46 protein-coding genes and 2 pseudogenes (1 of these 48 running past the window's edge) are annotated in these 57,671 nt (G+C 67.9%); 18 read left to right on the forward strand and 30 right to left on the reverse strand.

Annotation, left to right across the window (positions count from 1 at the left end; genetic code table 11):
* Positions 1-90 precede the first annotated feature (90 nt).
* The gene (locus AC5Y3Z_RS23725; protein WP_463828657.1) at positions 91-1,248 is read left to right on the forward strand and encodes a glycosyltransferase family 4 protein; all 1,158 of its coding nucleotides are present in this window, start codon (positions 91-93) and stop codon (positions 1,246-1,248) included.
* On the opposite strand, the gene AC5Y3Z_RS23730 is transcribed toward AC5Y3Z_RS23725, so the two are convergent.
* On the reverse strand, positions 1,245-2,015 hold the full coding sequence (locus AC5Y3Z_RS23730; RefSeq protein WP_463828658.1) for a YoaK family protein: 771 nt from the start codon (positions 2,013-2,015) through the stop codon (positions 1,245-1,247). The genes AC5Y3Z_RS23725 and AC5Y3Z_RS23730 overlap by 4 nt on opposite strands.
* A gap of 251 nt (positions 2,016-2,266) precedes the next feature.
* Here AC5Y3Z_RS23730 and AC5Y3Z_RS23735 point away from each other — a divergent pair, with 251 nt between their 5' ends.
* On the forward strand, positions 2,267-2,536 hold the full coding sequence (locus AC5Y3Z_RS23735; protein ID WP_473140376.1) for a helix-turn-helix transcriptional regulator: 270 nt from the start codon (positions 2,267-2,269) through the stop codon (positions 2,534-2,536).
* Here AC5Y3Z_RS23735 and AC5Y3Z_RS23740 read toward each other — a convergent pair.
* The gene (locus AC5Y3Z_RS23740; protein WP_473140371.1) at positions 2,517-4,211 is read right to left on the reverse strand and encodes an MmpA family trehalose lipid delivery protein; all 1,695 of its coding nucleotides are present in this window, start codon (positions 4,209-4,211) and stop codon (positions 2,517-2,519) included. The two genes, AC5Y3Z_RS23735 and AC5Y3Z_RS23740, sit on opposite strands and share 20 nt — an antisense overlap.
* Before the next feature lie 5 nt (positions 4,212-4,216).
* The gene (pgfA, locus tag AC5Y3Z_RS23745; RefSeq protein WP_463828661.1) at positions 4,217-5,512 is read right to left on the reverse strand and encodes a cell envelope lipid trafficking protein PgfA; all 1,296 of its coding nucleotides are present in this window, start codon (positions 5,510-5,512) and stop codon (positions 4,217-4,219) included.
* Positions 5,513-5,607: 95 nt separating this feature from the next.
* Between pgfA and AC5Y3Z_RS23750 the strand changes: the two genes are divergently transcribed.
* Complete coding sequence (locus AC5Y3Z_RS23750) at positions 5,608-6,780, forward strand: acyltransferase family protein (protein WP_473140372.1); 1,173 nt, start codon at positions 5,608-5,610, stop codon at positions 6,778-6,780.
* Between the two features lie 4 nt (positions 6,781-6,784).
* Here AC5Y3Z_RS23750 and AC5Y3Z_RS23755 read toward each other — a convergent pair whose 3' ends face one another.
* Entirely contained in the window at positions 6,785-7,528 is a 744-nt protein-coding gene (locus tag AC5Y3Z_RS23755; RefSeq protein ID WP_473140373.1) for a PP2C family protein-serine/threonine phosphatase, read from the reverse strand.
* Positions 7,529-7,615: 87 nt separating this feature from the next.
* Positions 7,616-8,596, reverse strand: a complete 981-nt coding sequence (locus tag AC5Y3Z_RS23760; RefSeq protein WP_473140374.1) for a phosphotriesterase family protein — start codon at positions 8,594-8,596, stop codon at positions 7,616-7,618.
* 125 nt (positions 8,597-8,721) lie between these two features.
* Between AC5Y3Z_RS23760 and AC5Y3Z_RS23765 the strand changes: the two genes are divergently transcribed.
* From AC5Y3Z_RS23765 to AC5Y3Z_RS23775, 3 genes are all read left to right on the forward strand, one after another.
* A complete protein-coding gene (locus AC5Y3Z_RS23765; protein ID WP_473140375.1) occupies positions 8,722-10,419 on the forward strand; it encodes an acyl-CoA dehydrogenase family protein in 1,698 nt (565 codons plus the stop codon).
* A gap of 780 nt (positions 10,420-11,199) precedes the next feature.
* On the forward strand, positions 11,200-11,880 hold the full coding sequence (locus AC5Y3Z_RS23770) for a TetR/AcrR family transcriptional regulator (RefSeq protein ID WP_463828666.1): 681 nt from the start codon (positions 11,200-11,202) through the stop codon (positions 11,878-11,880).
* On the forward strand, positions 11,877-12,815 hold the full coding sequence (locus AC5Y3Z_RS23775) for a R2-like ligand-binding oxidase (protein WP_473140213.1): 939 nt from the start codon (positions 11,877-11,879) through the stop codon (positions 12,813-12,815). The genes AC5Y3Z_RS23770 and AC5Y3Z_RS23775 overlap by 4 nt, the downstream gene beginning before the upstream one ends.
* 14 nt (positions 12,816-12,829) lie before the next feature.
* Here AC5Y3Z_RS23775 and AC5Y3Z_RS23780 read toward each other — a convergent pair whose 3' ends face one another.
* Positions 12,830-14,206: an NADP-dependent succinic semialdehyde dehydrogenase gene (locus AC5Y3Z_RS23780; RefSeq protein ID WP_473140214.1), complete on the reverse strand. Its 1,377-nt coding sequence runs from the start codon at positions 14,204-14,206 to the stop codon at positions 12,830-12,832.
* A gap of 91 nt (positions 14,207-14,297) precedes the next feature.
* Here AC5Y3Z_RS23780 and AC5Y3Z_RS23785 point away from each other — a divergent pair, with 91 nt between their 5' ends.
* The 3 genes from AC5Y3Z_RS23785 (at position 14,298) to AC5Y3Z_RS23795 (ending at position 18,133) form a co-directional block, all read left to right on the forward strand.
* The gene (locus AC5Y3Z_RS23785) at positions 14,298-15,944 is read left to right on the forward strand and encodes an acetolactate synthase large subunit (RefSeq protein WP_473140215.1); all 1,647 of its coding nucleotides are present in this window, start codon (positions 14,298-14,300) and stop codon (positions 15,942-15,944) included.
* Positions 15,945-15,968: 24 nt separating this feature from the next.
* On the forward strand, positions 15,969-16,862 hold the full coding sequence (locus AC5Y3Z_RS23790) for a LysR family transcriptional regulator (protein WP_473140216.1): 894 nt from the start codon (positions 15,969-15,971) through the stop codon (positions 16,860-16,862).
* A gap of 98 nt (positions 16,863-16,960) precedes the next feature.
* A complete protein-coding gene (locus AC5Y3Z_RS23795) occupies positions 16,961-18,133 on the forward strand; it encodes an NAD-dependent formate dehydrogenase (RefSeq protein ID WP_463828671.1) in 1,173 nt (390 codons plus the stop codon).
* Here the strand turns inward: AC5Y3Z_RS23795 and AC5Y3Z_RS23800 are convergent.
* From AC5Y3Z_RS23800 to AC5Y3Z_RS23810, 3 genes are read right to left on the reverse strand one after another with little or no spacing between them, the layout of a single operon-like run.
* Positions 18,100-19,503: a lipase maturation factor family protein gene (locus AC5Y3Z_RS23800; protein WP_473140217.1), complete on the reverse strand. Its 1,404-nt coding sequence runs from the start codon at positions 19,501-19,503 to the stop codon at positions 18,100-18,102. The genes AC5Y3Z_RS23795 and AC5Y3Z_RS23800 overlap by 34 nt on opposite strands.
* Positions 19,504-19,542: 39 nt before the next feature.
* The gene (locus tag AC5Y3Z_RS23805) at positions 19,543-23,733 is read right to left on the reverse strand and encodes a DUF3367 domain-containing protein (protein WP_473140243.1); all 4,191 of its coding nucleotides are present in this window, start codon (positions 23,731-23,733) and stop codon (positions 19,543-19,545) included.
* On the reverse strand, positions 23,684-23,857 hold the full coding sequence (locus AC5Y3Z_RS23810) for a DUF2613 domain-containing protein (protein WP_463828673.1): 174 nt from the start codon (positions 23,855-23,857) through the stop codon (positions 23,684-23,686). Before AC5Y3Z_RS23810 ends, AC5Y3Z_RS23805 begins: the two co-directional genes overlap by 50 nt.
* A 98-nt stretch (positions 23,858-23,955) precedes the next feature.
* Between AC5Y3Z_RS23810 and AC5Y3Z_RS23815 the strand changes: the two genes are divergently transcribed.
* Genes AC5Y3Z_RS23815 through AC5Y3Z_RS23825 form a run of 3 tightly spaced genes read left to right on the forward strand, consistent with a single transcriptional unit; the run spans position 23,956 to position 27,009 of the window.
* Complete coding sequence (locus AC5Y3Z_RS23815; RefSeq protein WP_473140218.1) at positions 23,956-25,143, forward strand: glycoside hydrolase family 3 N-terminal domain-containing protein; 1,188 nt, start codon at positions 23,956-23,958, stop codon at positions 25,141-25,143.
* Positions 25,144-25,184: 41 nt separating this feature from the next.
* Entirely contained in the window at positions 25,185-25,799 is a 615-nt protein-coding gene (locus tag AC5Y3Z_RS23820) for a TetR/AcrR family transcriptional regulator (RefSeq protein ID WP_463828675.1), read from the forward strand.
* Positions 25,780-27,009 (forward strand): chloride channel protein, encoded by a 1,230-nt coding sequence (locus AC5Y3Z_RS23825; protein ID WP_473140219.1) that lies wholly within the window; start codon positions 25,780-25,782, stop codon positions 27,007-27,009. Before AC5Y3Z_RS23820 ends, AC5Y3Z_RS23825 begins: the two co-directional genes overlap by 20 nt.
* 58 nt (positions 27,010-27,067) lie before the next feature.
* Here AC5Y3Z_RS23825 and AC5Y3Z_RS23830 read toward each other — a convergent pair whose 3' ends face one another.
* Both AC5Y3Z_RS23830 and AC5Y3Z_RS23835 read right to left on the reverse strand, forming a co-directional pair.
* Complete coding sequence (locus AC5Y3Z_RS23830) at positions 27,068-27,910, reverse strand: MaoC/PaaZ C-terminal domain-containing protein (RefSeq protein WP_473140220.1); 843 nt, start codon at positions 27,908-27,910, stop codon at positions 27,068-27,070.
* Between the two features lie 5 nt (positions 27,911-27,915).
* Positions 27,916-29,280 carry a 3-oxoacyl-ACP reductase gene (locus tag AC5Y3Z_RS23835; RefSeq protein WP_473140221.1) on the reverse strand — a complete coding sequence of 455 codons (1,365 nt, stop codon included), beginning with the start codon at positions 29,278-29,280 and terminating at the stop codon, positions 27,916-27,918.
* A 121-nt stretch (positions 29,281-29,401) separates the two neighbouring features.
* Between AC5Y3Z_RS23835 and AC5Y3Z_RS23840 the strand changes: the two genes are divergently transcribed.
* Positions 29,402-30,715 carry an acetyl-CoA C-acetyltransferase gene (locus tag AC5Y3Z_RS23840; RefSeq protein WP_473140222.1) on the forward strand — a complete coding sequence of 438 codons (1,314 nt, stop codon included), beginning with the start codon at positions 29,402-29,404 and terminating at the stop codon, positions 30,713-30,715.
* A gap of 380 nt (positions 30,716-31,095) precedes the next feature.
* Here the strand turns inward: AC5Y3Z_RS23840 and AC5Y3Z_RS23845 are convergent, their stop codons facing one another.
* Positions 31,096-32,931, reverse strand: a complete 1,836-nt coding sequence (locus AC5Y3Z_RS23845) for an acyl-CoA dehydrogenase (protein ID WP_463828680.1) — start codon at positions 32,929-32,931, stop codon at positions 31,096-31,098.
* Between the two features lie 212 nt (positions 32,932-33,143).
* Here AC5Y3Z_RS23845 and AC5Y3Z_RS23850 point away from each other — a divergent pair, with 212 nt between their 5' ends.
* Positions 33,144-34,139, forward strand: coding sequence for an isopenicillin N synthase family dioxygenase (locus tag AC5Y3Z_RS23850; protein WP_473140223.1), 996 nt, complete (start codon positions 33,144-33,146; stop codon positions 34,137-34,139).
* 50 nt (positions 34,140-34,189) lie between these two features.
* Positions 34,190-34,681 carry a flavin reductase family protein gene (locus tag AC5Y3Z_RS23855; protein WP_473140224.1) on the forward strand — a complete coding sequence of 164 codons (492 nt, stop codon included), beginning with the start codon at positions 34,190-34,192 and terminating at the stop codon, positions 34,679-34,681.
* Positions 34,682-34,690: 9 nt separating this feature from the next.
* Here the strand turns inward: AC5Y3Z_RS23855 and AC5Y3Z_RS23860 are convergent, their stop codons facing one another.
* The 6 genes from AC5Y3Z_RS23860 to AC5Y3Z_RS23885 form a co-directional block, all read right to left on the reverse strand.
* A complete protein-coding gene (locus AC5Y3Z_RS23860) occupies positions 34,691-34,852 on the reverse strand; it encodes a hypothetical protein (RefSeq protein WP_463828714.1) in 162 nt (53 codons plus the stop codon).
* Positions 34,853-34,898: 46 nt separating this feature from the next.
* A complete protein-coding gene (locus AC5Y3Z_RS23865; protein WP_473140225.1) occupies positions 34,899-35,645 on the reverse strand; it encodes a succinate dehydrogenase/fumarate reductase iron-sulfur subunit in 747 nt (248 codons plus the stop codon).
* On the reverse strand, positions 35,645-37,558 hold the full coding sequence (locus tag AC5Y3Z_RS23870) for a fumarate reductase/succinate dehydrogenase flavoprotein subunit (protein WP_463828684.1): 1,914 nt from the start codon (positions 37,556-37,558) through the stop codon (positions 35,645-35,647). Before AC5Y3Z_RS23870 ends, AC5Y3Z_RS23865 begins: the two co-directional genes overlap by 1 nt.
* A gap of 41 nt (positions 37,559-37,599) precedes the next feature.
* A complete protein-coding gene (gene sdhC / locus AC5Y3Z_RS23875; protein ID WP_473140226.1) occupies positions 37,600-38,430 on the reverse strand; it encodes a succinate dehydrogenase subunit SdhC in 831 nt (276 codons plus the stop codon).
* Positions 38,431-38,509: 79 nt separating this feature from the next.
* Entirely contained in the window at positions 38,510-38,806 is a 297-nt protein-coding gene (locus AC5Y3Z_RS23880) for an Rv0250c family protein (RefSeq protein WP_463828686.1), read from the reverse strand.
* A gap of 160 nt (positions 38,807-38,966) precedes the next feature.
* Positions 38,967-39,404 (reverse strand): Hsp20/alpha crystallin family protein, encoded by a 438-nt coding sequence (locus tag AC5Y3Z_RS23885; protein ID WP_463828687.1) that lies wholly within the window; start codon positions 39,402-39,404, stop codon positions 38,967-38,969.
* Positions 39,405-39,621: 217 nt separating this feature from the next.
* Here AC5Y3Z_RS23885 and nirB point away from each other — a divergent pair, with 217 nt between their 5' ends.
* Both nirB and nirD read left to right on the forward strand, forming a co-directional pair.
* Complete coding sequence (nirB, locus tag AC5Y3Z_RS23890) at positions 39,622-42,162, forward strand: nitrite reductase large subunit NirB (protein WP_473140227.1); 2,541 nt, start codon at positions 39,622-39,624, stop codon at positions 42,160-42,162.
* A 15-nt stretch (positions 42,163-42,177) separates the two neighbouring features.
* Positions 42,178-42,543, forward strand: coding sequence for a nitrite reductase small subunit NirD (gene nirD / locus AC5Y3Z_RS23895; RefSeq protein ID WP_473140228.1), 366 nt, complete (start codon positions 42,178-42,180; stop codon positions 42,541-42,543).
* Between the two features lie 10 nt (positions 42,544-42,553).
* Here nirD and AC5Y3Z_RS23900 read toward each other — a convergent pair whose 3' ends face one another.
* The 10 genes and pseudogenes from AC5Y3Z_RS23900 to ligD form a co-directional block, all read right to left on the reverse strand.
* Positions 42,554-43,003, reverse strand: a complete 450-nt coding sequence (locus tag AC5Y3Z_RS23900; protein WP_463828690.1) for a TetR/AcrR family transcriptional regulator — start codon at positions 43,001-43,003, stop codon at positions 42,554-42,556.
* A gap of 24 nt (positions 43,004-43,027) precedes the next feature.
* Positions 43,028-43,765, reverse strand: coding sequence for a sirohydrochlorin chelatase (locus AC5Y3Z_RS23905; RefSeq protein WP_473140229.1), 738 nt, complete (start codon positions 43,763-43,765; stop codon positions 43,028-43,030).
* The gene (locus AC5Y3Z_RS23910) at positions 43,762-44,907 is read right to left on the reverse strand and encodes a uroporphyrinogen-III synthase (protein WP_473140230.1); all 1,146 of its coding nucleotides are present in this window, start codon (positions 44,905-44,907) and stop codon (positions 43,762-43,764) included. The genes AC5Y3Z_RS23905 and AC5Y3Z_RS23910 overlap by 4 nt, the downstream gene beginning before the upstream one ends.
* 34 nt (positions 44,908-44,941) lie before the next feature.
* Positions 44,942-46,351, reverse strand: coding sequence for a nitrate/nitrite transporter (locus AC5Y3Z_RS23915; RefSeq protein WP_463828693.1), 1,410 nt, complete (start codon positions 46,349-46,351; stop codon positions 44,942-44,944).
* Positions 46,352-46,527: 176 nt separating this feature from the next.
* On the reverse strand, positions 46,528-47,934 hold the full coding sequence (locus AC5Y3Z_RS23920) for a nitrate/nitrite transporter (RefSeq protein WP_473140231.1): 1,407 nt from the start codon (positions 47,932-47,934) through the stop codon (positions 46,528-46,530).
* 133 nt (positions 47,935-48,067) lie between these two features.
* A pseudogene (locus AC5Y3Z_RS23925) lies at positions 48,068-48,600 on the reverse strand (GNAT family N-acetyltransferase).
* A 29-nt stretch (positions 48,601-48,629) separates the two neighbouring features.
* The gene (locus AC5Y3Z_RS23930; RefSeq protein WP_473140232.1) at positions 48,630-49,508 is read right to left on the reverse strand and encodes a 5-oxoprolinase/urea amidolyase family protein; all 879 of its coding nucleotides are present in this window, start codon (positions 49,506-49,508) and stop codon (positions 48,630-48,632) included.
* Positions 49,509-49,519: 11 nt separating this feature from the next.
* Complete coding sequence (locus AC5Y3Z_RS23935) at positions 49,520-50,176, reverse strand: 5-oxoprolinase subunit B family protein (protein WP_473140233.1); 657 nt, start codon at positions 50,174-50,176, stop codon at positions 49,520-49,522.
* Positions 50,177-50,263: 87 nt separating this feature from the next.
* A complete protein-coding gene (locus tag AC5Y3Z_RS23940) occupies positions 50,264-51,241 on the reverse strand; it encodes an ABC transporter substrate-binding protein (protein WP_473140234.1) in 978 nt (325 codons plus the stop codon).
* A gap of 32 nt (positions 51,242-51,273) precedes the next feature.
* Positions 51,274-52,503 (reverse strand): non-homologous end-joining DNA ligase, encoded by a 1,230-nt coding sequence (gene ligD, locus AC5Y3Z_RS23945; RefSeq protein WP_473140235.1) that lies wholly within the window; start codon positions 52,501-52,503, stop codon positions 51,274-51,276.
* Between the two features lie 68 nt (positions 52,504-52,571).
* On the opposite strand from ligD, the pseudogene fadD2 reads away from it, so the two are divergent.
* A pseudogene (gene fadD2, locus AC5Y3Z_RS23950) lies at positions 52,572-54,233 on the forward strand (long-chain-fatty-acid--CoA ligase FadD2); the annotation flags it as partial.
* Positions 54,234-54,545: 312 nt separating this feature from the next.
* On the opposite strand, the gene AC5Y3Z_RS23955 reads toward fadD2, so the two are convergent.
* The gene (locus tag AC5Y3Z_RS23955) at positions 54,546-56,720 is read right to left on the reverse strand and encodes an acyl-CoA dehydrogenase family protein (protein ID WP_473140236.1); all 2,175 of its coding nucleotides are present in this window, start codon (positions 56,718-56,720) and stop codon (positions 54,546-54,548) included.
* Positions 56,721-56,778: 58 nt separating this feature from the next.
* Positions 56,779-57,671, reverse strand: partial view of an alpha/beta hydrolase family protein gene (locus AC5Y3Z_RS23960; RefSeq protein ID WP_473140237.1) — the 3' portion only. 223 nt of this gene lie beyond the right edge of the window; only the last 893 of its 1,116 coding nucleotides appear in the window; the start codon falls outside the window, past its right edge; its stop codon occupies positions 56,779-56,781.

The following is a 57,671-nucleotide window of genomic DNA, read 5'->3' on the forward strand; positions in this document are numbered from 1 at the left end:
TCTGCTGCCTGCAACCCTATGAGTCCGACAGCCGAATGGCCGATGATTCCCCTGAATCGACCGCAACGGTGTGCCATTAGGCTGGGTCCGATGTCTGACCTGCGCTCCGTCCTGCTGCTGTGCTGGCGTGATACCGGGCACCCGCAGGGCGGCGGCAGCGAGACCTACCTGCAGCGCATCGGCGCCCACCTGGCCGGGACCGACGGCATGCGTGTCACCCTGCGCACCGCCCGCTACCCGGGCGCGCCGCGCCACGAGATCGTCGACGGCGTGCACATCAACCGGGCCGGCGGGCGCTACACCGTGTACATCTGGGCGATGCTGGCGATGGCTCTGGCCAGGGTCGGCCTGGGACCGTTGCGGCGGGTGCGTCCCGACGTGGTGGTCGACACCCAGAACGGGCTGCCGTTCCTGGCTCGGCTGCTGTACGGGCGACGCGTGGTGGTGCTGGTGCACCACTGCCACCGCGAGCAGTGGCCGGTCGCCGGGCCGGTGCTGTCCCGGGTGGGGTGGTTCGTGGAGTCGACGTTGTCCCCGCTGCTGAACCGGCGCAACCAGTACGTGACGGTGTCGCTGCCGTCGGCGCGGGATCTGGTCGCACTCGGCGTGGACAGCGACCGGATCGCCGTGGTGCGCAACGGTCTGGACGAGGCTCCGGAGCCGACGCTGGCGGCTCCGCGGGCGCCCGCCCCGCGCGTGGTGGTGCTGTCCAGGCTGGTGCCGCACAAGCAGATCGAGGACGCGCTGGAGGCGGTCGCGCAGTTGCGGTCCCGGATCCCGGGGCTGCACCTGGACGTGGTCGGCGGCGGCTGGTGGCGGCAACGCCTCGTCGACCACGTGCACCGGCTCGGCATCGCCGAGGCGGTCACCTTCCACGGCCATGTCGACGACGCGGCAAAACACCGGCTGCTGCAGCGTGCATGGGTGCACGTGTTGCCGTCGCGCAAGGAGGGCTGGGGTCTGGCGGTGGTCGAGGCCGGCCGGCACGGCGTGCCCACCATCGGTTACCGCGCCTCCGGCGGTCTGTCCGACTCGATCATCGACGGGGTCACCGGCATCCTGGTCGATGACCGTGCCGGGTTGGTGGACGGGCTCGAAGAGCTGCTGCGCGACCCGGTGCTGCGCGATCAGCTGGGTGCAAAGGCCCAGGCGCGCAGCATGGAGTTCTCCTGGGAGCAGAGCGCCGCAGCGATGCGCGTGGTGCTGTCCGCTGTGCAGGCCGGTGAGCGCTGCGGCGGCCTCATCTAGCTGGCTGCGGTGGCGAGTTCGCCGGCGCGTGGTGCGGGTGCCGCCGACCGGGCGCTACGGGAGTTGATCGAATACCACGTCCCCAGCACAATGCACAGCGCCGCGGGCACCAGCATCGCGAACCCGCCGATCCGTGCGCCGATCATGATTCCGGCCGCCCCGCCGACCAGGAAGAGCAGCAGGGTCACCGAGAGGACCGCGGCCTTCCACTTCTCGATGCCGTCCCGGTGGATGCGTCCCAGCATCAGCCCGAGGTCGGTGACCGTGCCGGTGAAGTGGGTGGTGCGGACCGCCATCCCGCGGAAGCTCGAGGTCAGTCCGTTCTGCATGCCCAGTGCCGCGGCGGCGAAGAAAGCCTGTACGACGGGCTGTTCGACGCCCAGGGCCGCGATCGCAGCCTTGAGCGGGGTGTCTTCGACGCCGAAGGCGGCGATGAGCAGCAGTACCGCCTCTGCGGTCAGGACCGCCGCCAGGTGTGGGCCCCTGGGGTGCTGGTTGCGTCCCAGGACGGCGCCGGCTGCGATCGCACCGATCCAGAACCCGATCAGGATCGCGGCCAGCAGATGGCCTTCGTAGAGCCACGGGTTGGCGGTGGTCATACCCAGTTGAGTGGTCACTCCGGTCAGGTTGCCGACCGGAAAGGCGAGGATCGAAATGGCCACAGCGTTGACGAAGCCGGCGATGAAGGCCAGCGATCCGCTGTAGCCGAGCAGCGCCCGCGGGGTGGCCAGCGGGGCGTCGTCGTGCAGTTGGTCGGTGTTGGTCATCGGAAGGTTCGCTTTCAGCGTCTGGTTCCGGCATGGGCGGGGCCGCAGCGCCCCTGATATGAAGGATATATAGCGAAAAATTCTTCATCAATAGATCTTCGTATGAGTCTGGCAAGAATGACGCTGCCGCGTGCCGCGCTATCTTTCGATCGGCTGAATGGGCGAAGTAATTTACGCGAAAAGCCAGCGTCACTATGATCAGAGATGTGACCACTGTCGAGACACCTCAGGACATCGAGCCGCCGGGCTCGATGCGTGGCTGGACGTTCCTCACCAACCACGGCCACGTGCTGCTGTGTGTTTCCGCCGGTGGATCGCTGACCGCCCGGGAGTTGTCGCTGCGGATCGGCATCACCGAGCGGTCCGTGCAGACCATCCTGGCCGATCTGACGGACGAGGGGTACCTGATCAAGTCCAAGGTCGGTCGCCGCAACGTCTACACCCTGAACCCGGCGGGCCGGCTACGGCACCCGTTGGAAGCCAGTCACACCGTGGGCGAACTCATTCAGGCGCTGTCCTGATCGGTCGTCGCCGCAGGCACGCCGCACCCACTCCGCCGATCAGCAACATCGCCAGCCACGCCAGATGCGCGGCGACCACTGCCCCCCGGCGCGACCCGGATATCCCGGGGGCGTCGCCGCCGATCCGGTACAACGCCAGCTCGCCGTCCCGGTAGGCCGGCGTCAGCCGCGCCGTGGTGCGGGCAGCAGCACCCATGTCCCCGGCACTGTCGGATTCCACGACCAGCCAGGCCACCCCAGCGGACGCGAGGGCCGACGGTTCCGGCCCGGACAGCAGCAGTTGCTGTACCTGCCGGGCGTGGTCTCCCTCGCCGGGCACCGTGACCCCGGAAATCAGCAGGTCACCGGTGGTCAGCACGTCAGCGCGCACCCAGCGGGGCAGCGGGTCGAGCACCGGTGCCGGACCCGACCAGGAGAAGCGCCGCATGGTGCCGGCCGGCAGCACCGCAACCGGTCCCGGCTGCGCGTCGATCCGCGCGGCCACCGCGGCCCAGCCGGGCGGGTAACGCACCGGCGTCACCGTGTCCCAGACACCCCAGGCCAGGTCGGGCAGCGCCAGCACCAGCGTCAGGCAGCACCCCAACGCCGTCGCCGCGGGCGCCATTCGGCGCTGCAGCGTCAACACCGCCCCCGCGCCGGCCAGGGCGTACCCCGGCATGGCCAGGGCCACCCATTTCTGTCCGTCGCGCAGCACCCCCAGCGGGGGAACCGCCTCGACCACGGTCCGCAGCAGATGCAGCCCCGGGCCGGTGGCCAGCAGGGTCGGCACCAGCACCGCCACACCGGCCAGCACCAATAGCGGCCGCACCGCCGGCCGGCGCACCACCGCCGGCAACCCGGTCGCCACCACGCCCAGCAGCACCGCCGTGGATACCAGCGCGAAAAGCGTTGTCCGCGAAGCAGGTACGGCTGCGCCGTTCCAGATCCCGCCCAGGCCGGCCAGGCTGAGCAGGGTGCCCAGCCCCGGCTCGGCCCGCGCCGCGAACACGTCGACCCCGACCGCGTCGGCGGCGCCGGACGACGTCCCCAGCAGCGCCGCCGTCAGCCACGGCAGCGCGCCCACCACCGCGCAGCCCAGTGCGGCGACCCCGCACCGCCACCGCGGGCGGCCCGATCCCGGCGCCGCCGCGCACACCAGCGCCACCGTTGCGGCCAACAGCAGACCCGTCGGCGTCAGACCCGCCACACCGACCCAGCCGGCCAGCGCGAAAAAGCCGCGCCGGCCACCCGCCACCCGCAACTCCAGCATCGTCGCGGCCACCCACGGCAGACAGCCGTAGCCGAGCAGCAGGCTCCAATGGCCCTGCAGCAACCGCTCCGCCACGTAGGGGTTCCACACCGCCAGCGTGCCGGCCACCAGGCCGCCGGCCGTCCCGGACTCCGGCAGCACCACCTCGGCCAGTCGCGCCGCACCCCACCCCGCCAGCCACAACCCGAGTAGCAGCAGGACCTTGACCAGCAGCCCGCCGTCGACGACGCCGGACGCCAGCGCCAGCGCAAAGTCCTGCGGGGTGGCGCGCGGGGCCGCCGTCAACCCCAGTGCGGCGTCGGACAGGTACGAGCGGGGGGTGGAGACGGCATCGCGCAGCAACAGGTAGCCGGGCCCCAGGATCGGCGCCACCACCAGCAACGCCAGTACCAACGTGTACGCCGCCCGGACCAAACCGGCCCGCACGGCGATTAGCTCCGTTCGGGCGGGCCCGGCGGTGGCGGGTCGGTCGGGCCGGGTTCGGTCGAGGGCGCTTCACCGGACGGCGGCTTGGGTGGCGGGTCCCCGGCCGGCGGCGGATCACCGGGCGGTTCCGGTCGTTGCGCCGGTATCTTCTCCGTCTCGGCTTCGGCGCCGGGAACCGGCGGCTCCAGGCCGGCGCGCCGCAGGAAATCGGTGTCGTCGCGGTCCAGGCCGGGATCGGTCAACGCGCTCTCGGTGCGCAGGCTGAACGACGCCAGCACCGCGCCGCCGAGCAGCGCGATCAACCCGATCGCGGTGAACGTGATCGGCAGCACCCGTGACCACAGCGCCAGTCGATCGCGCTCGTCGCGCGCCGAATTGACCTGGGACTCCACCGTTTCCGGGGTGGACGTGATCTTGTAGTCGACCAGCGTCACCTCAGGCTTGAGCGCGTCGCGGGCGTAGTAGTGGTGCGCCTGATCGGTTTGCTTGACGATGGTGCCGGACACCGGGTCCACCCAGAACACCCGCTTGGCGGTGTAGTAGCGGGTCATGGTGATCTGCTCAGCCGGATCGCCGGGCAGGCCCCACATTCCGGCGCTCGTGGTGATCTTGCGGTCCTCTTCGCCGGCGTACAGCGACGGGTAGGCGATGGGAGCCACCACCTTGCCTTCGGAGTTGACGCCGACGGTCTGGGTGAACCGGTAGGCGGTCAGCCCGTTGACGTCTTCCTCGCCGTCGAAGTTGGCGTCGAACGCCTTCTGCGCGATCGGGTCGAAGTAGGGGTAGGTCTTGCGTTCGGTGTTGAACGGGAAGCGGTAGGACAGGCCTTCGTGGCGCAGCGGGATCGGCGTCGGCGGGCTTTCGTCGCCCAGTCCGCGCGGCTTCTGCACCGACCCGCCCGGGTGGGAGTCGTCGGCGACGGCAAGGGCGGTCCGGCGGTTGAGGGTGACGTTGTCGACGATGGCCAGCAGCAGTCCGCTGTCCTTCTGCCGGTCACTGCGCCGCAGCGACGAGCCGACCTGCAAGGTGACCACCTGGGCGTTGGCCGGCAGCTCGACACTGACCTGCTGCTGGGACACCAGCGGCACATTCTGGTTGACCACGACGTGGTCGGTCGACAGCGACTCGGGGTTCAGCGCCGTGCCGCTGCCCTCGCTGTTCAGCGTGGCGTCGATGTTGAGCGGAACCTTGGCGACCCGGCTGCTGGTGTAGGTCGACAGCAGCAGCGCGGCGATCAGCAGGGCGGCCCCGAGGCCGATGGTGCCGCATGCGGCGATACGCAACATGACTGCTCGGTTCACGTTGCAGTGACCTCCTCTAGGTCCAAGTTTCGCAAGCAGTGCAGCAGACTGGTCTGACCCTACCCCGATGGTCGGCGAGGACGCGCAGGCAGACTGTGATCGTGACCGACTCGCAGCAGGTGGGTGGCACCCGCAGCTTCCTGCCCGCCGTCGAAGGGATGCGTGCCTGCGCGGCCATGGGGGTGGTGGTCACCCACGTCGCCTTCCAGACCGGACATTCCAGCGGCGTGGACGGACGGCTGTTCGGCCGGTTCGACCTGGCCGTCGCGGTGTTCTTCGCGTTGTCGGGGTTTCTGTTGTGGCGCGCGCACGCCGCGGCCGCCCGCAACCTGACGCCGCGGCCACGCACCGGTCACTACCTGCGTTCGCGGGCGGTCCGCATCATGCCGGCCTATCTGGTGGCGGTGGTGGTGATCCTGACGCTGCTGCCGGACTCCAACCAGGCGAGCCTGACAGTGTGGCTGGCCAATCTGACGCTCACCCAGATCTACGTGCCGTTGACGCTGACCGGCGGGCTGACCCAGATGTGGAGCCTGTCGGTGGAGGTCGCTTTCTACCTGGCGCTGCCCATCCTGGCGCTGCTGGCCCGCCGGATTCGGCCCGGTGCGCGCCTGCCGGTGATCGCCGCCGTCGGCGTGCTCAGCTGGGGCTGGGGGTGGTTGCCGCTGGAGGCACTGGGCCGGGGGCCGGGTGCCAACCCGCTGAACTGGCCGCCGGCCTACTTTTCCTGGTTCGCTGCGGGGATGGTGCTGGCCGAGTTGGTGCACAGCCCGGTCGGCCGGGTGCACCGGCTGGCCCGACGTCGCGTCCTGATGGCGGTGATCGCGCTGGCCGCCTACCTGGTTGCGGCCTCCCCGCTGGCCGGTCCGGCCGGGCTGGTGACCAGCACCGCCACCGAGTTCTCGGTGAAGACGGCGATGGGCGCGGTGGTGGCGTTCGCGTTGGTGGCGCCGCTGGTGCTGGACCGGCCGGACACGCCGCACCGGCTGCTCGGCAGCACCTTCATGGTCACCCTGGGCCGCTGGTCCTACGGCCTGTTCATCTGGCATCTGGCCGCACTCGACATGGTGTTCCCGGTGATCGGCGCGTTCGCGTTCTCCGGACACATGCCGACGGTGCTGGCCCTGACCCTGCTGTTCGGCACCGCGATCGCCGCGGTGAGTTACGCCCTGGTCGAGTCGCCCTGTCGGGAAGCGTTGCGCCGGTGGGAGAAACGCGAAAAACCGGCACCGGACGTCGACTCCGAGGCGGACGCCGTCGCGCCGTGACCCGCTAGGCGGGGTTGATGTTGATCACCAGCGCGGTGATGTTGTCGGGGCCGCCGCCGTCGCGGGCCGCCGCGATCAACGCCGCGCAGGCATAACCGGGTGCGGGGTTCTCGTCCAGAATCCGGCCCAGTTCGGGCTCCTTGACCACGCCGTGCAGGCCGTCGCTGCACAGCAGGATCCGGTCGCCGACCCGCAACTCCAGCGCGCTGGAGTCGGCGCGCGCCGGCGGCTTCATCCCCATATATTTGGTCACCACACTGCGGGCCTTGTGCCGGCCGGTGTCGGCTGCGTCCACCTGATGGGCGTCGACCAGGGCCTGGACCAGGGTGTGATCGCGGGTCAGCCGCTGCAACTGACCGTCGCGGCGCAGATAGGCGCGGCTGTCGCCGAGGTGGGCCACCAGCGCCCGCGGGCCCGCGATGACCACGGTCACCAGCGTGCTGTTGGCGCCCTGGTAACGCGCATCGTCCTGCGATTTGGCGTGCAGGTCGTCGGAGAGTTCGGAGACCGCGCGGCCCAGTCGTTCCGGTGCATCGGGTTCGCCGCGGTGTTCGGGCGGAAGGTGATGCGCGACGTAGTTGGGCAGTACCTCGACCATCGTCTGGGCAGCCAGGGCACCGTCGCGGCTGCCGCCCACACCGTCGGCCACCATGAACAGGAACTGATCGGCGTCGGCCCCCCAGCGGTCCTGATTGTCGCTTCGTACGCAGCCGACGTCGCTGAGCGCAGAGTATTCCAGGGCGTACATGGGTCTAAGTCTGCAACCACGCGCCCACGACGTCACGCACCGCGGCCCGACGCGCCCTGTCCGCGTCGTCCCCCGGCGACCGGCGCCTCACTGGTAGCCACCCTGGCGATCGAAGATGCGGCGCGGATTGTCCACCAGCATGGTCTGCAGTTGTTCGTCGGTGACCCCGCGCTCCTTGAGCGCCGGGATGACGTCGTTGTGGATGTGCAGGTAGTGCCAGTTCGGGGCAGCGACCGCGAGCATGTCGTCGGGCAGCGCGTCGAAGTAACAGTTGGCGTCGTGGGAGAGCACCATCTTGTCGGCGTGGCCGCGCTCGCACATCGTCGCCACGATGTCGACGCGCTCCTCGAACGGCAGGATCACGTCGATGCCGAACCGGTCCATGCCCAGATAGGAGCCGGCGGAGATCAGTTCTTCGAGATAGCCCACGTCGGTGCTGTCGCCCGAATGTCCGATGATCACCCGGCTCAGGTCCACGCCTTCTTCTTCGAAAATGCGTTGCTGTTCCAGCCCGCGGCGCAGGCCTGCGTGGGTGTGGGTGGAGATCGGCACCCCGGTGCGCTTGTGCGCCTGGGCGACCGCGCGCAACACCCGCTCGACGCCCGGGGTGATGCCGGGTTCGTCGGTGGCGCACTTGAGGATTCCGGCTTTGATGCCGGTGTCGGCGATGCCCTGCTCGATGTCGCGGACGAACATGTCGACCATCACGTCCGGGCCGTCCAGCATGGTGCCCGGGCCGGTGTAATGGAAGCAGAACGGCACGTCGTTGTAGGTGTAGAGGCCGGTCGCGACGACGATGTTCAGCTCGGTTTCGGCGGCGACGCGGGCGATGCGCGGGATGTAACGGCCCAGCCCCACCACCGTCAGGTCGACGATGGTGTCCACGCCGCGCGACTTGAGTTCGTTGAGCCGGGCCACCGCGTCGGCCACCCGTTGGTCCTCGTCGCCCCAGGCTTCGGGGTAGTTCAGGGCGATCTCGGTGGTCATGATGAACACGTGCTCGTGCATGAGTGTGACCCCGAGGTCCCCGGTGTCGATGGTTCCGCGGGCGGTATTGAGTTCTGACACGCCACTGATGCTAGGTCGATCGGTAGTCAGTTGACAGTGCCGATCTCGGCGACTCCGGCCTCGGCCACCGGCCGGTTGCAGTACCGTCTAGCCGTCCTGACCCGTCCGCGCTGGGAGTCACCCGCATGCTGCTCAACCCCAACCACCTGCAACGCAAGTACCCCGACGCCCGGTCGGCCGAGATCATGCAGGCCACCGTGGACTTCTTCGAGAACCGCGGTAAGGCCAAGCTCAAGCAGGACGCCCACGACCGCACCTGGTACACCGACTTCCTGGACCACATCGCCAAGCACCGCATCTTCGCGTCGCTGCTGACCCCGGCCCAGTACGGTGCCGACGATTGCCGTTGGGACACCTACCGGATCAGCGAGTTCGCCGAGATCATCGGCTTCTACGGGCTGAGCTACTGGTACCCGTTCCAGGTGACCGCGCTGGGGCTGGGCCCGATCTGGATGAGCGACAACGAGGACGCCAAGCGCAAGGCCGCCGCCCAGCTGGAACAGGGTGAGGTGTTCGCCTTCGGCCTGTCGGAGCAGGCGCACGGCGCCGACGTCTACCAGACCGACATGATCCTGACCCCGGCCGAGCACGGGTGGGTCGCCAACGGCGATAAGTACTACATCGGCAACGCCAACGTGGCGCGCATGGTGTCCACTTTCGGCAAGATCGACGAGTCCGACGAGTACGTGTTCTTCGCCGCCGACTCGCAGGACGACCGCTACGAGTGCAAGAAGAACGTGGTGAATTCGCAGAACTACGTGGCGAACTACGCCCTGCACGACTACCCCGTCACCGAGGCCGACCTGCTGCACCGGGGAATGGGCGCCTTCCACGCCGCGCTGAACACGGTCAACGTCTGCAAGTACAACCTGGGCTGGGGCTCGGTCGGCATGTGCACCCACGCCTTCTACGAAGCCATCACGCACGCCGCCAACCGGCACCTCTACGGGTCGGTGGTGACCGACTTCAGCCATGTGCGACGGCTGCTCACCGACGCCTACGCCCGGCTGGTCGCGATGCGGCTGGTCTGCACCCGCGCCTCGGACTACATGCGCAGTGCTGCCGCCGACGATCGCCGCTACCTGCTGTACAGCCCGCTGACCAAGGCCAAGGTGACCAGTGAGGGCGAGCGGGTGGTCACCGCGCTGTTCGACGTCATCGCGGCCAAGGGTGTGGAGAAGGACACGTTCTTCGAGACCGTGGCCCAGGAGATCGGCATGCTCCCGCGGCTGGAGGGCACCGTGCACATCAACATCGGGCTGCTGGCCAAGTTCATGCCCAACTTCCTGTTCGCCCCGGACGCCTCGCTGCCGCTGATCGGCCGGCGCGACGACGACGCCGACGACACGTTCCTGTTCAATCAGGGACCCACCGACGGTCTGGGCAAGGTGCGCTTCCACGACTGGCGCGCAGCGTTCGACGCCTACGCCCGGGTCCCCAATGTCGCGCTGCTGCGCGAGCAGGTCGAGGTGCTCGCCGAGATGCTGGCGGCGGCGACGCCGGATGCCGCACAGCAGAAGGACATCGACTTCGCGTTCGGGGTGGGCCAGATCTTCGCGCTGGTGCCCTACGGGCAGTTGATCCTCGAGGAGGCGTCGCTGTCGGGGGTGGACGATGCCCTGCTCGACGAGATCTTCGGACTGCTGGTGCGCGACTTCAACAGCTACGCAGTCGAACTCAACGACAAAGCCGCCACCACCGACGCGCAGGCGGACTTCGCGCTGCGGATGATCCGCCGACCCGCCAACGATCAGGCGCGCTACGACAAGGTGTGGAACGAGTTCGTGCTGCCGCTCAACGGCGCCTACGAAATGCGCCCCTGACGCTTCTCCCCTGCGGTGCGAGCGTCACGCCAGCGTGACGCTCGCTGCGCTCCGTCACGCTGGCGTGACGCTCGGCGGGTGCCCCCGGCTCCCACGGGTGCCCGGCTTCCCGCTGGGCCCCTGCGCGTCACGCTGGCGTGACGCTCGCCAGCCGCCGCCACGCTGGCGTGACGCTCGGCGGGTGCCCCCGGCTCTCACGGGTGCCCGGCTTCCCGCTGGGCCCTTGCGCGTCACGCTGGCGTGACGCTCGCCACCCGCCGCCACGCTGGCGTGACGCTCGGCGGCAGCCCCCGGCTCTCACGGGTGCCCGGCTTCCCGCTGGGCCCTTGCGCGTCACGCTGGCGTGACGCTCGCTGCCCGCCGCCACGCTGGCGTGACGCTCGGCGGCACCCGGCTCTCACGGGTGCCCGGCTTCCCGCTGGGCCCTTGCGCGTCACGCTGGCGTGACGCTCGCCACCCGCCGCCACGCTGGCGTGACGCTCGGCGGGTGCCCGGCTCTCACGGGTGCCCGGTTTCCCGCTGGGCCCCTGCGCGTCACGCTGGCGTGACGCTCGCTGCGCTCCGCCACGCTGGCGTGACGCTCGGCGGGTGCCCCCGGCTCTCACGGGTGCCCGGTTTCCCGCTGGGCCCCTGCGCGTCACGCTGGCGTGACGCTCGCCACCCGCCGCCACGCTGGCGTGACGCTCGGCGGCACCCGACCCACCCAGGACGAGCGCTAGCCTTGACTGTGAAACACGTCACAGCCAAAATGACCACTGGTCATACCGAACAGGAGGCCGCATGCCGACCGTCACCTGGGCTCGCGTCGACCCCGCGCGACGCGCGGCCGTCATCGAAGCCGCCGAGGCCGAATTCGGTGCACACGGCTTCTCCAACGGCAGCCTGAACGTGATCGCCCGGCGCGCCGGTGTCGCCAAGGGCAGCCTCTTCCAGTACTTCGCGGACAAGCGCGACCTCTATGCCTTCATCGCCGACGTAGCCAGCCAGCGGGTACGCGCCTACGTCGAGGGCGTCATCCGCGACCTGGACCCCAGCCGGCCGTTCTTCGAATTCCTCACCGAGTTGCTCGACGCCTGGGTCGCCTACTACGCCGAACATCCCCGGGAACGCTCGCTGCACGCCGCGGCCACCCTGGAGGTCGACACCGACGCCCGCATCAGCGTGCGCAACGTGATCCACCGCCACTACCTGGAAGTGCTGCGCCCGCTGGTGGCCGAGGCGCTCAAGCGCGGTGACCTGCGCGCCGACGCCGACACCGACGCCCTGCTGTCACTGCTGCTGATGATCTTCCCGCACCTGGCGCTGGCGCCCTACATGCGCGGCCTGGACCCGGTCCTCGGCCTGGACGAGCCCACGCCCGAGCAGCCGGCGCTGGCGGTGCGCCGACTGGTCGCCGTCCTGGCCGCCGCGTTCTGCCCGGCCCCAGCCCCAGCCCCAGTCCGATCAGAGGAGTTCACATGACCCGCACCCGATCCGGTTCGCTGGCCGCCGGTGGCCTGAACTGGGCCAGCCTGCCGCTCAAGCTGTTCGCTGGCGGCAACGCCAAGTTCTGGAATCCGGCCGACATCGACTTCTCCCGCGACCGGGCGGACTGGGAACGGCTGACCGACACCGAACGCGACTACGCCACCCGGTTGTGCGCCCAGTTCATCGCCGGAGAGGAAGCGGTCACCGAGGACATCCAGCCGTTCATGGCCGCGATGCGCGCCGAGGGACGCCTCGGCGACGAGATGTATCTGACACAGTTCGCGTTCGAGGAGGCCAAGCACACCCAGGTGTTCCGGATGTGGCTGGACGCGGTCGGGATGACCGACGATCTGCACGGTTACCTCGACGAGCTGCCCACCTACCGCCGGATCTTCTACGACGAGCTGCCCGCCTGCCTGCACGCACTCACCTCGGATCCCTCACCGGCTGCGCAGGTGCGGGCCTCGGTCACCTACAACCACATCGTCGAGGGGATGCTGGCCCTGACGGGATATTTCGCCTGGCACAAGATCTGCGTGGAACGCGCCATCCTGCCCGGCATGCAGCAGCTGATCCGCCACATCGGCGACGACGAGCGCCGCCACATGGCGTGGGGCACCTTCACCTGCCGTCGCCACGTCGCCGCCGACGACGCGAACTGGGCGGTGTTCGAATCGCGGATGAACGAGCTGATCCCGCTGGCGCTGCAACTCACCGAGGACGGCTTCGCCCTGTACGGCGACCCGGCGCCCTTCGATCTGTCCCGGGACGAGTTTCTGCAGTACTCCACCGACAAAGGCATGCGCCGGTTCGGCACCATCAGCAGCGCCCGCGGCCGTCCGCTGGGCGAGATCGACCTCGACTACTCGCCGGTGCAGCTCGAAGACGACTTCGCCGACGAAGACCGCCGCGCGCTGGCCGCCGTCTGAAGCGGCCCCGGGCCTCAGCCCACCCAGACCGTCTTGGCGTTGACGAACTCCCGGATGCCCAACCCTGCCAGCTCGCGGCCGTAGCCCGACCGCTTGATCCCGCCGAAGCCGAGCTCAGGGTAGGACACCGTCATTCCGTTGATGAACACCTGGCCGGCTTCGATGTCGTCGATGAAGCGCTGCTGCTCGGCTTCGTCGTTGGTCCAGGCGTTGGATCCGAGCCCGAACGTGGTGGCGTTGGCGATCTCGATGGCTTCGTCGATGTCCTTGGCGCGGTACATCGACGCCACCGGGCCGAACACCTCCTCGGTGTACAGCGCCATGTCCTTGGTGATGTCGGTGATCACCGTCGGCGGGTAGAACCATCCCGGCCGGTCGGGCTTCTCCCCGCCGAGGCGGACCTTCGCCCCGGCCTTGACGGCGGCGTCGACCTGCTCGGCGATCTCGTCGCGACCTGACTCGGTGGCCAGCGGCCCCACGTCGGTGTCCGGGTCGGTGGGGTCGCCGACCTTCAGTTCCCGCATGTGTTCGACGAACTTGTCCACGAACGCGTCGTAGATGTCGGTGTGCACGATGAAGCGCTTGGCCGCGATGCAGGACTGACCGTTGTTCTGCACCCGCGCCTTGACCGCGGTCTTGGCGGCCTCGTCGACGTCAGCCGACGGCATCACGATGAACGGGTCGCTGCCGCCGAGTTCCAGCACGGTCGGCTTGATCTCGTCACCACAGATGGCGGCGACGGACTGACCGGCGGGTTCACTGCCGGTGAGGGTGGCCGCCACCACCCGGGGATCGCGCAGGATGCGCTCGATGGCGCTCGACGAGATCAGCAGCGTCTGGAAGCAGCCGTCCGGGAACCCGCCGCGGGAAATGACGTCGGCCAGATACAGCGCCGACTGCGGCACGTTCGACGCGTGCTTGAGGATCCCGACGTTGCCGGCCATCAGCGCCGGGGCCGCGAACCGGACCGCCTGCCAGAGCGGGAAGTTCCACGGCATGATCGCCAGCACCACCCCGAGCGGCTGGTACCGCACGTAGGCCTGCTTCGCCCCGACCTTCGAAGCCTCGGCCGGCTCGTCGGCGAGCAGCTTCTCCGCGTTCTCGGCGTAGTAACGAAAACCCTTGGCGCACTTGAGTGTTTCGGCTTTGGCCGAGGCCAGCGTCTTGCCCATCTCCAGGGTCATCATCGCCGCGACGTCGTCGGCCTCCTTCTCCAGCAGGTCGGCGGTGGCGTTGGCCCACTCGGCGCGCTGGGCGAAGGTGGTCGAATGGCGGTAGTCCAGGAACCGCTCGTGCGCGCGCGCGATGGCTGCGTCGACGTCGTCGTCGCTGGCCGGGTCGAAGGTCTTGACGGTCTCCCCGGTGGCCGGGTTGATGGTGGCGATGGGCACGCTGAATCCTTCGTCTGGTGGGTACTTGAGGAACGTCCTGTATCTAGCCTGCCACTAATGTGTCGGGAGAAGACCGTAGGAGGTCCAGCGGATGAGTACGCCGGCCGAGTTGATCGTGAAATGCCTGGAGAACGAGGGCGTCGAGTTCGTTTTCGGGATACCCGGTGAAGAGAACATCCGGTTGATCAAAGCGCTGGCCGCCTCCGACATCCGCTACGTGCTGACCCGGCACGAGCAGGCGGCGGCGTTCATGGCAGAGATGTACGGCCGGGTCACCGGGCGCGCGGGCGTCGTATCCGCCACGCTGGGGCCGGGGGCGATCAACATGCAACTCGGCGTCGCCGACGCCACCACCAACAGCACCCCGGTGGTGGCCATCTCGGCGCAGGTCGGTCAGGACCGTGAATATAAGGAGTCGCACCAGTACGTCGACCTGGTGTCGATGTACGCCCCGATCACCCGGTGGGCCGCCGACATTCCCACCGCCAAGGCCGTCCCGGAGATGGTGCGCAAAGCATTCAAGCTCGCCGAGACCGAACGGCCCGCCGCGGTCTACCTCGCGGTGCCTGAGCACATCGACACCGACGAAGACGACTACGAGCTGAAGCCGTTGCCGCGCAACGTCGTGCGCGCCGACGCGCCGGCCGCGCGGCAGGTCGCCCGTGCCGTCGACATCCTGCGCAACGCCCAGCGGCCGGTGGTGCTCGCCGGGCACGGCGCCGCCCGCAGCGAGGCGTCGAAGGCGCTGATCCGATTGTCCGAGGAACTCGGCGTACCGGTGGCCAACTCCTTCCACGGCAAGGGTGTGATGCCCGACGACCACCCCAACAGCATCGGCACGCTGGGATTCATGACGCACGACTACGTCAACTTCGGTTTCGACAACGCCGACGTGGTGATAGCGGTTGGCTACGAGTTGCAGGAGTTCGACCCGGTGCGGATCAATCCGCAGGCCGACAAGAAGATCATTCACATCCACCGTTTCCCGGCCGAGGTCGACGTGCACTACTCGGTCGACGTCGGAATCATCGGTGATATCAACGAATCCCTCAACGCGCTGACCGACGCGCTGGACGGTCACCGCTTCGGCGAAGGCGCCGAGATCCCCGGCTCGGGTCTGTTGGCCGAGGAATTCGCCCGCGGCCAACAGGATTCGCGGTATCCGCTGGCGCCGCAGCGCATCGTGGCCGACACCCGAGAGGCGCTGGGCCGCGACGACGTGGTGCTGGTGGACACCGGTGCCACCAAGATGTGGATGGCCCGGTTGTATCCAACCTTCGAGCGCAACACCTGCCTCATCTCTAATGGCCTGTCCACCATGGGATTTGCGCTGCCCGGCGCGCTCGGGGTGAAGCTGGCCCGGCCGGAGGCGAAGGTGCTGGCCGTGGTGGGTGACGGCGCGTTCCTGATGAACTCCCAGGAGATTGAAACCGCGGTGCGGGAGAATATTCCGCTGGTGGTGCTGATCTGGGACGACGGCGGTTACGGCCTGATCGAGTGGAAGATGGACCTCGAACTGGGCGAGCACCACCACATCTCGTTCGGCAACCCGGACGTGGTGAAGTACGCGGAAAGCTTTGGCGCCAAAGGATATCGGATCAAGAGTGCCGACGAACTGCTGCCCACGCTGCGGGCGGCACTGGATGACGACGGGGTGACCATCATCTCCTGTCCGGTCGACTACTCGGAGAACCTGCGGCTTACCGACCGGCTGGGGGAGTTGGACGAAACGCTGTGAGCTCACCCGTGGTCGAATAGATCCGTGCTGTTCCGACAGCTGGAGTACTTCGTCGCCCTTGCCCATGAGCGGCATTTCGCGCGAGCCGCGGCCGCCTGTTTCGTCTCGCAGCCGGCGCTGTCGGAATCCATCCGCAAGCTGGAGCAAGAGCTCAAGGTCCCACTGGTCCGGCGCGGGCAGAAGTTCGAAGGTCTCACTCCCGAAGGTGAGCGGCTGGTGCACTGGGCCAGACGCATCCTGGCCGACCGGGATGCGCTGCAACAGGAAGTCACCGCCCTGCAGACCGGCCTCAGCGGTGAACTCCGGCTCGGGGTGGTCCCGGCCGCCGCGACCACCGTTGCGCTGCTCACCGATCCGTTCTGTACCGCCCATCCACTGGTACGGGTACAGCTGGAGACGAATCTGCGATCGGCCGGGATCATCGAGCGGATTCGTCAGTTCGAGCTCGACGCAGGCATCGTCTATCCCGATCAGCACGACGCCGACGACCTGCTGTTCACTCCGCTGTACCGGGAGGAGGAGGTGCTGCTAGTCGGCGCGGATCTGCTGCCCGGCACGACCGGCACCGTCAGCTGGCCAGCGGCGCTGGGGCTGCCCCTGTGTCTGCTCAGCAAGGGCATGCGGGGCCGGCGGCTCATCGACGACGCACTGGCCACCAAGGACCTGGTGATCACGCCGCAACTCGAGACCGACTCGGTCGGCGCGCTGTTCGCCCACGTCGCCACCGGGCGCTGGGCCAGCATCGTGCCACACACCTGGGTGGACGCCCTCGGTCCGCCGGCCGGCGCTACCGTGTTGCGTCTGGAGGAGCCGTCGGTGACCGCCCTGATCGCACTCGTCACCAACGCGGCCGAGCCTGGTTCACCGCTCACCCGCGCGCTGGTCCAGATGGCGCACTCCATCGCCCCGCCGCTCTGATCGGTCGCGCCTATCGGTCGTTCGGAACCACGTCTTGGACACCCGCTGCACCGCACCGCGAGACTGAAATCAGTTCAAACGCAAGCGAGGAGAGTCCGATGGCCAAGTGTGTGATGGTGCTGTACCCCGACCCGGTCGACGGCTACCCGCCGGCCTACGCCCGCGACAGCATTCCCAAGATCCACAGCTACCCCGGCGGCAGCACCGTGCCCACGCCGTCGAAAATCGACTTCACCCCGGGCGCATTGCTCGGCTGCGTCTCGGGCGCGCTGGGTCTGCGCGAGTTCTTCGAATCGGGCGGACACCAGCTGGTGGTGACGTCGGACAAGGACGGCCCCGAGTTCGAACGTGAACTGGCCGACGCCGATATCGTTATCTCCCAACCATTTTGGCCCGCATACCTGACCGCGGAACGGATCGCCAAGGCGCCCGAGCTGAAGCTGGCATTGACCGCCGGCATCGGTTCGGACCACGTCGACCTCGACCTGGCCCAGGAGCGCGGCATCACCGTCGCCGAGGTGACCTACAGCAACAGCATCAGCGTCGCCGAGCACGCCGTCATGCAGATCCTGGCGTTGGTACGCAACTTCGTGCCGTCGCACCGCTGGGCCGCCGACGGCGGCTGGAACATCGCCGATTGCGTCCAGCGCGCTTATGACCTGGAGGGCATGGACGTCGGCGTCATCGCCGCCGGCCGGATCGGGCGGGCCGTGCTGCGCCGGCTGGCCCCGTTCGACGTCAACCTGCACTACACCGACACCCGCCGGCTGCCGGCCGAAGTAGAGACCGAGCTCAACCTCACCTTCCACCCCGACGTGCAGTCGCTGGTCAAAGCGGTCGACGTGGTGTCGGTGCACTCGCCGCTGTACGCGGACACCCGCGCGATGTTCGACGAGCAGCTGCTGTCGTCGATGCGGCGCGGCTCTTACATCGTCAACACCGCGCGCGCCGAAGAAACGGTGCCCGAAGCGATTGTGGCGGCCTTGGAAAGCGGCCAGCTGGCGGGTTACGCCGGCGACGTCTGGTTCCCGCAGCCGCCGCCGGCCGACCACCCCTGGCGCACCATGCCGAACAATGCGATGACGCCGCACGTTTCCGGCACCACCCTGTCGGCGCAGGCGCGCTATGCCGCGGGCACCCGGGAGATCCTCGAGTGCTGGTTCGACGGCAGGCCGATCCGTCCCGACTACCTGATCGTCGAGGGCGGGAAACTGGCCGGCACCGGGGCACTCTCGTATCAGAAGTCCGGCAGTGACGTCGGCGGCACGTAACTGCCGATCAGGGACCGGTGCCACCACGCGTGCTCCCGGCGCAACTCGGTGGGCGTGGTGAAGCGGTACTCGTAGAGCAGCGCCCGCACATACCGGGGCGGTGCATCCGGAAAAGGATTGTGCCGCAACAACCGCAGCGTCGCGGCATCGTTACGCAGCAGCCGGTGTAGGAACGGCGTCATCCAGGCCAGCGCATAACCCGGCGATATCGCCGCGAACCACATCAGCCAGTCCAGTCGCAGATGATACGGCGCGAACTGGCGTGGCAGCCGGCGCAATCCGGTGGGTTTGCCCTTGAATTCGTACTCCTGCCAGACGGTCTGGCCGGTGACGTCCGGCTCCCGGGTGCCTTCGATCACCACCTCCCGACGGGTGCGGCAGATGCTGCCGAACGCGCCGTAGGTGTTGCCCAGGTGAAACATGTTGAAGGACGCGTTCATTCGCTGCCGGGGTGACAACATGTTGCGCGCCGGCCAGTAGCTCAGACACACCATCACCGCCGCGAACGCGACCACCACGACCACGAACCACCCCGGCGGTCGCGGCGTGGACGACACCGCGGACACCTCGACCGCGCTGAACGCCAGGAATATCGTCAGCCAGTTGAGCCAGGCGAAGTTACCGGACAGCACCAACCACAGTTGGGTGACGATGATGGTCGCCGCGGCGATGCCGGCCACCGGTTGCGGTGCGAACAACCCGAACGGCACCACCAGTTGGGCAAAGTGGTTGCCGGCCACTTCGATTCGATGTAGCGGCTTGGGCAGGTGGTGGAATAACCAGCTCAACGGTCCGGGCATCGGCTGGGTCTCGTGGTGGTAGTACAGGCAGGTGAGATCCCGCCAGCAGGAGTCGCCGCGCAGCTTGATCAAACCGGCGCCGAACTCGACCCGGAACAGCAGCCAGCGCACCAGCAGCAGGGTCAGCAGCGGCGGCGCCACCCGTTCCCCGCCGAGAAACACCATCAGGAAACCAGCCTCCAAAAGCAGTGATTCCCAACCGAATCCGTACCAGACCTGGCCGACGTTGACGATCGACAGGTACAGCACCCACAGCAGCAGCCAGGTCAGCATCCCGGCCCACAGCGGCACCACCCGCGTCAGTCCGCAGACCACGGCCGCCGCCAGTACCGCGCCCAGCCAGCACACTGCGGCGAACAGCCGGTCCGAATACCGGAACTGAAAGATGCTGGGCGCCTGCCAGAATGGCCGCCGGGCCAGGTATCCAGGCACCGGGAGCATCCCATCCGAGCCGATGAGCGGTCGGAACTGCCGCGCGGCGGCGACGAACGCGATGACATAGATCAGCGCCACCCCCCGCTGCAGCACCGCGGTGCCCAGCCAGTATCCGGGTGCCGAAAACCATTCCATGGCGGTGTCCAGTCAACCAGCCGAACTGCCGGCCGCCAACTACTCCGCACCACCGGATCGCAGTACCACCACCGATGCGGCCACCGCTGCGAGCGAAATCAGCGCCAGCAGTTGCACACTCGCGGAGTGTCCGGCGTAACCGTGCACCGAGCGCCACGGATGCCGCGACAACGCCGCCCCGGCCGCGATCAGCCCGCCCGCACCGAGTGTCACCAGTAATCGGCCGCGCAGCGCATACCGCACCCCCAGCGCCGCGCCGAACACCACTACGCCGGCCACACCCGATATCAGCCCCCCGGCCGCGAGTACGGGCACCGCAGCCCAGGGGCCGGGTGCCCACGGCGGCGCAGCGGGATCGTCGTCGCGACCGGCGCGGCGGCGCCAGAACGCCAGCACTGCCAGCAACGGCAGCAGGGCCAGCCCTACGGCCAGGCCGGCGCGGTACACCGTGTTGGCCGCGAAGGTCAGCGTGATGGTGCCGGGATCCCCGGGGGGTACCAACCAGCCCTGCTGCCACCCGTTCACCGCGATTGGCGTCAGACGCGCCCCGGTGCTGGTGCGTGCGACCCAGCCGGGGTTGATGCTCTCCGGGATCACCAGCACCCGCGAGGTGCCCGACGGGGCCGCCCGCACCTCCCGCCGAGCCGGTCCCCACGTCCCGGTGACGGCGGAAGTTACTGCAGCACCGGGTAATTCCGGTGTGGCAGCCAACTGGGTGCCGTCGACGACGAATGCCGCCCCCGGGCTGATCAACAGTTCCTGCTGCCCGGCCGGCAGCGCGATGGGCTCGGTGTCACAGGGTTGCGCCGCCACCGGCTCGCCGTCCAGCAGGGCTCCCGCGCTGGTCCGGATCGAGGTGTGGACGAACCGGCCGGCGACCGCGATCACGGGTCCGTGCTCGCAGTCGACGACGATCTCGCGGGCGCGGTCCGGGTTGGCGGGCGCGACGGGTTGACCGTCGACGCCGAGCGCGACGATCTCCGCCAACCCCGGCGGCTTGAGCTGATCGAAGCCCAGTGCGTTGCGGTCGATGATGTCCTGCCAGTCCAGCAGGCTCACCGTGACCGTGTCGGTCACGGTGGGATGCAGCGACAGGTCTGCACCGGACAACGTCCGCACCTGCGGCCCGTCACCCAGGTCGACGGCCACCATGGTCGGATGCGCCGGCAGCACCGACCGGCTCGGGATCAGCCGCAGGCCGGTCACCTCGGTCGGGCGCGGCAGCGTCAGCGTCAGCGTCGGCGGGGTCTTGTACTGCACCACCCGCTGCGGTGCCGTCCACGCGGTCGCCGGGTCGCCGTCGGTGGCCGCGTAGGCCGAGCCGAGGATCTCGACCAGGTCGGCGTCGCCGCGCGCCCGCGTGGCGCCGGGTTCGGCGATCAGGTCGGCCAGCTTGGGACCCTGCCGTGGGCGCACCCACACCGTCGGTGTCACCGACACCGGGCGCGGCACGGTCAGGGTGCGGCTGAGGGTGACCGGCTCCTCCGGGGTCAGTGCCATCGAAGCGGCGCAGCGCACCACGTCCGGCGCGGCGGCGCAGCCCGGTCTGCCCAACAGCTCGGCACCCAGGTCCCAGCGCGCCACCGCCGCATCCGGCGGCGGCCCGGGCACCGACACCGTGTGCCGCAGCGGCACCGGATGGGCGAATCCGGAGGCGTCGTACTGGGTGATGGACAACTCGGTGATGCCGAATTGCACGCCCGGCGAGCCGTCGTCGGTGGCCGCCGCGGTGATGCGCACCCACGGCGTCTCGCCGTACGGCAGGGCGGCGGCCAGCGGCTTCCCGTCCTCGTCGAACCGCAATGTGGTGCTGCCGTTGGCGGTTTCGACCAGGATGCGGCGGATCTGGGCTCCGACGGCCGTGGCGCTGGGCGTCAGGGTGAGCACGGCGTTGGTCACCGGGTGGTCGAAATCTACCCGCAGCCACTGCCCGACAGCCGCCTGCAGTGCGTTGGACACCCACGCGGTGGCCGGGTCGGTGTCGATCGCGGCAGCCGGTGAGGTGGCCGTCGCCACATCGGGCAGGGCGGTGGCATCCGAGGATGAACTCGACGCGGTGACGCGGCCGCCGGTCCAGCCGCCGTAGACCGTCTCGGCGCCGGGCACCGGGTAGTCGGGCACCCGGTTGTAGGTGTGCCGGGCATCGCCGGGCGCGCGGATGGCTGATGAATGCAGATCGACACGGCCGTAGTCGGTTTCGCGGGCCAGCGGGGTGTCGGTGACGGTGACCAGCGGCGTCGGCAGGCCCGCCGCGCGTGCGTCGGCCGTCATCAACATCGGCCCCAGCGGGGGCTGGTTCAGCAGACGGCGCCGCTCGTCGAGGCGCAGCAGTACCTCGGGACCGCCGTCGACCCGCGCCAGCCGGTCGGTGTCGGCGAAGTACGGCGCAGTCGAACCCGCCGCATCGACCCGGTAGATCTGCACCGCCGGATAGCGCGGGCGCAACCCGCTGTCGTTGACGAACCCGGCCAGCGTGCCGGGGCCGACGGGTTCGCCGAACTCGGCCACCTCGGTCAAACCCGCCGACCCCGCGATCGCGCGGTGCACCAGGATCGGCCGCGCCGACCGCGACGATTCCGGGTCCAGGTCGTTGCGCACCACCACATGCGAAATACCCTGTCGGGCAAGGGTATCGGCCAGTCCGGCGGAGGGCCGCCCGGCGGCGAAGAGGCGCTGCACCGAGTCCAGCGCACGGATGGTCTGCGGCGGTGTCAGCGGGATCGAGTCGCGGACCCCCCAGGCGCTGGAGCCCAGCACCTGCAGCGGCTCGTCGTGGCTGGTGCCCCACACCTGGGTGGCGAACGGCGCGCCCGGCACCACCAGCACCCGGCCGCTGCGGTGTTCGGTGAGCCAGTCGGCGGCCCGGTGCCAGTAGTCCGGAATCGCGCTGAACGTGCCCGGCGGGGTCAGCCGGCCACTCCACGCCAGCGAACCGCTGACCAGCAGCGCGATCAGCGCCACGATGCCGACGGCGACTCGGCGGTCGCGCTCGGGGTGCGCGAAGGCGCCGAGCCACACCGACCTCGGCGCGCTGCCGGGCAGCGGGATCCGGCCCAGGAGCTGGGCGAAACCCAGTACCAGCGGGATCCGCACCACCGGCCCGACTTTGTGCACGTTGCGCAGTGGCGTACCGCCGGCATCCAGGAACGCCTGCACCTGATGGGCGATCGGAGAACCCAGCCCGCCGCTGTAGCCGATCGCCAGCAACACCACCCCGACCAGCAGCATGGTCACCAGCCGGCCCCGCGCCGGCATCGCCGGGGCGGCCAGCCCGGCCAGGCCCGCCGCCGCGACCAGGCAGGTGCCCAGGATCGCGACCGAGCCGGTGACCAGTGGAGCGCCCGCCGTCGCGGTGGGCGCCACGAACGGCGTCCAGCTGTCGGTGCCGCGCAGCAGCTCCACCAGTGAGGACCATTGGGTGGTCACCCCGGAGGATTCGATGAAATCCAGGAACGGCGGACTGACGTCGCGCAGCTGACTCAGCGCCACCACCCACCACAGCGCCGCGACCAGCACAGCCGGCACCAACCACCCCACGTACCGCAGCCACCGCTTGTTCGGACGGTGACACGCCAGCCAGATCACCGCCGGCAGACAACCTGCGGCCGTCGCGATCGCGTTCACCGCGCCCATCAGCGCCACCGCCAGCGCGGCCTGCCCGGCCAGCACCCGCACCGAACGGGCCGACGTGCCCTGCACTGCCCGGATCGTCGGCAACAACACCCACGGCGCCAGCATCATCGGCAACGTTTCCGACGAGATGGACCCGACAGTGGTCAGCACCCGCGGTGACAGGGCGAACGCGACCGCGCCCAGCACCCGCGACGACGGGCTGCCGATACCCAGCGCTTCGGCGACCCGCAGCAGCCCCCAGAACCCGACGGTCAGTAACAGCGCCCACCACAACCGCTGGGTGACCCAGCCGGGGAGCCCCAGTAGGTGGCCGGCCAGGAAGAAACTGCCGTGCGGGAACAGATAGCCGTACGCCTGGTTCTGGGACTGGCCGAACGGCAGTTCGCTGTTCCAGAGGTTGGTGGCGCGGGCCAGGAACCGCAGCGGGTTGGCGGTGAGGTCCAGCTTGGTGTCGGGCGAGACCTGCCCGGGGGACTGCGCGAAGGTCAAAACCAGCGAGACGGCCCCGACGAGCAGCAGCCAGCGACGCGACTGGGGCGCTGCCTGGCTAGCTGCGGTTACCGTACTCGACCCGGTTGAGCACCGACGACGACGGATCGCCCCCGGGCAGTGGCGGTTTCGTGTCCTGCTGGACCATCAGGGTGATTCCGAAGATCGCGGCCGCGCCGAGCAGCAGACCAACTACCACGCTGGCCGCGGCCGGCACGATGATCCGGTTCATAGCGGCCAACCTAGCAGAACGGCGGTCCCAGCCCGGGGCTCCGGGCAGCGGTCGCACCCGCACCCGCGCAGTGAAATGCCTCGTGACAGCATGTCCGGATGGCTTTTCCGCGCGCTCTGTTCGTTCTGGTTGCGGTATCCACGCTGGTCGCGGCCTGTCACGGCGGCACCAAGAGCGGGTCCTCCTCGACCACTGCCACGCCCGGCAGCACCGCCCCGACCAGCTCGACGACACCGGCCGCCGCGTCCGGACCCCGGGTGTGTGCCGATCCCAAGGATGTGCCCGCAGCGATACCCAACCTGCGTGACAAGTTGGCCCAGCTGCTGATGGTCGGGGTGAAAGACGCCGCCGACGCCAAGGCGGTGGTCACCGAATTCCACGTCGGCGGCATCATCATCGACAGCGACACCGACCTGACCATGCTGCCCGGCCCGCTGGCCGAGATCGCCGCCGTCGCGACACCGTTGCCGCTGGCGGTCGGCGTCGACGAGGAGGGCGGTCGGGTCTCCCGGTTGCGCACGCTGCTGGGCGGCCGGGGTCCCACGGCCAAAGAGATGGGTCAGACCCTGACCCCGCAGCAGGTTCACGATCTGGTGTTCGAGCGTGGCCGCAAGATGAAAGAGCTGGGTTTCACCATCGATTTCGCGCCGGTGGTCGACGTCACCGATGCCCCGGACGACACGGTGATCGGGGACCGCTCGTTCGGCCCGGACCCGGCCAAGGTCACCGAGTGGGCCGGTCAGTACGCGCAGGGTCTGCGGGACGCGGGGCTGCTGCCGGTGCTCAAGCACTTCCCCGGTCACGGGCATGGCTCCGGCGATTCGCACACCGGCGGGGTCAGCACCCCGCCCCTGCAGGAGCTGGTCGGCAATGACCTGGTGCCCTACCAGACGTTGCTGGCCAAGTCGCCGGTCGGGGTGATGGTCGGTCACATGCAGGTTCCGGGTCTGACCGGCACCGATCCGGCCAGCCTGAGCAAGCCCGCGCTGGACCTGTTGCGCAGCGGCACCGGCTACGGCGGCCCGGCCTTCGACGGCCCGGTCTTCAGCGACGACCTGTCCAGCATGGCCGCGATCTCCGACCGGTTCCCCGTGCCCGAGGCGGTGCTGAAGACGCTGCAAGCCGGCACCGACGTCGCGCTGTGGATCACCACCAAAGAGGTGCCTGCGGTCTTGGACCGCCTCGAGCAGGCGGTGAACGCCAAGGAGCTGTCCATGGAGTCGGTCAACGCATCCCTGGTGCGCGTGGCCACGATGAAAGGCGTCAAACCAGGCTGTGGCCGTTAGCCGGTCTAAAATACCCGGACTGGTCAGAGAGGCGCAGCGCAATGGCAGGTGGTACCAAACGGTTGCCCCGTGCCGTGCGCGAACAGCAGATGCTGGACGCTGCCGTCCAGATGTTCTCGGTCAACGGCTATCACGAGACGTCCATGGATGCCATCGCCGCCGAGGCGCAGATCTCCAAACCGATGCTGTACCTGTACTACGGCTCCAAAGAGGATTTGTTCGGCGCGTGCCTGAACCGTGAGATGAACCGGTTCATCGGCGCGTTGCGCGCTGACGTGGATTTCACCCAGAGTCCAAAAGACCTGCTGCGCAACACCATCAGTTCGTTCCTCAGATACATCGACGAGAACCGCGCGTCGTGGATCGTGATGTACACCCAGGCCACCAGCTCGCAGGCGTTCGCGCACACGGTACGCGAGGGCCGCGAGCAGATCATCGAACTGGTGGCGGGATTGGTCCGCGCCGGCACCCGCAGCCCTGCCACGGATACCGAAATCGACATCATGGCAGTGGCTTTGGTGGGTGCGGGGGAGGCGATCGCCAACCGGCTGAGCACCGGCGACACCGATGTCGACACCGCGGCCCAGATGATGATCGATCTGTTCTGGGCGGGGTTGCGCGGCGCCCCGGCCGATCGTGACGCCGGCACCAGCTAGGTCTGGGTTCGCACCCCGACGCGACCTCGACTTCTTCTGTGCCGTCGTCATCGTCGGGCTGCTGGCCGGCCTGGCCGGGTTGGCGACGACGGTGGTGCTGCGGTCGGTCGAACACCTCACGTATCACTACACTTTCGGTTCGCTGTTGGACGGCATCACCGGCAGCAGCGCGGTGCGTCGGGCACTCGCGCCGATGATGGGCGCGGGGTTGGCCGGCCTGGGGTGGTGGCTGCTGCGCCGGCGCGCCGGGGTGCCACCGCTGGCCGGGACCATCGCCCGCCATGAGCGAATCCCACGTCTTACCTGGAGCGTCGACGCGGTGCTGCAGATCGTGCTGGTCGGCTCGGGTGCCTCGCTGGGCCGGGAGGGCGCGCCGCGCCAATTCGCCGCTGTGTTGAGCGATTTGGGCACCGGGTGGCTGCGAAGGTTGTCGCCGGGCGACCGCGAGATCCTGCTGGCGTGTGCGGCCGGGGCGGGGCTCGGTGCGGTCTATGCGGTGCCGCTGTCCGGGGCGCTCTTCACCCTGCGCATCATGCTGAACACCTGGCGGTTACGGGCGATGGGCGCGGCGTTGCTCACCTCCGCGCTTGCTGTGGCGGTCGGCTCGCTGCTCACCCATAACCGTCCCGAGCTGGATTGGCCACGCGCCGAATCGAATTATCTCCTCAGTGCGCATGCGCTGGCATTGGTGCCGGTGGCTTTCGCGGTGGGATGGGTCTTCAACACAATCATCGCTGCGGCGCGGCCGGCCACCCTCATCCGGTCGTGGCTGCTGATCCCGGGACTCGCCGCCGCCGGACTGCTCACCGGAATCTGCTCCCACTGGTGGCCGCAGCTGCCCGGCAACGGCAGGAGCATCCTGTCGATCAGCCTGGCCAGCGGGCTGACGCTGGCGTCGGCGGCGGTGCTCCTGGTGTTGAAACCGCTTCTGACAGCGCTGTTTCTGCGGGCCGGAGGTGCCGGCGGCCTGCTCACGCCGTCCCTGGCCACCGGGGCGGCGGCGGGTACGGTGTTGGTGCTGACGCTGAATGCGGTGTTCGGGACGCACTGGCACGGCCCGGTCAATTCGCTCTGCGGGGCCGCCGGCGTGCTGGCGGTCACCCAGGGCTCACCGGTGTGGGCGGCGCTGTTCGTCTGGGAACTGGCGCACCCGCCGATCCGGATGCTGTTGGCCTTCGCGGTGACCGCCGTCGGCGCCCACGCGCTTTAGACATTCGTGCTCGGACGCCGACTGCCGCACCGCGACCAGCGTGCGGGGTGAACCCGGGCTAGAGCGGCCTCAGCGACCCGGTCAGGTGCGGGTAGCCCTTGGACAGGTTGCGCAGGGACAACTCCCAGCCGCCCTCAGCTTCCTCGACGTACAACCCCACGCTGGCCGGCAGCAGGATCGGTTTGCCGAAGCGCACCGAATACCGCACCGCATCCGGCACTTTGTTCTCGATGTTCGCCAAAACCGCTGCTGCACTGAACATTCCGTGCGCGATGGAGGTCGGGAAACCGAACAGTTTGGCGGCGAGGCCGCTGGTGTGGATCGGATTGAGGTCACCGCTGACCACCGCGTAGCGCCGGATCTGGCTGGGCGAAATCCGCAACACCGTCGACGCCGGGGGCAGCTTGGGCTGCTTCTGCGGCGGCGGTTTGGGTTCGTCGGACAGGCTGGTGCGCTGCTGGTCCAGGAAGGTGGTCACCTGGTGCCAGGCCAGTTCGTTGCCGACGTGGACGTCCGTCAACAGGTCGACCAGCAATCCCTTGCGGTGCTCCCGCAGGTTCTCGGCGTGGACCTGCACGCTCACCGTGTCGGTCACCGCGATCGGCCGGTACTGGGTGATCTCGTTCTCGGTGTGCACCGATCCCATTGCGGAGAACGGGAAGTCGAACCCGCTCACCAGCGACATGATCGACGGGAAGGTCAGCGCGAAGGGGTAGGTCAGGGGCACGTTGTTGCCGTACCGCAACCCGGTGACCGCGGCGTAGGCCGCCACATTGGACTGGTCGATCGACAACTCCTCGACCGTCACGGTGCGGTCGGGCAGCTTGTCCGAGCGGGGCACCACCGGCAGCGCCCCGGCCACCGCGCGCAGCATGTTCGTCAGACCGCTTGGTTGACTCATCTGGATCAAGCCCCGATCATGGCTTGGCCGCAGACGCGAATCACGTTGCCGGTCACCGCATTTGACGCCGGGTTGGCGAAGTAGGCGATGGTCTCCGCCACGTCGACGGGCTGACCGCCCTGCAGCAACGCGTTCAACCGGCGACCCACCTCGCGGGTGGCCAGCGGGATGGCCGCCGTCATCTGGGTTTCGATGAAGCCCGGTGCCACGGCGTTGATCGTGATGTCCTTCTCGGCGAGCACCGGTGCCAGCGCCTGGGTGAGGCCGATCATGCCGGCCTTGGTGGTGGCGTAATTGGTCTGACCGCGGTTGCCGGCGATCCCGGCCATCGACGACAGGCCGACTACCCGGCCGCCCGCACCGATCGTGCCGCCGTCGATCAGGCCTTCGGTAAGCCGTTGCGGGGCAAGCAGATTGACCGCCTGGACCGAGTCCCAACGCCCGTCGTCCATGTTGGCCAACAACTTGTCGCGGGTGATCCCGGCGTTGTTGACCAGGATGTCGGCGTGGCCACCGTGGTGATCGCGCAGGTGTTCGGTGATCTTGTCGACGGCGTCCTCCGCGGTCACGTCCAGCCACAGCGGGGTGCCGCCGACGTTGTTGGCGGTTTCGGCCAGGGCCTCCTCGGCGGATTCGACGTCGATCGCGACGACGCGGGCACCGTCGCGGGCGAACACCTCGGCGATCGTGCGACCGATGCCGCGCGCGGCCCCGGTCACCACGGCGACCTTGCCGTCCAGCGGCTTGTCCCAGTCGGCCGGCGGCGTGGCATCCTCGGCTCCGACGTAGAAGACCTGGCCGCCGACGTAGGCGGACTTGGCCGACAGGATGAACCGGGCGGTGGATTCCAGCCCGGTGGCCGCCGGCTTGGCGTCCGGCGCCAGGTACGCCAGGTTCACGGTGGCCCCGTTGCGGACCTCCTTACCCAGCGACCGGGTGAACCCCTCCAGCGCGCGTTGCGCGATGCGTTCGTCGGTGCTGCTCGCGGCCTCCGGCGTGGTGCCGATCACGAGCACGCGCGCGTTCGGTTCGAGATTGCGCAGCAACGGCGTGAAGAACTCGTGCAGCGCCTTGAGGTCGGCCGGTTTGGTGATGCCCGTGGCGTCGAACACCAGGCCGGCGAACTTGTCCGCCCAGCGACCGCCCAGATTGTTGCCGAGCAGATCGTAGTCGCCGTCTAGCGCCGCCCGCAGCGGCTCGACCACCCGGCCCGCACCGCCGATCAGCAGCGGTCCGGCCAGCGGCGGGTCACCCGGACTGTAGCGGCGCAGCGGCTCGGGCTGCGGGACGCCGAGCTGCTTGGCCAGGAACGATCCGGGTCCGGAGTTGACGACCTGGGAGAACAGGTCCGGCGAACGCTTGGTGGCCACTGGGTTGCCTTCCGTGTCAGGGACGAACTTACTTCCGAGTAAGAACAGTGAGTAGTATTGCCTGCTGAGCCGGGTACCCCAAAACTAACCCCCACACGAGCGCCGACACACGGAGAAAATAATGGCCACTGGAAGTTCTGAGTCGAGACAGCGCGTCGTTGTGCTGGGCGGCAACCGTATCCCGTTCGGCCGCTCAGACCGGAGTTATGCCGAAGCCTCCAACCAGGACATGTTCACCGCCGCGCTCGGCGGCCTGGTGGACCGGTTCGGGCTGAGCGGTGAGCGGCTCGGGGCCGTGATCGGCGGCGCGGTGCTCAAGCACAGCCGCGACTTCAACCTGATGCGCGAATGCGTCCTGGGCTCCGACCTCTCCCCGGAGACGCCCGCCTTCGACATTCAGCAGGCGTGTGGAACCGGCCTGCAGGCCGCCATCGCCGCCGCTGACGGGATCGCCGCCGGCCGCTACGAGGTGGCCGCCGCCGGCGGTGTGGACACCACCTCGGACGCGCCGATCGCGCTGGGCAACGAGCTGCGCAAGACGCTGCTCAAGGTGCGTCGGGCCAAATCCAACGTGCAGCGGGCCAAGCTGCTGGGCGCGCTGCCGGCCAACCTCGGGTTGGACCTGCCGGCCAACAGCGAACCCCGCACCGGGCTGTCGATGGGGGAGCACGCCGCCATCACCGCCAAGGAGATGGGCATCAAGCGCACCGACCAGGACGAGCTGGCCGTCGCCAGCCACCGCAACATGGCCGCGGCCTACGATCGTGGCTTCTTCGACGACCTGATCACGCCCTTCCTCGGGCTGTACCGGGACGACAACCTGCGCCCGGACGCCAGCGTGGAGAACCTCGCCAAACTGCGTCCGGTCTTCGGGGTCAAGGCCGGCGACGCGACGATGACGGCGGGCAACTCCACTCCGCTGACCGACGGCGCGTCGGTCGCGCTGCTCGCCAACGAACAGTGGGCTTCCGACCATTCGCTGTCGCCGCTGGCCTATTTCGTGGACGCCGAGACGGCCGCCGTGGATTACGTCAACGGGCACGACGGCCTGTTGATGGCGCCGACCTACGCCGTGCCCCGGCTGTTGGCCCGCAACGGGCTGAGCCTGCAGGATTTCGACTTCTACGAGATCCACGAGGCCTTCGCCTCGGTGGTGCTCGCGCACCTGCAGGCCTGGGAATCCGACGAGTACTGCAAGGGACGGCTGGGTCTGGACGCGGCACTGGGTGCGGTGGACCGGTCCAAGGTCAACGTCAACGGGTCGTCGTTGGCCGCCGGGCACCCGTTCGCGGCCACTGGCGCACGGATCCTGGCCCAGACCGCCAAGCAACTTTCGGAGAAGAAAGCCGAGCAGCAGGGTGGCGGCCCGGTTCGGGCGCTGATCTCGATCTGCGCCGCCGGGGGACAGGGCGTCGCCGCGATTTTGGAGGCCTGACGCGGCGCACTTGGGCCACCGAAAACATCCGAAAAGATTATTTTGTCGGAGTTTTGGTACTGGAGGCTGTGGGTATCCGTGGGTCCGGATAGCCCCGTGTTGTGGTCTGACCCCCCGACCCCGACGGCAACGCGGGGCAATCCTTGGTCGACCGCCGGTCAGCGGAGACGGGCGAACGAAAAGGGCCGCCGCTGGAATGAGGGGATCCAGCGGCGGTCTTTTTACATCCGGCCCGCGAGCCTGCACCCACGGCATCGAGACTGAACGTAGGCGCCCCACCCCGGCGTGTCGTCGGCGTCAGTTCAGTGTCGGCGCAACCGGGCTGAGACCCAGAACGCGAAAACCCCCGCCGAAGCGGGGGCTGTCACGCGAAGACCTGCTCAGAAAGCGGCTTCGTCCAATTCCATGATGTCGTTGTCCAGGGTCTCGATCACCTCGCGGGTGCTGGTCAACAGCGGCAGGAAGTTCTTGGCGAAGAACGCCGCCACCGCCAGCTTGCCCTCGTAGAAGGACCGCTCGGAACCGGTGGCCCCGGCGTCCAGCGCCTCGATGGCCACCGCGGCCTGGCGTTGCAGCAACCAGCCGATGATCAGGTCGCCGACGCTCATCAGGAAGCGCACCGAACCCAGGCCCACCTTGTACAGGCTGGTGACGTCCTCCTGCGCGGCCATCAGGTAGCCGGTCAGGCTGGCGGCCATCGCCTGGACGTCGGTCAACGCCTTGGCCAGCAGCGCTCGCTCACCCTTGAGCCGGCCGTTGCCGGCCTCGCTGTCGACGAACTTCTGGATCTCGCCCGACACGTGGGCCAGGGCCACACCCTTGTCCCGAATGATCTTGCGGAAAAAGAAGTCCTGCGCCTGGATGGCAGTGGTGCCCTCGTAGAGCGAGTCGATCTTGGCGTCCCGGATGTACTGCTCGATCGGGTAGTCCTGCAGGAAGCCGGACCCACCGAAGGTCTGCAGGCTCTCGGTGAGCTTGGCGTATGCCTGCTCGGAGCCGACCCCCTTGACGACCGGCAACATCAGGTCGTTGATCTTGGCGGCCAACTCCGGGGTCACGCCGTGCACCGCCTCGGCCACCGCCGCGTCCTGGAAGGTGGCGGTGTACAGGTACAGCGCGCGCAGACCCTCGGCGTAGGCCTTCTGGGTCATCAGCGACCGGCGCACGTCCGGGTGGTGGGTGATGGTGACCCGGGGGGCGGTCTTGTCGGTCATCTGGGTCAGGTCGGCACCCTGTACGCGGGACTTGGCGTACTCCAGCGCGTTCAGGTAGCCGGTGGACAGCGTGGCGATCGCCTTGGTGCCCACCATCATCCGGGCCTGTTCGATCACCTCGAACATCTGCGCGATGCCGTCGTGCACCTCGCCGACCAGCCAGCCCTTGGCGGGCACATCGTGCTGGCCGAAGGACAGCTCGCAGGTGGTCGAGATCTTCAGGCCCATCTTGTGCTCGACGTTGGTGACGAAGACCCCGTTGCGCTCACCGGGTTCGCCGGTCTCGAAGTCGATCAGGAACTTGGGCACGAAGAACAGCGACAAGCCCTTGGTGCCGGGTCCGGCTCCCTCGGGGCGCGCCAGCACCAGGTGGAAGATGTTTTCGAACATGTCGTCGGAGTCGGCGGAGGTGATGAAGCGCTTGACGCCGTCGATGTGCCAGGAGCCGTCCTCTTGCTGCACGGCCTTGGTCCGGCCCGCACCCACGTCGGAGCCGGCGTCCGGCTCGGTGAGCACCATGGTCGAGCCCCAGCCGCGCTCGGTGGCCAGCACCGCCCACTTCTTCTGCTCCTCGGTACCGAGGTGGTAGAGGATCTGCGCGAAGCCGGCGCCGCCGGCGTACATCCATACCGCCGGGTTGGCACCCAGGATGTGTTCGTTGAGCGCCCACATCAGGGATTTGGGCATCGGCATGCCGCCGAGCGCCTCGTCGAGGCCGGCTTTGTCCCAGCCGGCGTCCATCACGGCCTTGACCGACTTCTTGAACGACTCGGGCAGCGTCACCGAGTGCGTCTTCGGGTCGAAGACCGGCGGGTTGCGGTCACCTTCGGTGAACGAGTCGGCGACGGGTCCCTCGGCCAGGCGAGCCATCTCCGCCAGCATTTCGCGGGCGGTGTCGGCGTCCAGGTCGCTGAATTCGCCTTGACCCAGCGCCTTGTCGACGCCGAGCACCTCGAACAGGTTGAATTCCTGGTCGCGGACGTTGCTCTTGTAGTGGCTCACTACGGTCCTCCTCATTGAGAATGCCACCTGTGGTTGGGTACCAGGACTGGGCTCGCCTAAGTTACCCACCAGTAACGGTTCTAAATATACCCGTCGGTAACTTGATCGCAAGCGAGTGTGAGCTAAATTTCACCGGCTAACTAACCAACCAGTTGGGATGGCGCTGAGTGCATCCCTGGCAACCATCCTCACCTGCGACGATGATGGGTCTGATGAACAGTGTGGGGAGCGTCACGGCCCTGCCCGTGGTCGATCTACGAGCCGAGCCGCCGGTGCTGCGTGCGGGTCTTCGCGACGTCGCACACCGGGTCGGTTTCTGCTATCTGACGGGGCACGGCGTCCCCGGCGAGCTGTCCGCTCGGGTGCTGGATGCGGCGCGCCGGCTGTTCGGGCTGCCGCAAGCAGACAAGGATGCCGTCGCGATGGTGCGCAGCCCACATTTCCGCGGCTACACACGGCTGGGCGGTGAGCTCACCCGCGGCGAGACCGACTGGCGCGAACAGATCGACATCGGTCCGGAGCGCCCGCCCGTCGGAGGTCCCGGCCGCCCCGACTATCTGTGGCTGCAGGGTCCGAACCAGTGGCCGGCCGCGCTGCCCGAACTGCCCGGGATCATCGCCGAATGGGACGCCGCACTCGCGCAGGTGTCGCGCACGCTGCTGCGGCACTGGGCGGCCGCACTGGGCAGCCCGGCCGGGATATTCGACGCGGCCTTCGCCGAGGCCCCGGCGACGCTGATCAAGGTCGTGCGGTACCCGGCCAACCCGGCCGGTGCGCAGGGGGTGGGCGCGCACAAGGACTCCGGTGTGCTCACGTTGCTGCTGGCCGAGCCGGGCAGCCGCGGCCTGCAGGTGCGTCCTGCGGACGCGGCGGGCTGGGTCGACGTGCCCCCGCTGGACGGTGCCTTCGTCGTCAACATCGGGGAGCTGCTGCAGTTCGCGACGGGCGGCTACCTGCGCGCAACCGAGCACCGGGTGAATTTGACCGACGCCACCGCCGACCGGATCTCCGTGCCGTACTTCTTCAATCCTCGTCTGGACGCCCAGATTCCCGTACTGACGCTGCCCCCGGACCTGGCCAGATCGGCCCCGCCGGCGGTGCAGGATCCGTCCGACCCGATTCACCCGGTCTACGGCCGCAACGCCTGGAAGAGCCGGCTGCGCGCGCACCCCGACGTGGCTGCCCGGCACGGATACCGCGCCGGGTAGGCTGCGAAAACGAGAATCCCGTTCTCGGCTCGAGGAGCGAATGAAGTCCGGTGAACTCCCACAACAATCTGACCCCGACGTCGCTACGTGAGGCATTCGGTCACTTCCCGACCGGGGTGGTGGCCATCGCCGCCCACGTGGACGGGGTGCGGCACGGTTTGGCGGCCAGCACCTTCGTCCCCGTTTCGCTGGAACCGCCGTTGGTGTCGTTCTGCGTGCAGAACACCTCGACTACCTGGCCGAAGTTGAAGGACGTGCCCTCACTGGGCATCAGTGTGCTGGGCGAGGCGCACGACGCGGCGGTGCGGACGCTGGCCGCCAAGACCGGCGACCGGTTCGCCGGGTTGGAAACGGTGGTCAGCCAGAGCGGTGCCGTCTTCATCAAAGGCACCGGCCTCTGGCTGGAAAGTGCGATCGAGCAGCTGATACCTGCTGGGGATCACACTATCGTGGTGCTGCGGGTCAGCGAGGTCACGGTCGATCCAGACGTGGCGCCGATCGTGTTTCACCGCAGCGAACTGCGCCGGCTCGGCATCAAGTAGCTGCGCGGTCTAGGTCGGCGAGCGGTCGGCAAGTCTTTCCCGGAGACCCTGGATACGCTGCTCCATCTCGGCGGCGTCGGAGTCCCGACCTTCCTTGCGGGCCGCGTCCACCCGGGTGGAGAGCTCGTCGATCGCGGTCTTGATCTCGTCAATGCTGGTGGGATCTAGCATCCCCATCGCATACCCGAAGGCGCTACGGGCCTAACCCCGGCAAGTCTCAGCGTCGGAACAGCTTGTTGCCGAGCCACACCACCGGGTCGTATTTGCGGTCCGCGACCCGCTCTTTCATCGGGATCAGGGCGTTGTCGGTGATCGTGATGTGCTCCGGGCACACTTCGGTGCAGCACTTGGTGATGTTGCAGTAACCCAGACCGAAGTCCTCCTGCGCCATGTCGCGCCGGTCCACGGTGTCCAGCGGGTGCATGTCGAGTTCGGCGATGCGCATCAGGTAGCGCGGCCCGGCGAATTCCTGCTTGTTCTCGTCGTGGTCACGGATCACGTGGCAGACGTTCTGGCACAGGAAGCATTCGATGCACTTGCGGAACTCCTGGGAGCGCTGCACATCGATCTGGGCCATCCGGTACTCGCCCGGCTGCAGTTCCTTCGGCGGCGCGAACGACGGGATCTCGCGGGCCTTCTCGTAGTTGAACGACACGTCGGTCACCAGGTCGCGGATCACCGGGAAGGTCCGGATGGGGGTGACGGTGACGACCTCGTTCTCTTCGAACGTCGACATCCGGGTCATGCACATCAGCCGGGGCCGGCCGTTGATCTCCGCCGAGCACGATCCGCATTTGCCGGCCTTGCAATTCCAGCGCACGGCCAAGTCGGGCGTCTGGGTCTGCTGCAGGCGGTGGATGACGTCGAGCACCACCTCGCCCTCGTTGACCTCGACCGTGTAGTCCGCCAGCGCGCCGCCGGCCTCGTCGCCGCGCCACACCCGCAAGCTCGCGTTGTATGCCATTACGCTCTCCGTTCCGGATGCTCAGCGAGCTCGTCGTCGGTGTAGTACTTCTCGAGTTCAGCGATCTTGAACAATTCCAGCAGGTCTTGGCGCATCGGCACCTGCGGTTGCCGCTCGATGGTGATGTGCGCGTCGCCGTCACCCTGCGCCTCGCGGCATACCAGCAGCGTCTTGCGCCACCCCGAGTCCATGCCGGGATGGTCGTCGCGGGTGTGCCCGCCGCGGCTCTCGGTACGCTGCAGCGCAGCCCTGGCCACGCACTCGCTGACCAGCAGCATGTTGCGCAGATCGACTGCCAGGTTCCAGCCTGGGTTGTACCGTCGCTGTCCCTCGACCTGCACATTCTGGTATCGCGCCCAGAGTTCCTTCAGCAGCGTCAACGCCTTGGTGATCTCGTCCTCTTTGCGGATGATGCCGACCAGGTCGTTCATCACATGCTGCAGGTCCGACTGCAGCGCGTACGGGTTCTCCGGAGCCGAGCCATCGGTCGGCCCCTGGAAGGGCTTCAGGGCCCGCTCGGCGGCGGCGTCGACGTCGTCGGGCGAGACCGACGGACGGCTGCTCAGCGCCCGCACATAGTCGGCTGCCCCGAGTCCGGCGCGCCGGCCGAACACCAGCAGGTCCGACAGCGAGTTGCCGCCCAGGCGGTTGGAGCCGTGCATGCCGCCGGAGCATTCACCGGCGGCGAACAACCCCGGCACTTTGGCCGCGCCGGTGTCGGCGTCGACCTCCACCCCGCCCATCACGTAGTGACAGGTCGGCCCGACCTCCATCGCCTCCTTGGTGATGTCGACCTCGGCCAGCTCCATGAACTGGTGGTACATCGACGGCAGCCGCCGCTTGATCTCCTCGGCGGTGAGGCGGGACGCGATGTCGAGGTAGACCCCACCGTGCGGACTGCCGCGGCCGGCCTTGACCTCCGAGTTGATCGCGCGCGCCACCTCGTCGCGGGGCAGCAGGTCCGGGGTGCGCCGAGCCGAGTCGTTGTCCTTGAGCCATTGGTCGGCTTCTTCGGCTGTCTCGGCGTACTGGCCTTTGAACACCGGGGGGATGTAGTCGAACATGAAGCGGGTGTCCTCGGAGTTCTTCAGAACTCCGCCGTCACCGCGCACACCCTCGGTGACCAGGATGCCCTTCACACTTAGCGGCCAGACCATGCCGGTCGGGTGGAACTGGACGAACTCCATGTTGATCAGCGTGGCACCGGCCCGCAATGCCAGCGCGTGACCGTCGCCGGTGTACTCCCAGGAGTTCGAAGTCACTTTGAACGACTTGCCGATTCCGCCGGTGGCCAACACCACTGCCGGTGTCTCGAACAGCACGAAATTGCCGGTCTCGCGCCAATAGCCGAATGCTCCGGCGATCGAGTCGCCGTCTTTGAGTAGATCGGTGATGGTGCACTCGGCGAACACCCTGATGCGCGCGTCGTAATCGCCGAACTCGGCGTAGTCCTCCTGCTGCAGCGAGACGATCTTCTGCTGCATGGTGCGGATCAACTCCAGGCCGGTGCGGTCACCGACGTGCGCGAGCCGGGGGTAGGTGTGCCCGCCGAAGTTCCGCTGGCTGATCCGGCCGTCCTTGGTGCGGTCGAACAGCGCGCCGTAGGTCTCCAGCTCCCAGACCCGGTCGGGTGCCTCCTTGGCGTGCAGTTCCGCCATCCGCCAGTTGTTCAGGAATTTCCCGCCGCGCATGGTGTCGCCGAAGTGGGTCTGCCAGTTGTCTTTCGGGTTGGCGTTGCCCATGGAGGCGGCGCAGCCGCCCTCGGCCATCACCGTGTGGGCTTTACCGAACAACGATTTCGACACCACCGCGACCTTCAGGCCGCGTTCGCGCGCTTCGATGACCGCGCGCAACCCCGCGCCGCCGGCTCCGATCACGACCACGTCGTAGGCGTGCCGTTCGACCTCAACCATGAGAATTCCTCGCTAAGTTCTGTGATAGATGAATCGGCTTGTCAGCCAATAAATCTCAAGTCGGAGATGGTGTTGCTGGACACCAGCAGGATGTAGAAATCGGTGAGCATCAACGTGCCCAGCGTGATCCACGCGTACAGCTTGTGGCGGGTGTTGAGTTTGCTGATCTGGGTCCAGATCCAATACCGCACAGGGTGTTTGGAGAAGTGCTTGAGCCGGCCGCCGGTGACGTGCCGACAGGAGTGGCAGGACAGCGTGTACACCCACAGCATGATGACGTTGCCGAGCAGGATCACGTTGCCCAGGCCGAAGCCGAATCCGCCTGGCCCGTCGGGAGAGTGGAACGCGACGATCGCGTCGTAGGTATTGATGATGGAGATCAGCGCGGCGGCGTAGAAGAAATACCGGTGGGTGTTCTGGATGATCAGCGGGAACCGGGTCTCGCCGGTGTAGTGCACCCGCGGCTCGGCTACCGCACAGGCCGACGGCGACTGCCACACCGTGCGGTAGTAGGCGCCCCGGTAGTAGTAGCAGGTCAGCCGGAACAGCAGCAGGAACGGCAGTGTCAGCGCGGCGAACGGCAGCCACCAGACATGCGGCAGGATCTGCGGCCAGAACTCGCTGGCCTCCCTGCTGCAGCCCTGGCTGACGCACGGCGAGTAGAACGGCGTCAGGTAGTGGTACTTCTCGACGAAGTAGTGGTTCTGCTGAAAGGCGCGGAACGTCGCGTAAATGACGAACGCGGCGAAGCCGAGGTTGATCCGCAGTGGCTGCAGCCACCATCTGTCGGTGCGAAGCGTCTTCTGCCCGATTTTTGCTCGGGTGGGGGAAAAGACGCCGGAGTCAGCACGACTCGCCGTTGGTGCGCTCATCTATTTGTGTTCCTCTTCGAACGGGCTGTAACCGAAGGGTACACAGAAACGGTGCCCGATCTTTAGTCGGGCTTCGCCGTCAAGACCGGTTGTGACCTCCGACACCCTCGTCGTCGACATCGCGCCAAAAATCGCTGTCGTATTGGGTGTCGGGAATGGCGATCTTTTCACCGGATTGGTGCACGGTGGCGCGGGCGAGATCTAATTCGGCAACATCACTGTCGAGTAATTGAATGTCGCTGAGAATGCGGTCGGCGTCGATGATGATGCGACGTGTCGCCGGATTGTCTCCGTAGCGAGCTTTGAGTGAACTCACGCACCGCCGCAACCCGCCCATCAGGTCGTGCAGTTCAGCGAGTTCAGTGGTGGTGGACAAGAGATCTCCCCTGGGCTGAAGGTGGCACAAATCACAGTACGGCCCCGATACTAACCGCTGGCCCACCGACGTGTCGGCCAAGCAACCGCCCAGCAGACACAAAAGCCCGCGACACGGTGGGCGTGCGTGGGCTTCTGCGGCTGTTGACAGGCAGCGGCGGCTACTTGGTGATCGCGATCCGCTGCGCCTGGGCACCGGCGTACGCGCCGGCGACCCGCACGGTCAGCACGCCCGCGTCGTAGGACGCGGAGATAGCCTCCCCGGTGACGTGTGCGGGCAGCTGGAACGACCGGCGGAACGACCCGTACCGGATCTCTCGCAGGGTACGGCCGTCCTGCTCGTCGGCGTGCTCGTCACGGTGTTCGCCGTGAATCACCAGGCGACCCTTGTCCACCTCGACGTTGACGTCCTTCTCGACGTCCACCCCGGGCAGCTCGACGCGGACTACCGCGTCGTCACCGTCCTTCACGACCTCGGCGGCCGGGCTGAAACCGCTGGTCACCGGCTTGGCCCAGTCCGAATAGGCCGGACCGAAAAAGTCCCGCAACCACCGGTCGGTGTCCCACGTCGGACGCGACCACAAGGCGAGATTGCTCATGGATAACTCCTTGATCTTCGTTGTGAGTTTGCTGTGCCCGACGCTGTATCGGTCGGCTACCCGATAGAACATGAGTCGCCTACGCTTAAGTTCCACCTGGGTGTTCGCCCACCGCGAACGGTTGTCACACAGCCGGCTTTCAGCTGTGAGGACGCCTTGATGCGCGCGTCACATTCGGCGTCATTTTCGGCAACATCACCTTCGTAAGGTCGGGGACATGCCTGCAGCCGGAACGTCCGTGCGCCCTGCCACCCGGCAGGTGGTGGTGGTCGGCCACGGCATGGTGGGGCACCGGTTCGTCGAGGCGTTGCGCGCCCGCGACATCGACGGCGCCTGGAACATCACCGTGCTGGCCGAGGAAGCCGACGCCGCCTACGACCGAGTCGGCCTGACGTCCTATACCGAGAACTGGGACCGCAGCCTGCTGGCGCTGCCCGGCAATGACTACGCCGGCGACAACGCGGTGCAACTGCTGCTGAACACCCGCGTCGTCGAGATCGACTGCGCGGCAAAGGCTGTGGTGACCGCCGACGGCCGGCGGCACGACTACGACGCGTTGGTGCTGGCCACCGGGTCCTATGCCTTCGTCCCGCCGGTGACCGGCCACGACCTGCCGTCCTGTCACGTCTACCGCACGCTGGACGACCTCGATGCCATCCGGGCCGGCGCCCGGCACGCCGTGGCCGCGGGACGCGGCAGCGCCGGCGTCGTGATCGGTGGCGGCCTGCTGGGCCTGGAAGCCGCCAATGCGTTGCGCCAGTTCGGCATGCCGACGCATGTCGTCGAGATGATGCCCCGGCTGATGGCCCAGCAGATCGACGCGGCCGGCGGCGCCCTGCTGGCCAGGATGATCGGCGATCTCGGTATCGAGATCCATGTCGGCACCGGCACCGAATCGATTGAGGCCGAGGGTGATTCGATGCGGGTGCGGTTGTCCGACGGCCACGTCATCGACGCCGGCGTGCTGATCTTCGCCGCCGGCATCCGCCCGCGGGACGAGTTGGCCCGCGCGTCCGGGCTGCAGATCGCGCCGCGTGGCGGCGTCCTCACCGACTTGTCCTGCCGCACCAGCGATCCCGACATCTACGCGATCGGCGAGGTCGCTGCGATCGACGGTAAGTGCTACGGCCTGGTCGGGCCCGGATACACCAGCGCCGAGGTGGTGGCCGACCGACTGCTCGACGGGGTCGCGGAATTCCCCGAGGCGGATCTGTCCACCAAACTCAAGCTGCTCGGGGTCGACGTCGCCAGCTTCGGCGATGCGATGGGCACCACCCCGAACTGCCTCGAGGTCGTCGTCAACGACGCGGTGAACCGCACCTACGCCAAGCTGGTGCTCTCCGACGACGCCAAGACCCTGCTCGGCGGAGTGCTGGTCGGCGATGCGTCCTCCTACGGTGTGCTGCGACCGCTGGTCGGCAGTGAATTGCCCGGAGACCCCATGGCATTCATCGCACCCGCCGGCTCCGGGGACGGTGCCGGCGCCCCGGGCATCGGGGCACTGCCCGAATCCGCGCAGATCTGCTCCTGCAACAACGTCACCAAGGGTGACCTGAAGTGCGCCATCGCCGACGGCTGTGCCGACGTCCCCGCCTTGAAGGCCTGCACGGCAGCGGGTACCTCGTGCGGGTCGTGTGTGCCGCTGCTCAAGCAGCTGCTGGAGGCCGAGGGTGTGGCGCAGTCCAAGGCGCTCTGCGAGCACTTCAGCCAGTCGCGGGCCGAACTGTTCCAGATCATCGCGGCCACCGAGATCCGCACCTTCTCCGGGCTGCTGCAGCGCTTCGGCACCGGAAAAGGTTGCGACATCTGCAAACCCGTGGTCGCCTCGATCCTGGCTTCCACCGGTTCGGACCACATCCTGGACGGTGAGCAGGCCTCGCTGCAGGATTCCAACGACCACTTTCTGGCCAACATCCAGAAGAACGGCAGCTACTCGGTGGTACCGCGGGTACCCGGTGGCGACATCAAACCCGAGCATCTGATCCTGATCGGGCAGATCGCCCAGGACTTCGGGCTGTACACCAAGATCACCGGCGGCCAGCGCATCGATATGTTCGGCGCGCGGGTGGACCAGTTGCCCGCGATCTGGAAGCGCCTGGTGGACGCCGGCATGGAGTCCGGGCACGCCTACGGAAAAGCCTTGCGCACCGTGAAGAGCTGCGTGGGCAGCGATTGGTGCCGGTACGGACAGCAGGATTCGGTGCAGCTGGCCATCGACCTGGAACTGCGCTACCGGGGGCTGCGGGCGCCGCACAAAATCAAGTTGGGCGTGTCGGGCTGTGCCCGCGAGTGCGCGGAGGCGCGCGGCAAGGACGTCGGCGTGATCGCCACCGAGCAGGGGTGGAACCTCTACGTGGGCGGCAATGGGGGCATGACCCCCCGGCACGCCCAACTGCTGGCCGGCGATCTGGACACCGCGACACTGGTCCGCTATATCGACCGGTTTCTCATGTACTACATCCGCACCGCCGACCGGCTGCAGCGCACCGCGCCGTGGGTGGAAGCACTGGGTCTGGACCACGTGCGGGAGGTGGTCTGCGCCGACTCGCTGGGCCTGGCCGCAGAATTCGAGGCCGCGGTCGAACGTCACGTCGACAACTACAAGTGTGAATGGAAAGGCGTATTGGAGGACCCGGACAAGATGTCGCGGTTTGTGTCCTTCGTCAACGCCCCGGACGCCGTCGACGACACGGTGGTATTCACCGAACGGGCCGGTCGCAAAGTGCCGGTAGTCCTGGGCTTCCCGCGGATCCGCTGAGCAAGGAGAAAACTGATGAGCCGCACCGATATTCGAGTCTGGACCACAGCCTGCGACTACGCGCACCTGATCCCCGGCCGCGGGGTGGGCGTGCTGCTCGACGACGGCAACCAGGCCGCCTTGTTCCGCCTTGACGATGGATCGGTGCATGCCCTGGGCAACGTCGACCCGTTCTCCGGCGCCGCCGTGCTGTCCCGGGGCATCGTCGGGGACCGCGGTGGCCGCGCCATGGTCCAATCACCAATTCTCAAGCAGGCTTTCGCGCTCGACGACGGCAGCTGCCTGGACGACCCCGCGGTGTCGGTGCCGGTCTACCCGGTGCGGCTGACGGCCGACGGTCGCATTCAGATCGGTCGGTTTGCCGCGCGGTTGGCGGCCTAGAACCTCTGGTTCAGTCGATTTTGCCGACGAGGTAACGCTGCATCGTCGGCCCGATCGCGTCGACGACCTGCGACACCGTCATCGAGTGCAACGGCTCGGAACGCACCCCGTAGCGCATGATGCCCAGCCCCACCAGCTGCGAGGCGCACAGCGAAGCCCGAACCGCCACCTTGTCCGCCCCCAGCGTCTTCAGCAGCGGATTGAATACCGGCCCGATGAACATGGACTGCACGATCTCGGCGGTCTTGGCCAGCCCGGTGGACGCGATCGCGCTGGCAGCAAACGGACCCCCGCCGGCCGCATCCCACGTCGTGATGAGCATGTAGAGCGTGCGCCTGCCTACCTGATTGACACTGCCGGTGACGATCCGATCGATGAACTCCGGTGTGGCGAAGGGTAAACGCAGCATCTTCGCCACCGGGTCGAGGAGCCCGCGGGAGGGCTCTTCGTTACGGGCCATGGTGCCAGGATTACCTGGATATCACTAAAGATCAAGCCGCGCCGGTGTGGGGGCGCCCGGTCGGCAGCGCTTTGCGAGCGGCAGCACCCTGCGGAACCGGTTCGCCACCAGGCGGGCCAATCCGGGATGGGTGCCCAGCGGGGGCGTCACCAGGTCAGCGCCGCTGCAGTGCAACCGTTGTTGGAACAGCCCGTCGGCCAGCAGGTAGGACGCGAGCACCACGCGGCGGGCGCCCCGGTGGCGCGCATCGGCGACTGCGTCGGATACCGTCGGTGCGCCGACGGCGGCGAATCCCAACTCGACTGACGACCCGATGAGTGCCGACAACGACGCGGCCGCGCAACGCAGGTCGGCACGGGCCCGGGCGTCGGAGGTACCGGCCGCGGCGAGGATCACCGAATCGCCGGGACGCCAACCGGATTCCTGCAACACCTGGCCGAGCACGGCGATGATCTCCGGACCCGGGCCCAGAGCCGTGGCGACGGTCACGTGCGGGTGGCCACTGGCCGCGATGTGGGCCGGTAGGTCTGCGCGGACGTGGTAGCCGCGGGACAGGAACGCCGGCACCACGATGACCGGCGGGCAGTCCGGCGACCGGTCGGCCAGCCGCGACAGCACTTCGCTGGGCGTGGGTCCCAACACGTCGACGAACGCGACATGCACGCTGCGGTCCAGGAGTTCACCCACCCGGGCCGCGAGGTCGCCGATCATCGCGACGCCCGCGGACCGGCGGGTGCCGTGCGCCGCCAGGACCAGGTTCATGCGGCGTCGTGTTCGTTGTCGAGGGCCAACCGGTAACCGCGTTTGACTACTGTCGCGACGATGTTCTTGTCGCCCAGTGCAGTTCGCAGCCGCAGCACCGCGGTGTCCACCGCATGGGTGTCGTAGCCGTTGCCCGGTAGCACGCGCAGCAGCTCGGTGCGCGCGACGACGTCGCCGGGGCGATGGGCCAGGGCGCGCAGGATGGCCATTCCCGATCCGGACACCGTTTTGACCGAGCCGTCGACCAGGACGCAGGTGCCCCGGATGTCGACCAGGTGGCCGGCGGCCTGCACGCTGCACGAGCCCAATGTCGGCAGCTCCTCGGCGATGTGACGGGCCAAGGCGCCCAGCCGCATCCGTGCCGGCGACGAGGTCGGCACACCCCGCCTGATCAGGGGCCGGGATGTCACCGGGCCGACACACATCGCGTGCACGCCGCTGCGCAGCGCATCGAGCACCTGTTCTTCGATGTCCAGTTCGCGACTGCGTTCCAAAACCGCCGCCGCCGCCGGGGCCGAGGTGAAGCTGACCGCGTCGAACTGGCGCCGCGCGATGCCGGTGACCAACTGGTCCAGATCCCCGCCCAAAGGCGTTGGCTTCCAACGGTATACCCGGATCGGAATCACCTCGGCACCGGCGGCCTCCAGGCCGGCGAGGAATTCGGGGAACGGATCCCACCCGTCGGCGGCACCGTGCAGCTGGATCGCGATGCGTTTGCCGTCCACCCCGGTGTCGAGCAGGTAGTCCAGGACCTCTTGCGAGGACTCGGAATCCGGTGACCACTCCTCCCGCAGTCCCGCTGCGCGCAGCGCCCCGGTCGCCTTGGGTCCGCGGGAGATGACCCGCCCGCGCGCCAACGAGTCGAGGAGTTCAGCGGCCAGCCCCCAGCCTTCGGCGGCGGCGACCCAGCCGCGGAAACCGATACCGGTGTGTGCGATCAGGATGTCGGGCGGGTCGGCGATCAGGGACTGGGTGTTGCTGTGCAGTTCATCGTCGTCCGGCAGGGCGATCATGTTGATCGCGGGCGCACTGTAGACCTCGGCCCCGTGTCTGCGCAGCAACGCACACAGCTCCTCGGAACGACGAGCTGAGGTCACGGCAATCCGGTAGCCACTCAGTGGCACAGAAGGCTTCTGGGCCATACCAGTTGTGTATGCCCCGCAAGTTTCCGGGACGTTACCTGGCAATTGCTGCGGCATTGCCCTCACCTGCGTTCTCGGTCACAGCCGCCGGAACCGCGGTGGCCGGACGTCGCACGTACATCGCCCAGGTGAGCCACGCGGCCACCGCATAGCAGACCAGAAAAGCCCAGTAGGCCAGCGTTTCGCTGCCGGTGCGCAGGTAGGACTCGCGCAGTGCCAGGTTGATGCCCACGCCGCCGAGTGCGCCGACCGCGGCGCAGAACCCGATCAGCGATCCCGACATGGCGCGGGACCATTCGCGGCGGTTGGCCTCGCTCACCTCCAGTGCGCGGCTGCGTGCCTCGAAGATCGAGGGGATCATCTTGAACACCGAGCCGTTTCCCATGCCCGCCAGAATGAACAGCGCCAGGAAGCCCGACACATAGCCGGCCACCATGAAAGTGTCTGTACTGGACTGGTTTTCGGAACGACTGCTGAGCGTCACCAGTGCACCGGCGGCCAGCATCATGCCGCCCAGCACGGCCAGGGTGACCCGGCCGCCGCCGATGCGATCGGACAACCGGCCCCCGTAGATGCGTGCCAGCGAACCCAACAGCGGTCCGACGAAGGCGATTTGCGCGGCGTGCAGCGAAGCGTGCCGGGCGGTTTCACCGTGGTGTTCGAAGTTGACCTGCAACACCTGACCGAACGTGAACGCGAACCCGATCCACGAACCGAAGGTGCAGATGTAGAGCAGCGAGATCACCCAGGTGTGCCGGACGAAGAGCACAGCCCCCATGGTCTTTACCTGCACGCCGTGTTCGACGCTGTCCATCGATAAGGTCGCGGCGACACCCACGATCGCCAGCAGCACCAGGTAGATCGCACATACCCAGTACGGTGCCTGGTGACCGGCCGTGGCCAGGGCGAGCAGCCCGACGAGCTGGATCACCGCCACGCCGAGGTTGCCGACTCCGGCGTTGACCGCCAGCGCCGCACCCTTGAGGCGCTGCGGATAGAACACGTTGACGTTCGCCAGCGATGCCGCGTAGTTGCCGCCGCCCAGTCCGGTCAGTGCCGCGCACACCACGTACGGCCACAGCGGCAGGCCCGGATTGGCCAGCAACACGATGGTGGCCGCGGTCGGTATCAGCAGCACAAAGGCCGAGAACGCGGTCCAGTTGCGGCCACCGAATCGGGCGATCCCCAACGTGTAGGGGATGCGCGCACAGCCGCCGGCCAGGGTCGCTGTCGCGCCCAGGAGCAGCTTGTCCCCGGCCGAGAAGCCGTAGACCGCTGTGGGCATGAACAGGACCATCACCGACCACAGCGACCATATCGAGAAGGCGACGTGGTCACCGGCCATGGTGCACAGCAGATTGCGGCGAGCGACCGCTTTGTCGCCGGCTTCCCACGCCGTGACGTCTTCAGGATTCCAGTCGGTGAGGTGATGCTCGCGACCCATCAGGATGTGCACCTTTCCAGGCGCACGTGGCGGCGCCGTCAGCTCAAGAGGCTTGCGCCGCTGTCGGTTTCGATGCTCACATCGGTGGCGTAAACCAGTCAACTCCACAGGGCCGATATCGCCTGAAAGTTGAGTCTCAGTTCTCTGGCAGGACACTGATAGTCCGAGCGACGTCGCTATACATAGGCCAGGCCCGCGCGCGGGTGACCAGTGGCCCGAAGGGGCTTGCGGACGTAGGCCACCCAGGTCAGCAGTGCGGCACCGACGTAGAACACGACGAAGACCCAGCAGGCTGACGTGGCGGTGCCGCTGCTCAGATACGACTGGCGCAGAGCCAGATTGACGCCCACCCCGCCCAGCGCGCCGATGGCCCCGGCGAAACCGATCAGGGCACCCGACATGGAGCGCGACCACTGGCGGCGCTGCGTCTCGGCGAGCGAAAGGGAATGGCTGCGCGCTTCGAAGATCGACGGAATCATCTTGTAGACCGAGCCGTTGCCGATCCCGGACAGGATGAACAGGGCGACGAAGCCCATGACATAGCCGGCCATCACCGCCGAGGGCACAGGTCCATGGCGGTGTGCGCCGAAAGTGCTGACACTGACCAGGATTCCGGCGGCCAGGATCATCGCGCAGAAGACACCCAGGGTTACCCGCCCGCCGCCGACGCGGTCGGCCAGCCGGCCGCCGTACACGCGGGACAGCGAGCCCAATAGTGGCCCCAGGAAGGCGATCTGGGCCGAGTGCAGGGCAGCCTGGGCGGTGCTCTGCCCGCCGGCGACGAAGTTGATCTGCAACATCTGGCCGAAAGCGAAGGAGAAGCCGATGAAGGAACCGAAGGTGCCGATGTACAGCAGCGCGATTGCCCAGGTGTGCGGTTCGGCCAACACCGCACGCATGGTGTGCATCTCGATGCTGAACTGGGTCAGATTGTCCATGTACAGGGCCGCGCCGATGCCTGCGACGCCCAGCAATACCAGGTAGATCGCACATACCCAATAGGGTTCGCGGTCGCCGACCGAGGCGATCACCAGGAGTCCGACCAGCTGGATCATCGGGACGCCGAGGTTGCCACCGCCGGCGTTGAGGGCCAGCGCCCAGCCCTTGAGCCGTTGCGGATAGAACGCGTTGATGTTGGTCATCGACGAGGCGAAGTTGCCGCCACCGAGACCGGCCAACGCGGCGCACACCAGATACGGCCACAGCGGTAGACCTGGGTGGGCCAGCAACACGATGCTGCCGACGGTGGGGACCAGCAACACCAGCGCGGAGAAGATGGTCCAGTTGCGGCCGCCGAATCTGGCGGTGGCAAAGGTGTAGGGAAACCGCAGGCAGCCGCCCACCAAGGTCGCGGTGGCGCCCAGCAGGAATTTGTCGCCCGCGGAGAAGCCGTACACCGAGGCGGGCATGAACAGCACCATCACCGACCAGATGGACCAGACGGAGAAGCCGACGTGTTCGGCGGCCACCGACCAGATCAGGTTGCGGCGCGCGACGTGCTTGTTGCCGGCTTCCCACGCCGCCACGTCCTCGGGATCCCAGTCGGAAAGGGTGTGTGAACGGCGCGTGAGCTTGGCGAACACGAAGGACTCCTCATGGCTTGACCTGTTGCAGACCTGGTCGCCACGCTAGAAATCCTTTGTTGCCCGGGCGCTTCCCGCAGTGACCCCGGGCGGTGAACTTCCGCTCACCATCGTGCCGGTGACCGTGTGAGGACTACCAGACGTCGCCGTCGCGCCAGTCGCACATCAGCTCAGCGGAGGTGTCCAGGGTCACACTCACCGGCAGCAGGAACACCGTGCCGTCGTCGTCAGGTGTGCGGGTCGGACCCGCGGGGGCCAGCACCGACGTCGGACCGAGCCACGGCGCCCAGCCGCGGGCGGCATACAGTCCGCGAGCCGCGAGGGTCGAGCTCAGCGCACCGAGCTGGTAGGCGCGCGCAGCACCTGTTCGGCGCCGTCCAGCAGGGCCGTCACCAGGCCCTTGCCACGCCAATCCTCGCGTACCGCAACAGCTTCGAGGTAGCCGCAGCGCAACGCGCGGTCCCGGTAGAGCAACCGGCGCTGCACCACCGCGGCGTGCGCGATGATCGCGCCGTGGTGCCAGATCAATGCGTGCATGCCACCCAGCGCATGTTCCCAGTCGGTCTCGGCGAAGTCACCGTCGAATGCCTCGGTGACCATCCGGCAGGCGCTGTGCCGGGTTCTGTCGTCGAGATCAGCGGTGTGGACCAGGCGTGCGGTGTGCACCGTCCTTGTCTACCAGGATCCAGCCGCCGTCACGACCGGGGCCGCGCCCAGTGCAGACGTACGTACTGGCCGGGCCGCACCTGGGCGACCTTGTCGATGTCCTCGTCGACCACGACGCCGACCACCGGGTAACCGCCGGTGATCGGGTGATCGGGACCCAAGATGACCGGTAATCCGTTGGGCGGCACCTGGATTGCGCCACGGGTGGTGCCCTCGCTGGGCAGCTGCCGGTCCGGCCAGCGGTGCGCTATGGGGCGACCCTCGAGGCGCATGCCCACCCGGTCGCTGCGATCCGAGACCATCCAGACGGTGTGCACCAGGGCGTCGGGATCGACGAACCAGTCGTCCCGCGGCCCGGGCACCACCATGATGTCGACCAGGTGGTTGTCGATCGCTGCGACGGGCGCCTGGTCGAGCTCGGGGTAGTCGTCGGTGTGTTCGCCGACCGGCACCACGTCGCCGGCCTGCAGCGGCAGCGGTCCGATCGCCGACATCACGTCGTAGCTGCGCGAGCCCAGCACCGGTGTGACGCAGATGCCCCCGCGCACCGCCAGATAGGTGCGAAGGCCTGTGCGCGGAGTGCCCAGCGAGATCACCTCGCCGTCGCGTACATGCTGAATGCTGTTGGTGCCGAATACTTTTCCGTTTACCGTCGGCTCGGTGTCGGCGCCGGTCACGGCGATGTCCAGGTCGCCGCCGCGCACCCGGGCCGAGAAGCCGCCGAAGGTGACTTCGACGGTGGCCCGGTCGTCGGGGTTGGCGACCAGCCGGTTCGCCAGGGTATGGGACCGACGGTCAGCGGCCCCGGAGCGGCCGACGCCGAGGTGGGCCAGCCCGGCCCGGCCGAGGTCCTGGATGACCGCCAGCGGCCCGGTGCGCAGGATTTCCAGGGTGGTGTCCGTGTCCATGCCGACCTCCGTCACACGGCCCGGAACCGGACCCACGTGCCCGGGGTGAGCAGGGCCGGGTCCGGTCGGTCGATGTCCCACAGCACCGCATCGGTGCGACCGATGAGTCGCCACCCGCCGGGCGATCGCCGCGGGTAAACCGCGCTGAATTCGCCGGCCAGTCCCACCGATCCGGCCGGGACCGCGGACCGCGGTTCCGGGCGTCGCGGTACCCGCAGCCGTTCGTCACCACCGATCAGGTAGGCGAACCCGGGTGCAAATCCGCTGAAGCCCACCCGCCACCGGGTGCTGGTGTGGGCGTCGATCACCTGGGCCGCGCTGAGCCGGGTGAGTTCGGCGACCTCGGCCAGATCGGGGCCGTCGTAGCCGACGTCGATGACGACTTCGCGCGTCGCCTGGTGCGGGTGCGGCTGCGCGCCAGGTGTGATGCGCAGCGTGCGTAACCGCTGCCGGGTGATCGCCTGCCGCCGCGGCCCGTCGAGCTTGACCAGCACCGTGGTCGCGGCCGGGACGATGTCGACGACACCGGGCAGCCGCGCCGCACGCAGTGCCTCGGCCCACGCCAAAACGTCAGCGGTGCAAGCACATTGCACCAGCAACGCCTGGTCGCCGTAGTCCACCACGGCGTCGGGCAGGTCGCGGTCCCCCTCGATGGTAGTGATCTCCATCACAGTCATAATTCGACGGTAACGCCGCCGTCGGGCACTCGGCACTGAATGTGGAGCACTGCCAGAGGTGCCTTAGCGAATACTCAATCAGCCCAGGATTTTACCGAGCTGCGGGGGAAGTTGATCGGCGACGACGGGATAACTCAGCGGCGACGCAAACGCGATGGCGCCGGCCAGGTCCTTGCCGGTGAAGAGATGGCGCTGGCGGGCGGTGTTCTGCGCTGCCGCCACCTCGGGATCGGCCAGAATCGCCTGCTGTTCCTCCGGACTCTCCGTGCACCAGATCACCACATCGGCTGAATCGAGCACGTCCTTGATGTGATCGCGAGGGATCAGCGCGCGGTGGTCGGTGGTGTACGCCTTGATGCCGTCGGAGATGACCAGGCCCATCTGGGTGAGGAAGTCGGTGCGCCAGCCTTCCGCGGTCGCCACCACCGTGCCCTGCCACATCCGGCCCTGCATCAGCAGCGCCTTCCTGCCCTTCCAGGAGGGATTCTTCTGGCCGACATCGGTGAACCCGGCCTTGACGGCGTCCACCAACGACTTCATCTGGTCGGCCTGGAAGACGGCCTGACCGATCGCGGCGGCCTGGTCCTGCCACGGTTCGAAGAACGCGTCGCCATCGGACTGCGCGATAGTCGGGGCGACGGCCGACAGCTTCTGATAGGTGTCGGCGTCCAGGCCCGCGTTGGTCGCCACGATCAGGTCGGGCTTGAGTGCGGCGATCTGATCGACCTGAATCCCGTTGTCCAGGGTCAGCACGGCGGGCTGCGCCGCGCCGAGTTTGGGTTGGGCCCACGGCCAGACCGCGAAGGGCTGATCACCGAACCAGTTGGTCACCGCGATGGGCACCACACCCACCGCCAGCAGATCGTCCTGCTCGGTGTAGCCCGCACTGACCACCCGCTTGGGCGGCTCCTTGACGACGGTCTCGCCGAACAGGTGGGTGACGGTGACCGACCCGCCGCCGGGGGTGCCCGGCTTCGGCTTCGGGTCCGAACACGCCGCGAGCAGCCCGGACGCCGCGGCAACCTGCAGGAATCCGCGTCGACTCAGCCCGGTCACAGCGTGAGAGTAGCGCGTGTCTTCCTCGGCCGTCAGTCGCGTGGCCGCTGCTTGGGCGTGTGTCCCACCCAGGGGGAGTAGTCGGCGATCAGTTCCTCCTGCGGCGGGCGGGCCGCGGCGGGCACGTGCTGCAGGTTGATCCGGATCCGGTACCAGATCGAGCTGGGTCCGCGCATCCCGTCGACCAGGACGTCGGCGGGCTGCAGAAGTTCAGCCGCGGCCGGATGGCGGGCGCGCCAGGTGTCCAGGGCGGCCATCGCCTCGTCCCGGGTCTTGGTCCGGGCGACCTCTATCAGCGGCATCACCGACTGCCGCCGGCCGCTCTTGCCGGCGCCCCTGGGTGCTTTCTCCGGTGGACCGAGCTCGTCGGCCAGCGCCAGCAGCTTGTCCAGGCCGCCCTTCGCATCGTCCATGCCGGCCCAGGGATCGCCCTGCGCGGCAAACCGATCCGGGACGGTACGCACGGTGAACCGCTCGGGCCGACAATCGGCGACCTCGTCCCAGCGCAGCGGCATGGACACCCGGGCATCGGGGGTGGCACGCACCGAATACGCCGAGGCGACCGTGCGGTCCTTCGCGTTCTGATTGAAGTCGACGAATACGCCTTCGCGTTCCTCTTTCCACCACCGGCTGGTCGCCAGGTCGGGCACGCGGCGTTCGACTTCGCGGGCCACGGTCTGCGCGGCCAACCGCACTTTGGCGAACGGCCAGTGTGGGTGGATCCGGGCGTAGATGTGAAAACCCCGCGACCCGGAGGTCTTGGGCCACGCGGTCAGACCGTGGTCTTCGAGCACCTCGCGTGCCACCAGCGCCACATCGACGATGCCCGACCAGGACACCCCGGGCATCGGATCCAGGTCGACGCGCAGCTCGTCGGGATGATCGAGATCGTCGGCCTGCACCGGATGCGGATTGAGATCCACGCAGCCCAGGTTGACCACCCACGCCAGACCGGCGGCGTCGTGGATGACCGCCTCGTCGGCGGAGGTGCCCGAGGCGTAACGCAGGGTGGCCACGTCCACCCAGTCCGGTCGGTTGGCGGGAGCGCGTTTCTGGAACACCGCCTCCTCGGTGATGCCCTTGACGAACCGTTTGAGGATCATCGGCCGACCCCGCACGCCACGCAGGGCGCCGTCGGCCACGCTCAGGTAATACCGGACCAGCTCGATTTTGGTGATGCCCGGGTCGGGAAAGACGACCTTGTCCGGGTGGGTGACGGTGACCGGGCGGCCGCTCACTTCCAGCGACACGGGTTTGGTCATGGAAATTGATGGTAATTCGGGGGAAACCACTGGTCGCATTGCGACCTCCGTCACATATGGTGAGGACCATGCCTAGCCTGAGCGATGTACCCGGGGTCGGAAAACTTCAGCAGTACGTGGAACGCGGCGCAGCCGAACTGCATTACGTGCGCAAGATTTTTGAATCGGGCGCATTCCGGCTGGAACCGCCGCAGAACTATGCCGCGCTGGCCACCGGCCTGGTCAAATGGGGCGAGTTCGGCATGTTGCCCGCCCTGAATGCCGCCCGCACCCCGGACCGCGCGGCGTGCATCGACGAAGACGGCGAATTCAGCTTCAAGGAACTCGACGATGCCGCGCACGCCGTCGCCAACGGCTTGATCGACAAAGGCGTCAAAGCCGGCGACGGCGTCGCGATCCTGGCCCGCAACAGCCGCTGGTTCCTCGTCGCCTACTTCGGTGCGGCCCGCGTCGGTGCCCGCATCATCCTGTTGAACAGCGAGTTCTCCGGGCCACAGGTCAAAGAGGTCTCCGAGCGCGAAGGCGCCAAGATCATCATCTACGACGACGAGTACACCAAGGTGGTCAGCAAGGCCAAGCCGGAGCTGGGCTTCCTGCGGGCGCTGGGCACCAACCCGGACAGCGACGAGGACTCCGGCAGCGAGGACGAGACGCTGGCCGACCTGATCGAGCGCAGCAGTAAGGATCCGGCGCCGAAGGCCGCCAAGCACGCCTCGATCATCATCCTGACCAGCGGCACCACCGGCACCCCGAAGGGCGCCAATCGCAGCACGCCGCCGACGTTGGCCCCGGTGGGCGGCATCTTGTCGCACGTCCCGTTCAAGGCCAACGAGATCACCTCGCTGCCGGCGCCGATGTTCCACGCGCTGGGATTCCTGCACGCCACCATCGCGATGTTCCTGGGCTCCACGCTGGTGCTGCGCCGCAAGTTCAAGCCGCCGCTGGTGCTCAAGGACCTGGAGAAGCACGGCGCGACCGCCATGGTGGTGGTGCCGGTGATGTTGACGCGGCTGCTCGACGCGATCGAGGAGATGGACGAGAAGCCGGACCTGTCGAAGCTCAAGATCATCTTCGTGTCCGGGTCGCAGCTCGGTGGGGAACTGGCCAGCCGCGCGCTGAAGGATTTCGGTCCGGTGATCTACAACATGTACGGGTCCACCGAGATCGCGTTCGCCACCATCGCCGAGCCCAAGCACCTGGAGAAGAACCCGGCCACGTGCGGTCCGGTGGTCAAGGGCGTCAAGGTCAAGATTCTCGACGACAACGGCAAGGAGAAGCCGCAGGGCGAGGTCGGGCGGATCTTCGTCGGCAACGCGTTCCCGTTCGAGGGCTACACCGGCGGCGGCCACAAGGAGATCATCGACGGCCTGATGTCCTCGGGTGACGTCGGCTACTTCGACGAAGAAGGCCTGCTCTTCGTCAGCGGCCGCGACGACGAGATGATCGTCTCCGGCGGCGAGAACGTGTTCCCGGCCGAGGTCGAGGACTGCCTCAGTGGACATCCGGAGGTGGTGGAAGCTACCGCGATCGGTGTCGAGGACAAAGAGTACGGGCACCGGCTGCGCGCCTTCGTGGTCAAGAAGGACGGCTCCGACGTCGACGAGGACACCCTCAAGAAGCACGTCAAAGAGGAGTTGGCCCGCTACAAGGTGCCGCGGGAGGTCATCTTCCTCGACGAGCTGCCGCGCAACCCCACCGGCAAGATCCTCAAGCGCGAGCTGCGCGAGCTGGACGTCGACGACAAGGACGAGGCCAAGGAGAAGGCCAAGGACCTGGACGAGAAGTCCGATAAGAAGGGCTCGAAGAAGGGTTCGGACAAGGACTCCGCGGACGGCGACAAAGCCGAGGGCGACGAGGCAACGGACGACAAGGCCGACGACGACAAGGCCGACGACGACAAGGCCGAAGACGACAAGGCCAAAGCCGAGTGACGCTGCGGCGTTGCGAGTGAAGGCACGGCGGGAAATTCGGCAAAATAATCCCGCCACCTGTTCACTCCGGACGCCGTAGCTTCACGCTCGAATGGGAGTGTCCCCAAGTCGTTACGGGTCGCGGGGCAGGCCGAGCAGCCGCTCGGCGATGATGTTCAGCTGGACCTCCGAGGTGCCGCCGTAGATGGTGGTGGCTCGGCTGGACAACAGATAGTCGCCCCACTTGCCTTGCGGCTGTTCAGGATCGGCGATCGCCGCATCCGAGCCGAAGGACGACACCGCGAATTCGGCGTAGCCCTGGCCGGTGCGCATCGAGAGCAGTTTGGATATCGCGGCCGAGGGCATGGCATCGCCGCCCGCCAACGTCAGCAGCGTGGAGCGCAGGTTGAGCACCTTGGCGGCGTGCCCTTCGGCGATCAGCTGACCGGCCCGCTGCCGGGCGGCCTGGTCGAAGTGGCCGTCGCGCACGAACTCGACGAACGCCGGCAGGCTGGCCAAGAAGTTCAGGTCGCTGCCGCCGATCGAAACCCGTTCGGCGGTAAGGGTATTGCGGCTGACCTCCCAGCCCCGGTTCACCTCGCCCAGTACGCACTCGTCCGGCACGAAGACGTCGTCGATGTAGACGGTGTTGAAGAACTCCTGCCCGGTGAGCTCACGCAGCGGTGTGACCGTCACGCCTTCGCTTTTCATGTCCAGCAGGAAATAGGTGATGCCGTTGTGCTTCGGCGCGCTGGGGTCGGTGCGCGCCAGCAGCGCACCCCACTGCGAGAACTGCGCCGCCGTGGTCCAGATCTTCTGGCCGGTGATGCGCCAACCACCGTCGACCCGGGTCGCCTTCGTCGACAACCCGGCCAGATCGGAGCCCGCGCCGGGCTCGGAAAACAGCTGGCACCAGACCATTTCGCCGCGGAAAGTGGGCGGCAGGAACTGCTGCTGCTGTTTTTCGGTGCCGAACGCGACGATCGACGGGATGATCCACGCGGCGATGCCGACCTGCGGCCGTTTCACCCGCCCGGCGGTGAACTCCTGGGCGATGATCACTTGCTCTACGGGGCTGGACGCCCGGCCCCACGGCTTGGGCAGATACGGCAGCACCCAGCCGGCCTCGGCGATCGCGACGGTGCGTTCCGCGCGGTCCATGTCCTTGAACGCGGCCACCTCGGCCCGGATCTCGGCACGCAACTGCTCGGTTTCCGGGTCCAGATCGATGTCCACCGCCCGCATTCCAGTGGTGGTGGCGGTGTCCACCACCCGCTGCGGGTACTCCGAGCTGCGGCCGAAACCGGCGGCCAGCAGCAGCGCCCGGCGGTAATAGACGTTGGTGTCGTGCTCCCAGGTGAACCCGATGCCGCCGTGCACCTGGATGCAGTCCTGGGTGCACCGCTGCGCCGCGGCCGGTGCCAGGGTCGCCGCCACCGCCGCGGCGAACGGGACGTGCTCGTCGGCACCGTCCAGGGCGCGTGCTGCGTCCCACACCGCCGCCGTGGCGCGTTCGGTGTCGGCCATCATCTCCGCGCACTTGTGCTTGATGGCCTGGAACTGACCGATCGGCCGGCCGAACTGTTCGCGGATCTTGGCGTAGCCGGAGGCGGTGTCGGTCGCCCAGCGCGCCACGCCCACCGCCTCCGCGGACAGCAGCGTGGTCATCAGCGCGTGGGCGGTGGTCATGCTCAGGTTGCCCAGCACCACGTCGTCGCCGACCTCGACGGCGTTGGCCCGCACGTGGGCGATGGGACGCAGCGGGTCGATGCTCGCCACCGGCTCGATCTCGAGCTGATCGGACCGCAGCACCACCCACTCTTCGCCGCTGTCGATGGCTACCGGCAGCACCAGGATGGCGGCCTGTGCGGCGGCGGGTACGGCGCGCACTTCGCCACGGATCACCAGGCCGTCGCCGTGCCGCGTTGCGGTCAGGCTCGAATCCAGCGCGTAGGCGGCGATGGCCGCCCCGCTGGCCAGCTCGGTGAGCACAGCCGCCTTGGGATCGTGCGCGGCGATCAGCGCACTGGCGATCGCCGACGGCACGAACGGCCCGGGTACTGCGCCGTAGCCGAACTCGGCGAGCACGATGGCCAGCTCCAGGACACCGAAGCCCTGGCCGCCGACCGCTTCAGCGAGGTGCACTCCCTGCAGACCCTGGTCCGCGGCGGCCTGCCAGTACGGGGGCGGGTTGGAAACCGGAGTTTCCATGGCCTCGTGCAGCACCTCCGACGGCGCCACCCGCGCCACCAGGGACCGCACCGAGTCGGCCAGGTCTTGATGTTCAGGGCTGATTGCGATCGGCATTGGTCGCCTTCCCGTGCGCGGTTTCTACCAAGCTAACAACCGGTCGGTTGGGTGGATCTCACGGCCAGCGTTTGGCGATCCAGTCCGCGATGGTGTCGGCCTGCTCATCGCGGGCACCGGGCGTGGTGAAGTAGTGGTCGCTGTCGATAGCGACGCGTGTCTTGTCGGTTGCGGCCAGCGCGTCGTAGATGCGACCCGCATCCGAGGGGAAGACGCCGGTGTCGGCCTCGGCGTTGATCACCAGCGCCGGACAGGTGATGCGGGCCAGGTGCGGCTCGGCGCGGGTCTGCGCCACCCGCAGGCTCCACATGCCCAGCCAATTACGCAGCGTGGTGGCCGCGGCGATGCCCCGCGCGGAGCGATTGGCCTTCGCCGGGGTACCGGCATAGCACGAATTCGCCTGCCGCTTGGTCGGTTCGATACTCGGGTCAACCATGCGCGGATCGGCCCAGGTGCGCTGCACGGTGAACGGGCGATCCGAAAAGCCTGCGGCGCCAACACGTTTGAGCTCGGACTCGGCCCAGCCGGTGATCGCGTGGTTGCGCGCCACCTGAGCGGCCCGGTAGCGCTCGACGAACTCCGCTGAATACGGCGGCCCGTTGTTCTCGTCGAACAGGTCCAGATCGGGATCGGTTGCGACGGGATCGTTTTCGTCGACGACGGCACCGTCCATCCAGGCGGTCAGCACATCCGGGCGGCCCGGGTGGGCCGCGGTGGCGACGTAGCCGTCGGCGGCGGAGAGTTCGGTGACACCGGAGGCGGGCCGCATGCCCGGCAGCGGAGTCACATTCGGATCCACCGCCTGGGACTGATAGGCCGCCATCAGTGACCCGCCACCTGAGTTGCCCAGTAGCACCACGGTGTCCACTCCGGCTTCGTCGCGCAGCCAACGCACCCCCACCCCGATGTCGACGAGTGCGTGGTCGAGCACGAAGCTGCTTTCGAAACCCC

The organism is Mycobacterium sp. NGS61 (assembly GCF_059812325.1).

Coding starts and splice junctions, on each gene's coding strand:
- AC5Y3Z_RS23725 (WP_463828657.1), top strand. CDS start 91: ATGTCTGACCTGCGCTCCGTCCTGCTGCTGTGCTGGCGTGATACCGGG.
- AC5Y3Z_RS23730 (WP_463828658.1), bottom strand. CDS start 2,015: ATGACCAACACCGACCAACTGCACGACGACGCCCCGCTGGCCACCCCG.
- AC5Y3Z_RS23735 (WP_473140376.1), top strand. CDS start 2,267: ATGCGTGGCTGGACGTTCCTCACCAACCACGGCCACGTGCTGCTGTGT.
- AC5Y3Z_RS23755 (WP_473140373.1), bottom strand. CDS start 7,528: ATGTACGCCCTGGAATACTCTGCGCTCAGCGACGTCGGCTGCGTACGA.
- AC5Y3Z_RS23765 (WP_473140375.1), top strand. CDS start 8,722: ATGCTGCTCAACCCCAACCACCTGCAACGCAAGTACCCCGACGCCCGG.
- AC5Y3Z_RS23770 (WP_463828666.1), top strand. CDS start 11,200: ATGCCGACCGTCACCTGGGCTCGCGTCGACCCCGCGCGACGCGCGGCC.
- AC5Y3Z_RS23775 (WP_473140213.1), top strand. CDS start 11,877: ATGACCCGCACCCGATCCGGTTCGCTGGCCGCCGGTGGCCTGAACTGG.
- AC5Y3Z_RS23785 (WP_473140215.1), top strand. CDS start 14,298: ATGAGTACGCCGGCCGAGTTGATCGTGAAATGCCTGGAGAACGAGGGC.
- AC5Y3Z_RS23795 (WP_463828671.1), top strand. CDS start 16,961: ATGGCCAAGTGTGTGATGGTGCTGTACCCCGACCCGGTCGACGGCTAC.
- AC5Y3Z_RS23800 (WP_473140217.1), bottom strand. CDS start 19,503: ATGGAATGGTTTTCGGCACCCGGATACTGGCTGGGCACCGCGGTGCTG.
- AC5Y3Z_RS23810 (WP_463828673.1), bottom strand. CDS start 23,857: ATGAACCGGATCATCGTGCCGGCCGCGGCCAGCGTGGTAGTTGGTCTG.
- AC5Y3Z_RS23815 (WP_473140218.1), top strand. CDS start 23,956: ATGGCTTTTCCGCGCGCTCTGTTCGTTCTGGTTGCGGTATCCACGCTG.
- AC5Y3Z_RS23820 (WP_463828675.1), top strand. CDS start 25,185: ATGGCAGGTGGTACCAAACGGTTGCCCCGTGCCGTGCGCGAACAGCAG.
- AC5Y3Z_RS23830 (WP_473140220.1), bottom strand. CDS start 27,910: ATGAGTCAACCAAGCGGTCTGACGAACATGCTGCGCGCGGTGGCCGGG.
- AC5Y3Z_RS23840 (WP_473140222.1), top strand. CDS start 29,402: ATGGCCACTGGAAGTTCTGAGTCGAGACAGCGCGTCGTTGTGCTGGGC.
- AC5Y3Z_RS23850 (WP_473140223.1), top strand. CDS start 33,144: ATGAACAGTGTGGGGAGCGTCACGGCCCTGCCCGTGGTCGATCTACGA.
- AC5Y3Z_RS23860 (WP_463828714.1), bottom strand. CDS start 34,852: ATGCTAGATCCCACCAGCATTGACGAGATCAAGACCGCGATCGACGAG.
- AC5Y3Z_RS23865 (WP_473140225.1), bottom strand. CDS start 35,645: ATGGCATACAACGCGAGCTTGCGGGTGTGGCGCGGCGACGAGGCCGGC.
- AC5Y3Z_RS23870 (WP_463828684.1), bottom strand. CDS start 37,558: ATGGTTGAGGTCGAACGGCACGCCTACGACGTGGTCGTGATCGGAGCC.
- sdhC (WP_473140226.1), bottom strand. CDS start 38,430: ATGAGCGCACCAACGGCGAGTCGTGCTGACTCCGGCGTCTTTTCCCCC.
- AC5Y3Z_RS23885 (WP_463828687.1), bottom strand. CDS start 39,404: ATGAGCAATCTCGCCTTGTGGTCGCGTCCGACGTGGGACACCGACCGG.
- nirB (WP_473140227.1), top strand. CDS start 39,622: ATGCCTGCAGCCGGAACGTCCGTGCGCCCTGCCACCCGGCAGGTGGTG.
- nirD (WP_473140228.1), top strand. CDS start 42,178: ATGAGCCGCACCGATATTCGAGTCTGGACCACAGCCTGCGACTACGCG.
- AC5Y3Z_RS23900 (WP_463828690.1), bottom strand. CDS start 43,003: ATGGCCCGTAACGAAGAGCCCTCCCGCGGGCTCCTCGACCCGGTGGCG.
- AC5Y3Z_RS23905 (WP_473140229.1), bottom strand. CDS start 43,765: ATGAACCTGGTCCTGGCGGCGCACGGCACCCGCCGGTCCGCGGGCGTC.
- AC5Y3Z_RS23910 (WP_473140230.1), bottom strand. CDS start 44,907: ATGGCCCAGAAGCCTTCTGTGCCACTGAGTGGCTACCGGATTGCCGTG.
- AC5Y3Z_RS23915 (WP_463828693.1), bottom strand. CDS start 46,351: ATGGGTCGCGAGCATCACCTCACCGACTGGAATCCTGAAGACGTCACG.
- AC5Y3Z_RS23930 (WP_473140232.1), bottom strand. CDS start 49,508: ATGGACACGGACACCACCCTGGAAATCCTGCGCACCGGGCCGCTGGCG.
- AC5Y3Z_RS23935 (WP_473140233.1), bottom strand. CDS start 50,176: ATGGAGATCACTACCATCGAGGGGGACCGCGACCTGCCCGACGCCGTG.
- ligD (WP_473140235.1), bottom strand. CDS start 52,503: ATGACCAAACCCGTGTCGCTGGAAGTGAGCGGCCGCCCGGTCACCGTC.
- AC5Y3Z_RS23955 (WP_473140236.1), bottom strand. CDS start 56,720: ATGCCGATCGCAATCAGCCCTGAACATCAAGACCTGGCCGACTCGGTG.